Genomic DNA, 56670 nt, shown 5'->3' on the forward strand with positions numbered 1-56670 from the left:
ACCCAACCCCGTGAGTTCCTCACGCAGGTCGAGCGCATCGGGAGCCTCCAGCCCCCGGCGGCTGACCAGCACCACATGCTCCGCACCACGGGCCACCGCCCACCGCGCCACATGCCCACCCAGACCACCCGTCCCACCCGTGATCAACACCGAACCCCGCAACCGAACTTCAGCACCCCCCGCACCGGCCCCGGCCCGGACCAGGCGACGCCCGTACACACCCGACTCCCGCACAGCGACCTGATCCTCACCACCCATCAGCACCCGCACCAACAACCCACCAGTCTGTCCGTCGAACACCGCAGGCAGATCCACCAGCCCACCCCACCGGCCCGGCAGATCCAACGCCGCAGCACGACCAAAACCCCACAACGCCGTCTGCACCGGACTGCCCACCGGATCCGCAGACCCAACCGACACCCCACCCCGCGTCACACACCACACCCGCGCAGCGATCCCCGCATCACCCAACGCCTGGACCAACCCCACCGTCCCGGCCAGACCGACAGGTGTCGCGTCGAACCCCTCACACGCCTCCTCGACCACACCCAGCAACGACACCACCCCAGCAGGCTCAGGCAGATCCGCCAACTGCGCGGCAAGCACGGCACGGTCGACGTCCCCCGCTACCTCCAGCCGCACCACCCCAGCACCCAACGCCCCGATCACAGAAGCAACCCACGCATCCTCACCCCACCCAGCGGGCACCACCACCAGCCAGGTGCCCGGCAGAGCAGCCCCGGACATCCCCGGCAGCAGCTTCCAACTCTCCGCGAACCGCCACCCATCCACTGCGGACCGGGCCCGCCGACGCTCACGCCACGCCGACAACGCCGGCACCACCTCAGCCAAAACCCCCTCGTCGACCCCCAACTCAGCCGACAACACCCCCACATCCGCACCCCGCACCACCGACCACAGCTCGTCCTCCACCCCTGCCACCGCAGACCCGGACACCGACTCCGGCCAGTACCGCTCACGCTGGAAGGCATACGTCGGCAGATCAACCGCCGCGTCCCGGCCCACGATCGCCGGCCAGTCCACCGGAACACCACGGGTATGCAACCGGGCCACAGCAGCCAGGAGTTGTTCAGGTTCGTTCCCGTCCCGGCGCAAGGTCCCGGTCACGACCGCCGCGGGGTGGGACTCGAACAGAGTCTCCTCCAGACTGGGAGTCAGCACCGGATGCGGACTGACCTCCACGAACACCCCATGACTGGCCTCGGCCAGTGCCCGGGTGGTGTCCGCCAGCAGCACTGTCCGCCGCAGGTTGCGGTACCAGTAGCCGGCGTCCAGCTCACGGGTGTCGGTCAGTTCACCGGTCACGGTGGAGTAGAACGCGACCGCACCCTCCACCGGGGTGATCCCGGCCAGGGACGCGACCAACTCCGTCTCGATCTCCTCGACCTGCGAGGAATGCGACGCGTAATCCACCTCGACCCGACGAGCCCGGAAACCCTCCGCCTCCCCCGCCACAACCAGCTCCGCCACCGCTTCCGCATCACCGGACACCACCACCGACGACAGCCCGTTCACCGCCGCAACCGACAACCGCCCCTCCCACCGCGCGACCAACAACTCCACCTCAGCCTGAGGCAACCCCACCGACACCATCCCACCCCGCCCGGACAGTGACCCGGCGATCAGACGGCTGCGCACCGCACTGACCCTGGCGCCGTCGGCCAGCGACAGCCCGCCCGCCACGCACGCCGCCGCGATCTCCCCCTGCGAATGCCCCACCACAGCAGCCGGCGTCACCCCCAGCGAACGCCACACCTCCGCGAGCGACACCATCACCGCCCACAACACCGGCTGCACCACATCGACGCGCTCCAGCGCCGCCTGATCCCCCAATGCCTCCAACAGGTCCCACTCCACGAACGGGGCCAACGCCTCAGCACACTCCCCCATCCGCTCCGCGAACACAGAGGAGGACGCCAGCAACCCCTGCGCCATACCCACCCACTGCGAACCCTGCCCCGGGAACACAAACACCACACCACGCCCACCAGCCACACCCCGGTCAGCCACCCCGGACACCACACCAGCACCCGGCTCCCCGGCCGCCAACCCACCCAGCCCGGCTATCAACTCGTCCCGGCCAGCACCCAGGACAACCGCCCGGTGCACCAGACTCGCCCTGGTCCCCACAAGCGCCGCACCCACACCCACCAGATCCAGCCCCGCACCCGCCTCCACAAACGCCACAAGCCGCCGCGCCTGATCCCGCAACGCCGACTCCGACCTCCCCGACAACACCCACGGCACCACCGACGAAACCACCACCGGAGCAACAACATCCACATCGGACACCGGCACTGCTTCCGGGGCCTGCTCGAGAATCACGTGAGCGTTGGTGCCACTGACTCCGAACGAAGACACCCCCGCACGCCACGGCCGATCGACCACCGGCCACGGTTGCTGCTCGGTCAGCAACTCCACCGCACCCGCCGACCAGTCCACCTCCGTGCTCGGCTCATCCACATGCAGAGTGCGGGGCAACACACCCCGCTGCATCGCCAGCACCATCTTGATCACACCCGCGACACCAGCAGCCGCCAGCGTGTGACCGATGTTGGACTTGACCGATCCGAGCCACAGCGGGCGATCCACCGGCCGATCCTGCCCGTACGTGGCCAACAGCGCCTGGGCCTCGATCGGGTCACCCAGCCGGGTCCCCGTACCGTGCGCCTCCACCACATCCACCTCAGCCGCAGACACACCGGCACTGGCCAAGGCCTGTCGGATCACCCGCTGCTGGGACGGACCGTTCGGCGCGGTCAGCCCGTTCGAAGCACCGTCCTGGTTGATCGCCGAGCCCCGCACCACCGCAAGCACCCGGTGACCGTTGCGCTGAGCGTCCGACAACCGCTCCACCACCAACAGCCCCACACCCTCGGCCCACCCAGTGCCGTCGGCCGCCGAGGAGAACGCCTTGCAACGGCCGTCCCCCGCCAACCCGCCGTACATGGCGAACCCGCCGAAGATGCCCGGTGTGGCCATCACCGCCACACCACCGGCCAGCGCCATCGAGCACTCACCGGACCGCAGTGCCTGAGCCGCGAGATGCAGCGCGACCAACGACGACGAACACGCCGTGTCCACCGTCACCGCGGGCCCTTCGAACCCCAACGTGTAAGCGATCCGGCCCGACAACACGCTGCTCGCGCTACCGGTCAGCAGGTAGCCGTCGGCGTCACCGGAGGCATCCCCCACGGTGTCGTATCCCGAGACTGCCCCGCCCACGAACACCCCGGTCTTGCTGCCCCTCAACAACTCCGGGTCGATGCCCGCCCGTTCCAGCGCCTCCCACGACGTCTCCAGCAACAACCGCTGCTGCGGATCCATCGCCAACGCCTCACGCGGCGAGATTCCGAAAAACTCCGCATCGAACCCCGCCGCGTCGTGAAGGAAACCGCCGTGCCGGGTGTAACCGGTGCCGCGGTGGTCGGGGTCCGGGTCGTTGAGGGTGTCCTGTGGCCAGCCGCGGTCGACGGGAAAATCGGAGATCGCGTCCACCCCGTCGCCGACCAGCCGCCAGAGGTCCTCGGGCGAGGTCACCCCGCCGGGGAAGCGGCACGCCATCCCGACCACCGCGATCGGCTCCAGTGTGGTCAGCTCGGCATTGCGGCGGCGGAGTCGCTCGGTCTCCTTCACCGACTCGCGCAGCGCTTCGATAAGCCTGTCCTGCGAAACCGTCACCTCAGTGCCTTTCATCCAGGACGAAGTCAACAAGTGCTGCCGCGTCCATCTCGTCGAGCTGTGTCTCCGTGTTCGCGGGCGCGTCCTCGCTCGCACCGGCAAGCCGCAGCAGCACGTCCATCAGTCCTGCGTCTCGCAACCGCGTGATCGGGATCGAGGCGAGCGCTTCGCGCAGCCGTGCCTCGGCAGAGTCGGTGTCCGCTGCGGGCGCGAGCCGGGTGTGGAGGTATTCGGCCAGTCGCGACACCGTTGGGTGGTCGAACGCCAGCGTCGCGGGCAGTTGCAGCCCTGTCGCCGTCGCCAGCCGGTTGCGCAACTCCACCGTCGTCAGCGAATCGAAGCCCATGTCCCGCAACGCCTTCTCAGGATCGACGGCCCCCGCCGAGGCGTGTCCCAAAACGGTGGCGACGTGACCACACACCAGATCGAGAAGCAGCCGCTGCTGGTCGGCGGTGGCCAGGGCGGTCAGCCGCCGAGACAGACCGGAACCATCCTGGTCGCCGGTGCGGGCGACCGGCCGAGCCCGCCCGCTGGCCACCAATCCCCGCAACAGCGGCGGCACCGGCCCGGACCCGTTGTGTCGTGGCAGCTCGAGCCGGATCGGGGCCAGATTCGCTTCCGGGCGTCGGCAGGCCAGATCGAACAGCGCCAGCCCCTCCGCAGCTGGCATGGCACGCACCCCGGCCCGGTCCAGCCGGGCGTGGTCGCTTTGGCCCAGGCTCTCGGTCATGCTGCTGCTGTCGGCCCACCAGCCCCAGGCCAGCGATACGGCCGGCAGGCCCTGCGCGTGCCGGTGCAACGCCAACGCGTCCAGGAACGCGTTCGCCGCGGCATAGTTGCCCTGGCCCGCGCTACCGGAAGTGGCCGCGAAACTCGAGAACAGGACGAAGGCGGCCAGGTCCAGCCCGGCGGTCGCTTCGTGCAGGTACCAGGCCGCGTCCGCCTTCGGACGCATCACGGTGTCCACCCGCTCCGGCGTCAACGACGCGATCGTCCCGTCGTCCAGCACACCTGCTGTATGGATCACGGCCGTGAGGGGGTGCTCCCGGGGCACGCCTGCGACCAGTTCGGCTACGGCACCCCGGTCCGCCATGTCGCAGGCCATCACCCGTACCTGGGCGCCCAGTCCGGCCAGCTCCTCGACGAGTTCCCGCGCTCCCGGCGCGGCCGGTCCCCGGCGTGACACCAGCGTCAGGTGCCGTGCTCCGTGCCGGTCGACCAGGTGCCGTGCCAGCAGGCCGCCCAACGTGCCCGTCCCGCCCGTGACCAACACCGTGCCGTCGGGATCCAACGACCGCGGCAGGGCCAGCACTCCGGTGTCCGGACGGACCAGCCGCCGTACCAGTGCCCGGCCACCACGCACCGCGACCTCAGGCTCGTCACCAGCAGCCAGCCCCACTACCACCGGCACATCCGACTCGAACGACTCCACGTCAGCCAGCACCAGCCGGCCCGGATGCTCCGACATCGCCGAACGCACCAGCCCCCACACCGCACCACCGGCCAGATCCGGCACGCCCTCGCCCACCCCGGCCGCCACCGCGCCACGGGTCAGCACCAGCAGCCGGGAAGCGCCCAGCCGCTCTTCCGCCAGCATCTCCCGCACCACACCGAGCACTTGGCCGGTCAGTACCCGTGCATCCGCACCCCGGTCGCCGTCCAACGACCCGGTGCAGGGGACAACCACCACCTCCGGCACAGGCATCCCAGCACTGACCGCGTCCACCAAGTCGCTCAGCCCGGCATAACACGACGCCCCCACCGGCCCCAGCTCCAGCCCACCGGCACCGATCACCACCCACGACCCGACCGGCACTTCCTTCTCCATACCGGACAACACCGTCCAGTCCACGCTGAACAGCGACCGGTGTTCATCCCCGGACAGCTCCGCCCACACCGGCCGCAGCGCCACAGAGTTCACCGACAGCACCGGGGCGCCCGTGTCATCAGCCGCGTCCAGGCAAAGGCTGTTGTCCCCGGTCACGGACAGCCGTACCCGCAACGACCGTGCGCCCGACGCGTGCAACGACACCCCGTTCCACGTGAACGGGAGCCTGCCCTCGCCCCCTGCGGGCAGGAACGCGGCGGCTTGCAGGGCGGCGTCGAACAACGCCGGGTGAATCCCGAACTCGCCCGCCCGCTCGGCCACTTCGTCAGGTAGCCGCACCTCGGCGAAGACCTCCCCACCCCGCCGCCACACCCCCCGCAACCCCTGGAAGACCGGCCCGTACCCGTAACCCGTCTCGGCCAGGTCCTCATAGAACCCGTCCATCTCCACCGGTTCCGCTCCCGCCGGCGGCCACGCCGCTTCCAGCCACACCGGCGCGGGAACCCCTGACGCGGTCAGCGTTCCGCCGGCGTGCCGTGTCCAGCTCGCTTCCCCGGCCGTCTCCTCGGGCCGGGAGTACACGCTCACCACGCGACGGCCCTCCGTCGGCGCCTCGAGCACCACCTGCACCTGCACGGCCCCGCGCCCGGGCAGCACCAACGGCCGCTCCAGCGTCAAATCCTCCAGAACACCACACCCCACCTCATCACCAGCCCGCACCACCATCTCCACGAGCGCGGTGCCCGGTACGACCACCACGTCGTTCACCGTGCAGTCGGCCAGCCAGTCGTGCGAGGTGAGGGACAGGCGACTGGTGAAGACCACGCCCTCACCGCCGGCCCACTCCACCGCCGCCCCCAGCAACGGGTGGCCCAGCGACATCAACCCGGCGCCCCGCACATCCCCCGCCACAGCCCGGGGGCGCGGCCAGTAGCGCTCACGCTGGAACGCATACGTCGGCAGATCGACCACCGAACCCTGGCCCACGATCGTCGGCCAGTCCACCCGGACGCCGCTGGTGTGGAGAGTGGACAGGGCGGTCAGGGCAGTGTGGACCTCGGGGCGGTCCCGGCGCTGGGTGGCGAGGAAGACTCCGTCCACCGCGCCCGATCCCAGACCCGTCAGCACGCCGTCGGGACCGATTTCCACGAAATGTGTCACGCCTTCAGCGCTCAGCCCGGTCAGCATGTCGGCGAAACGGACGGGCTCGCGCACCTGCCGCACCCAGTACTCCGCACTGCACACCTGCTCAGCCGTCAGCGTCATCCCCACCGACGGGGAGCTGAACTCCACCCCGCCCAGTACCTCGGCGAACGAATCGAGCATGGGGTCCATCAAGGGTGAGTGGAACGCATGGCTGACGCGCAGGCGCCGCACCCTCCGGCCCCGGTCACGCCAGAGCTCGCCCATCGCCTCAACCACTGCGGCGTCACCCGAGAGCACCACGGAACGGGCCGCGTTGACCGCCCCGACCGTGGCCCGCTCACCCCAGCCAGCAATCTCGCCCGACACCTCGGCGATCTCGTCCTCGCTCGCCTCCACGGCCAGCATGACCCCCTCAGCGGGCAACGCCTGCATCAGCCCGGCCCGTGCCGCCACCACCCGGCACGCATCCCGCAACGACCACACACCCGCCACATACGCCGCCGACAGCTCACCGATCGAATGCCCCACCACAAAATCCGGAGTGACACCCCACGACGACAACAACCGGAACAGGGCCACCTCGAACGCGAACAACGCCGGCTGCGCCCACCCCGTCCCCGTCAACCGACCCTCATCCCCGCCGAACACAACCTCCCGAAGCGACCCCGGGAGCAGACCCTCAAACCCGGCACACACCTCCCCGAACGCCTCCGCAAACACCGGGAACTCCTCAGCCAGCTCACGCCCCATCCCCAACCGCTGCGCACCCTGACCCGTGAACAAGAACGCCGTCCGACCACTCAGACCAGCAACCCCCGACACCACACCGGTATTCGGCTCCCCAGCCGCCAACCCGCCCAGCCCGGCGATCAGTTCGTCCCGGCCCGTGCCCAGAACCACCGCCCGATGCCCCAGACTCGCCCGCGTGGACACCAGCGCCGAACCCACACTCACCAGATCCAGTCCCGCATCCGCCTCTACGTGTGCCGCGAGACGCCGCGCCTGATCCCGCAACGCCGACTCCGACCTGGCCGACAGCACCCACGGCACCACCGACGGAGCAACAACATCCACGTCGGACACCGGCACTGCGTCAGGGGCCTGTTCGAGGATGAGGTGGGCGTTGGTGCCACTGACTCCGAACGAGGACACCCCAGCACGCCAAGGCCGACCGACCACCGGCCACTGTCGTTGTTCGGTCAGCAACTCCACCGCCCCGGCTGACCAGTCCACCTCAGGCGTCGGCTGATCCACGTGCAAGGTGCGGGGCAGCACGCCCTGCTGCATCGCCAGCACCATCTTGATCACACCGGCGACACCGGCGGCGGCCTGCGTGTGACCGATGTTGGACTTCAGCGACCCCAGCCACAGCGGACGATCCGCCGGACGGTCCTGCCCATAGGTCGCCAACAGCGCCTGAGCCTCGATCGGATCCCCCAGCCGCGTGCCTGTGCCGTGCGCCTCCACGACATCCACCTCAGCCGCAGACACACCGGCACTCGCCAAGGCCTGCCGGATCACCCGCTGCTGCGACGGACCATTCGGCGCGGTCAGCCCGTTCGACGCGCCGTCTTGGTTGATCGCCGAACCCCGCACCACCGCCAGCACCCGGTGACCGTTGCGCCGGGCGTCCGACAACCGCTCCACCACGACCAACCCGACACCCTCGGCCCATCCGGTGCCGTCGGCCGCCGCAGCGAACGCCTTGCAACGGCCGTCCCCTGCCAACCCACCCTGAATCGCGAACTCGGCAAAGGTCCCTGGTGTGGACATCACCGTCACACCACCGGCCAGCGCCAGATCACACTCCCCGGACCTCAATGCCTGGGTAGCCCAATGCAACGCGACCAGCGACGATGAACACGCCGTGTCCACCGTCACCGCAGGCCCTTCCAACCCCAACGTGTAAGCGATCCGCCCCGACAACACACTGCCCGCACCACCGGTGAGCCGGTAGCCGTCCAGTTCGCCCGAGGTCTCCCCCGCAGTGTCGTATCCCGAACCGGCCCCGCCCACGAACACCCCGGTCTTGCTGCCCTTCAGCGCGTCCGGATCGATCCCCGCCCGCTCCAGCGCCTCCCACGATGTCTCCAGCAGCAACCGTTGCTGGGGATCCATCGCCAACGCCTCACGCGGCGAGATCCCGAAGAACCCCGCATCAAACCCCGCCGCGTCGTGAAGGAAACCGCCCACCTGGGCGAAACCATCACCCGTCAGATCCCAGCCGCGTTGGGTCGGGAACTCCGAGATGGCGTCGACACCGCCCGCGAGCAGGGCCCACAACTGCTCAGGGCTCTCCACATCACCCGGGAACCGGCAGCCCATCCCTACGATGGCGATCGGCTCGTCCACCGCCAGCGCGGTCACCGGCGTCACTGACACAGCCTCGACCGCGCCGGTCAGCTGCTGCCGCAGGTAGGTGGCCAGTCGCGAGGCGGTCGGGTGGTCGAAGGCCAGCGTCGCGGGCAGTTGCAGCCCTGTCGCCGTCGCCAGCCGATTGCGCAACTCCACCGTCGTCAGCGAATCGAAGCCCATGTCCCGCAACGCCTTCTCGGGATCGACGGCTTCCACGGAGGTGTGTCCCAGAACAGTGGCGACGTGACCACACACCAGATCGAGAAGCAGCCGCTGCTGGTCGGCGACGGCCAGGGCGGACAGCCGCTGGGCCAGACCGGAACCGTCCTGGTCGCCGGTGCGGGCGACCCGCCGGGCCGGGCCAGCAACCACCAAGCCCCGCAACAACGGCGGCACCTGCCCGGACCCGTTGTGTCGTGACAACTCCAGCCCGACCGGGACCAGATACGCCTCCGGACGCCGGCAGGCCAGATCGAACAACGCCAGCCCCTCCACCGCCGACAACGCACGCACCCCGGCGTAGTCGGCGTGGTCCAGACGGCCGGCCATGCTGCTGTCGGCCCACCAGCCCCAGGCCAGCGACACAGCCGGCAGCCCCTGCGCCCGCCGGTGCAACGCCAGCGCATCCAGGAACGCGTTCGCCGCGGCATAGTTACCCTGACCCGCAGCACCCGAGGTTGCCGAGAAGCTCGAGAACAACACGAACGCGGCCAGGTCCAGACCGACGGTCGCCTCGTGCAGGTACCACGCCGCGTCCGCCTTCGGACGCATCACCGCATCCACCCGCTCCGGCGTCAACGACGCGACCGCCCCGTCGTCCAGCACACCCGCCGCATGAATCACAGCGGTGAGCGGATGTTCCTGCGGCACTCCGGCGACCAGCGCGGCTACGGCATCCCGGTCCGACACATCACACGCCATCACCCGCACCTGGGCGCCCAGTCCGGTCAACTCATCGGCCAGTTCCCGCGCCCCAGGGGCATCCAGCCCCTGCCGGGACACCAGCGTCAGATGCCGTGCTCCGTGCCGGTCGACCAGGTGCCGCGCCAACAGGCCACCCAACGTGCCCGTCCCGCCCGTGACCAACACCGTGCCGTCGGGATCCAACGGCCGCGGCAGGGCCAGCACGCCGGTGTCCGGACGGACCAGCCGCCGTACCAGCACCCGGCCACCACGCACCGCGACCTCAGGCTCATCACCACCCGCCAGCCCCACCACCACCGGCACATCCGACTCGAACGACTCCACATCAGCCAGCACCAGCCGGCCCGGATGCTCCGACATCGCCGACCGCACCAACCCCCACACCGCACCACCAGCCAGATCCAGCACACCCTCACCAACACCGGCCGCCACCGCACCACGCGTGACCAGCAGCAGCCGGGAAGCGCCCAGCCGCTCCTCCGCCAGCATCTCCCGCACCACGCCCAGCACTTGGCCGGTCAGTACCCGCGCATCCGCACCCCGGTCACCGTCCAACACCCCGGCACAGGGGACAACCACCACCTCTGGCACAGGCACACCCGCCCCGACCGCCTCCACCAAGTCGCCCAGCCCGGCATAACACGACACCCCCACCGACCCCAGCTCCAGCCCACCGGAACCGACCACCACCCACGACCCGACCGACGCCTCACTCCCCGAGCCGGGCAGCACCGTCCAGTCCACGCTGAACAGCGACCGGTGCTCATCCCCGGACTCCAGCAGCTCCGCCCACACCGGCCGCAACGTCAACGAACCCACCGACACCACCGGGGCGCCCGTGTCATCAGCCGCGTCCAGGCAGAGCGTTCCCTCCCCGGTCCCCGACAGCCGCACCCGCAACGACCTCGCGCCCGACGCATGCAGCGACACCCCGCCCCAGGCAAACGGGAGCCCACCCTCGCCCTCACCGGAACCAGGCAGGAACGCGGCGGCGTGCAGGGCGGCGTCGAACAACGCCGGATGGATTCCGAACTCGCCCGCGCGCTCGGCCACTTCGTCAGGTAGCCGCACCTCGGCGAAGAGTTCCTCGCCCCGCCGCCACACCCCCCGCAACCCCTGGAAGACCGGCCCGTACCCGTAACCCGTCGCGGCCAGGTCCTCATAGAACCCGTCCACCTCCACCGCGACGGCATCCACCGGCGGCCATACCACTTCCTGCCACACCGGCGCGGAAACCCCTGACGCAGTCAGCGTTCCGCCGGCATGCCGTGTCCAGCCCGCTTCCCCGGCTGCTTCCTCCGACCGGGAGTACACGCTCACCACGCGACGGCCCTCCGTCGGCGCCTCGAGCACCACCTGTACCTGCACGGCCCCGCGCTCGGGCAGCACCAACGGCCGCTCCAGCGTCAAATCCTCCAGAACACCACACCCCACCTCATCACCAGCCCGCACCACCATCTCCACGAACGCAGTGCCCGCCAGCAACACCACACCCCGCGCCGTGTGATCGGCCAGCCAGCCATGCGAGGCCAGAGACAGCCGACTGGTGAACACCGCGCCCTCACCACCGGCCAGTTCCACCGCCGCCCCCAGCAAGGGGTGGCCCAGCGACATCAATCCGGCGCCCCGCACATCCCCCGCCACCGCCCGGGGACGCGGCCAATACCGCTCACGCTGGAACGCATACGTCGGCAGATCCACCACCGAACCCCGGCCCACTATCGCGGACCAGTCCACCGGGACGCCGTGAGTGTGGAGAGTGGACAGGGCAGTCAGGAACTGTTCGGAGTCGTTCCCGTCCCGGCGCAAAGTCCCGGTCACAACCGCTGCGGGGTGGGACTCGAACAGGGTGTCCTCCAGGCTGGGAATCAGCACCGGATGAGGACTGACTTCCAGGAACACCCCGTAGCCGGCTGCCGCCACCACCGGGGTGGTCTCGGCCAGCCGCACCGTCTCCCGCAGATTGCGATACCAGTACTCCGCACCCAGCTCGCGGGTGTCCATCAGCTCACCGGTCACCGTGGAGTAGAACTCGACAGAGCTCTCCACCGGGGTGACACCTGCCATGACCTCGACCATCTCGGCCCTGAGCTGATCCACCTGCACCGAATGCCCCGCACAGTCCGTGTCCATCCGACGGGACCGGAACCCCTCCGCCTCCCCCGCCACGACCAGCTCCGCCACCGCCTCCGCGTCACCAGACACCACCACCGACGACGGCCCGTTCACCGCCGCGAGCGACAACCGCCCCGCCCAGCGAGCGATCAGCGACTCCGCCCCCGCGCGGGACAGCCCGACCGACACCATCCCGCCCCGCCCCGACAGCGACCTCGCGAACAGCCGGCTGCGCACCTCGACGATCCTGGCACCGTCGGCCAACGACAGCCCGCCTGCCACACACGCCGCCGCGATCTCCCCCTGCGAGTGCCCCATCACAGCCGCCGGCACCACCCCCAACGACCGCCACACCTCCGCCAGCGACACCATCACCGCCCACAACACCGGCTGCACCACATCAACCCGCTTCAACCCCTCCTCATCACCCAACGCCCCCACCAGATCCCACTCCACAAACGGCGCCAACGCCTCGGCGCACTCACGCATCCGCTCCGCGAACACCGGCGAGGACGCCAGCAGTTCCTGCGCCATCCCCGCCCACTGCGACCCCTGACCAGGGAACACGAACACCACGCCACGCCCACCGGCCACACCCTGACCCACCAGCCCGGTCACCACACCAGCACCCGGCTCCCCGGCCGCCAACCCACCCAGCCCGGCTATCAACTCGTCCCGGCCAGCGCCCAGGACCACCGCCCGATGCCCCAGACTCGCCCGCGTGGACACCAAAGCCGCACCCACACTCACCAGATCCAGCCCCGCACCCGCCTCCACAAACGCCGCGAGCCGCCGCGCCTGATCCCGCAACGCCGACTCCGACCTCCCCGACAACACCCACGGCACCACCGACGGCGACACCACGGGAGCAACGACATCCACATCGGGCACCGATGCTGATTCCGGGGCCTGTTCGAGGATGAGGTGGGCGTTGGTGCCGCTGATCCCGAAGGAGGACACCCCGGCCCGCCACGGCCGGTCGACCACCGGCCACGACCGCTGCTCCGTCAGCAACTCCACCGCACCCGCCGACCAGTCCACCTCAGGCGTCGGCTCGTCCACATGCAACGTCCGCGGCAACACGCCCTCTTGCATCGCCAGCACCATCTTGATCACACCGGCCACCCCTGCCGCGCCTTGCGTGTGACCGATGTTGGACTTCAACGACCCCAACCACAGCGGACGATCCACCGGCCGACCCTGGCCGTACGTCGCCAGCAGTGCCTGAGCCTCGATCGGGTCACCCAGCCGGGTCCCCGTGCCGTGCGCCTCCACGACGTCCACCTCAGCCGCAGACACACCAGCACTCGCCAGCGCCTGCCGGATCACCCGCTGCTGCGACGGACCATTCGGCGCCGACAACCCGTTCGACGCACCATCCTGATTCACCGCCGAACCCCGCACCACCGCCAACACCCGATGACCGTTACGCCGGGCGTCCGACAACCGCTCCACCGCCACCAACCCGACGCCTTCCGCGAGCCCGGTCCCATCAGCGGTCGCGGAGAACGCCTTGCAGCGGCCATCCCACGCCAACCCGCCCTGAACGGCGAACTCGGCAAAGATCCCCGGTGTGGACATCACCGTCACACCACCGGCCAGCGCCAGATCACATTCCCCGGACCGCAGCGCCTGCGCGGCCAAATGCAGCGCCACCAGCGACGACGAGCACGCCGTGTCCACCGTGATCGCGGGCCCTTCCAACCCCAGCACATACGCGATCCGGCCCGACAACACACTGTCCGCGTTACCGGTGAGGTGGTATCCGTCCAGTTCGTCCGAGGCCGCTCCCACGGTCTCGTACCCAAAACCGGCCCCGCCCACGAACACCCCGGTCTTGCTGCCCTTCAGCACGTCCGGGTCGATGCCGGCTCGTTCCAGCGCCTCCCACGCCGTCTCCAGCAGCAACCGCTGCTGGGGATCCATCGCCAGCGCCTCACGCGGAGAGATCCCGAAGAACCCCGCGTCGAACTCCGCCGCGTCGTGAAGGAAACCGCCCACCTGGGCGTAACTGTCACCGGTCAGATCCCAGCCCCGATCACCAGGGAACTCACCCACCGCATCAGCCGAGGACACCACCGCATCCCACAACTGCTCCGGCGACGACAGCCCACCTGGGAACCGGCAGCCCATCCCTACGATGGCGATCGGCTCGTCCGGCTCGGCCTTCACCACAACCGGAGCCATCGGCACGGCCTCGACCGCGCCGGTCAGCTGCTGCCGGAGGTAGGTGGCCAGCCGCGAGGCGGTCGGGTGGTCGAACGCCAACGTCGTAGGCAGCCGCAGCCCTGTCGCCGTCGCCAGCCGGTTGCGCAGTTCCACCGTCGTCAGCGAATCGAAGCCCATGTCCCGCAACGCCTTCTCAGGATCGACGGCCCCCGCCGAGGCGTGTCCCAAAACGGTGGCGACGTGACCGCGCACCAGATCGAGAAGCAGCCGCTGCTGATCGGCGACGGCCAGGGCGGTCAGCCGCCGGGCCAGACTGGAACCGTCATGGTCGCCGGTGCGGGCGACCGGCCGGGCCGGTCCGCCGGCCACCAATCCCCGCAACAGCGGTGGCACCGGGCCTGATCCGTTGTGTCGTGGCAGCTCCAGCCCGACCGGGACCAGATTCGCCTCGGGGCGTCGGCAGGCCAGATCGAACAGCGCCAGCCCTTCCGCCGCCGGCATGGGACGCACCCCTGCCCGGCCCAGCCGGGCGTGATCGGTGTTGCCCAGGTGCTCGGTCATGCCACTGGCGTCGGCCCACAAACCCCAGGCCAGCGACACAGCAGGCAGTCCCTGCGCCTGCCGGTGCAACGCCAGCGCATCCAGGAACGCGTTCGCCGCGGCATAGTTGCCCTGACCCGCGCTACCGGAAGTGGCCGCGAAGCTTGAGAAGAGGACGAAGGCTGCCAGGTCCAGTCCGGCGGTCGCCTCGTGCAGGTACCAGGCCGCGTCCGCCTTCGGACGCATCACGGTGTCCACCCGCTCCGGCGTCAACGACGCGATCGTCCCGTCGTCCAGCACACCTGCTGTATGGATCACGGCAGTGAGGGGGCGCTCCCGGGGCACTCCGGCGATCAGTTCGGCTACGGCATCCCGATCCGACACGTCGCAGGCCACCACGGTCACACTCGCCCCAGCCGACTCCAGGCCAGCCACCAGCCCAGCCGCGCCCGGGGCATCCAGCCCCTGCCGGGATACCAGCGTCAGATGCCGTGCTCCGTGCCGGTCGACCAGGTGCCGCGCCAGCAGACCACCCAACGTGCCCGTCCCACCCGTCACCAACACCGTGCCGTCGGGATCCAACGACCGCGGCAGGGCCAGCACTCCGGTGTCCGGACGGACCAGCCGCCGTACCAGCACCCGGCCACCACGCACCGCGACCTCAGGCTCGTCACCACCCGCCAGTCCCGCCACCAGCGGCACGTCCGACTCGAACGACTCCACATCAGCCAGCACCAGCCGGCCCGGATGCTCCGACATCGCCGACCGCACCAACCCCCACACCGCACCACCAGCCAGATCCGACACACCCTCGCCCACCCCGGCCGCCACCGCACCACGCGTGACCACCAGCAGCCGGGAACCACCCAACCGCTCCTCCGCCAGCATCTCCCGCACCACACCCAGCACCTGACCGGTCAGCACCCGCGCATCCGCACCCCGGTCACCGTCCAACGACCCGGCGCAGGGGACAACCACCACCTCCGGCACAGGCACACCCGCCCCGACCGCCTCCACCAGGTCACTCACCCCGGCATAACACGACGCCCCCACCGACTCCAGCTCCAGCCCACCGGCACCGACCACCACCCACGACCCGACCGACGCCTCGTTCCCCGAGCCGGGCAGCACCGCCCAGTCCACACCGAACAGCGACCGGTGTTCGTCCCCGGACTCCAGCAGCTCCGCCCACACCGGCCGCAGCGTCAGAGAGTTCACCGACAGCACCGGGGCGCCCGTGTCATCAGCCGCGTCCAGGCAGAGGGTGTCGTCCCCGGTCACCGACAGCCGTACCCGCAACGACCGCGCACCCGACGCGTGCAACGACATCCCGTTCCACGTGAACGGGAGCCCGCCTTCGCCCTCGCCGGGCAGGAACGCGGCGGCATGCAAAGCTGCGTCGAACAACGCCGGGTGGATCCCGAACTCGCCCGCGCGCTCGGCCACTTCGTCAGGTAGCCGCACCTCGACGAAGAGTTCATCGCCCCGCCGCCACACCGCCCGCAGCCCCTGGAACGACGGCCCGTATCCATAGCCTGTCGCGGCCAGGTCCTCGTAGAACCCGTCCACCGGCACCGGTTCCGCTCCCGCCGGCGGCCATACCACTTCCTGCCACACCGGCGCGGGAACCCCTGACACGGTCAGCGTTCCGCCGGCGTGCCGTGTCCAGCCCGCCTCCCCGGCCGTCTCCTCCGGCCGGGAGTACACACTCACCCCACGACGCCCCTCCTCCGCCGGAGCCTCGAGCACCACCTGCACCTGCACAGCCCCACGCGCCGGCAGCACCAACGGCCGCTCCAGCGTCAGATCCTCCAGAACACCACACCCCACCTCATCACCAGCCCGCACCACCATCTCCACCAACGCGGCGCCCGGCACGACCACCACGTCATTCACCGTGCAGTCGGCCAACCAGTCCTGCGAAGTGAGGGACAGGCGGCTGGTGAACACGACACCCTCACCACCAGCCCACTCCACCGCCGCCCCCAGCAACGGGTGACCCACCGAAACCAGCCCCATACCCCGCGCGTCTCCGGCCACGGCCCGGGGACGCGGCCAGTACCGCTCACGCTGGAAGGCGTACGTCGGCAGATCAACCGCCGCGTCCCGGCCCACGATCGCCGGCCAGTCCACCGGAACACCGCGGGTGTGCAACCGGGCCACAGCAGCCAGGAGTTGCTCAGGTTCGTTCCCGTCCCGGCGCAGGGTCCCGGTCACAACCGCCGCAGGGTGGGACTCGAACAGAGTCTCTTCCAGGCTGGGAGTCAGCACCGGATGAGGACTGACCTCCACGAACACCCCGTGGCCAGCCTCGGCCAGTGCCCGGGTGGTGTCCGCCAGCCGTACCGTCTCCCGCAGGTTGCGGTACCAGTAGCCGGCGTCCAGCTCACGGGTGTCGGTCAGTTCACCGGTCACGGTGGAGTAGAACGCGACCGCACCCTCCACCGGGGTGATCCCGGCCAGGGACGCGACCAACTCCGTCTCGATCTCCTCGACCTGCGAGGAATGCGACGCGTAGTCCACCTCGACCCGACGAGCCCGGAAACCCTCCGCCTTCCCCGCCTCGACCAACTCCGCCACCGCCTCCGCATCCCCGGACACCACCACCGACGACGGCCCGTTCACCGCCGCAACCGACAACCGCCCCTCCCACCGCGCAACCAACAACTCCACCTCAGCCTGAGGCAACCCCACCGACACCATCCCACCCCGCCCGGACAGTGACCCGGCGATCAGACGGCTGCGCACCGCACTGACCCTGGCGCCGTCAGCCAGCGACAGTCCGCCCGCCACACACGCCGCCGCAATCTCCCCCTGCGAATGCCCCACCACAGCAGCCGGCACCACCCCCAACGACCGCCACACCTCCGCCAACGACACCATCACCGCCCACAACACCGGCTGCACCACATCAACCCGCTCCAACGCCTCGCGGTCCCCCAGCACCTCCAACAGATCCCACTCCACGAACGGCGCCAGTGCCTCGGCGCACTCCCCCATCCGCTCCGCGAACACCGGCGAAGACACCAGCAACCCCCGCGCCATACCCACCCACTGCGACCCCTGACCAGGGAACACAAACACCACAGCGCTCTGGCCAGCCAGCCCGGTCACCACACCGGCACCCGGCTCCCCCGCCACCAGTCCGCCCAGCCCGGCTATCAACTCGTCCCGGCCAGCGCCCAGGACCACCGCCCGATGCTCAAAACTCGCCCGGGTGGACACCAAGGCCGCACCCACGTCCACCGGGTCCAGCCCCGGGTTCGCCTCTACGTGTGCCGCGAGCCGCCGCGCCTGATCCCGCAATGCCGACTCCGACCTCCCCGACAACACCCACGGCACCACCGACGGAGCAACAACATCCACATCAGAAGCCGGTTCAAGCTCAGGGGCCTGTTCCAGGATGAGGTGGGCGTTAGTGCCACTGATCCCGAACGAGGACACCCCCGCCCGCCACGGCCGATCGACCACCGGCCACGGTTGCTGCTCCGTCAACAACTCCACCGCACCCGCCGACCACTCCACCTCCGGAGACGGCTGGTCCACGTGGAGGGTGCGGGGCAGTTGCCCGTGCCGCATCGCCAGCACCATCTTGATCACACCCGCAACACCAGCAGCCGCCTGCGTATGACCGATGTTGGACTTCAACGACCCCAACCACAGCGGACGATCCACCGGACGATCCTGCCCATAGGTCGCCAACAACGCCTGGGCCTCAATGGGATCCCCCAGCCGAGTCCCCGTGCCGTGCGCCTCCACCACATCCACCTCAGCAGCGGACACACCCGCACTCGCCAAGGCCTGCCGGATCACCCGCTGCTGCGACGGACCATTCGGCGCCGACAACCCATTCGACGCACCATCCTGATTCACCGCCGAACCCCGCACCACCGCCAACACCCGATGACCGTTACGCCGCGCATCCGACAACCGCTCCACCACCACCAACCCGACACCCTCACCCCACCCGGTGCCATCAGCCGCCCCAGCAAAGGACTTGCAACGGCCGTCGCCCGCCAACCCACCCTGCGTGGCAAACTCGGCAAAGATCCCCGGTGTGGACATCACCGCCACACCACCGGCCAGCGCCATCGAGCACTCACCGGCCCGCAACGCCTGGGCCGCGAGATGCAACGCGACCAACGACGACGAACACGCCGTGTCCACCGTGATCGCGGGCCCTTCCAACCCCAGCACATACGCGATGCGGCCCGACATCACACTGTCCGCGCCGCCAGTGAGCCGGTAGCCGTCCAGCTCCTCCGAGGCAGCCCCCAGAGTCTCGTACCCAAAACCGGCCCCGCCCACGAACACCCCGGTCCTGCTGCCCCTCAACAACTCCGGGTCGATGCCCGCCCGTTCCAGCGCCTCCCACGATGTCTCCAGCAGCAACCGCTGCTGCGGATCCATCGCCAACGCCTCACGCGGCGAAATCCCGAAGAACCCCGCATCGAACCCCGCCGCGTCATGAAGGAAACCGCCCACCTGGGCGAAACCATCACCGGCCAGATCCCAGCCACGCTGCGTCGGGAACTCCGAAATGGCGTCAACACCGCCCGCAAGCAAAGTCCACAACTCTTCAGGCGACGACACCCCACCCGGGAACCGGCAACCCATCCCGACAATGGCGATCGGCTCGTCCACTGCCATCGCGGTCACCGGCGTCACCGACACGGCCTCGACCGCACCGGTCAGCTGCTGCCGCAGGTAGGTGGCCAGCCGCGAGGAGGTCGGATGGTCGAACACCAACGTCGTAGGCAGCTGTAGGCCCGCCGCTGCCGCCAGCCGGTTGCGCAGCTCCACCGTCGTCAGCGAATCGAAGCCCATGTCCCGCAACGCCTTCTCGGGATCGACGCCCCCCACGGAGGCGTGTCCCAAAACGGTGGCGACGTGACCACGCACCAGATCGAGAAGCAGCCGCTGCTGATCGGCGACGGCCAGGCCGGACAGCCGCCGGGCCAGACCGGAACCGTCCTGGTCACTCGCGTGGGCGACCCGCCGGGCCAGACCTGAACCGACCAGGCCCCGCAACAGCGGCGGCACCTGCCCGGACCCGCCACGGCGTGACAGTTCCAGCCCGACCGGGACCAGATTCGCCTCCGGACGCCGGCAGGCCAGATCGAACAACGCCAGCCCCTCCGCCGCCTGCAACGCACGCATCCCCGACCGGCCGAACCGGGCGTGGTCGGTGTGGCCCAGGCGCTCGGTCATGCCACTGGTGTCGGCCCACCAGCCCCAGGCCAGCGACACGGCAGGCAGTCCCTGAGCCTGCCGGTGCAACGCCAGCGCGTCCAGGAACGCGTTCGCCGCGGCATAGTTGCCCTGACCCGCAGCGCCCGAGGTGGCCGAGAAGCTCGAGAAGAGGACGAACGCGGCCAGGTCCAGCCCGGCGGTCGCCTCATGCAGATACCACGCCGCGTCCGCCTTCGGACGCATCACGGTGTCCACCCGCTCCGGCGTCAACGACGCGATCGTCCCGTCGTCCAGCACACCTGCTGTGTGGATCACGGCAGTGAGGGGATGCTCCCAGGGCACCCCGGCGACCAGTTCCGCGACGGCTTCCCGGTCCGACACGTCACACGCCACCACCCGCACCCGGGCCCCCAACCCGGCCAACTCCTCGACCAGTTCCCGCGCCCCAGGGGCATCCAGCCCCTGCCGGGACACCAGCGTCAGATGCCGCACCCCGTGCCAGCCGACCAGGTGCCGCGCGAGCAGACCACCCAGCGTGCCCGTCCCACCCGTCACCAACACCGTGCCATCGGGATCCAACGGCCGCGGCAGGGTCAGCACGATCTTGCCGACGTGCTCGCCCTGGCTCATGAACCGGAAGATCTCCGGCGCCTGCCGCAGGTCACGCACCAGCACCGGCAACCGGGCCAGGACCCCCTCGGCCAGCAACCCGACACACTCGGCGAGAATCCGCCCGAGCCGCTCCGGCCCCGCCGCCGGCAGCAGATCGAACGCCGCGTACCCCACACCCGGATGCGCCGCGGCCTCCTCGCCGGCGTCACGGACGTCGGTCTTGCCCAGCTCGACGAACCGGCCGCCGTCCCGCAGCAACCGCAACGACGCGTCCACCAACTCGCCGGCCAGGCTGTTCAGCACGACGTCGACGCCCTCACCACCGGTCGTGGCCAGGAAAAGTTCCCCGAATTCCGTGGTCCGTGACGACGCGATGTGATCCGCAGCTACCCCCATCGCCACCAGCACATCGTGCTTGGCCGGATCAGCTGTCGCGAACACCTCCAGCCCCAGGTACTGAGCGATCCTCACCGCCGCCATCCCCACGCCACCGGCGGCCGAATGAATCAGCACCCGCTCACCCGGCCGTACACCGGCCACATCCACCAGCCCGTACCACGCCGTCGCGAACGCCACCGGCACCGCCGCCGCATCCGCGAACGACCACCCCTCCGGAACCGGAACCAGAACACGGTGATCAGCCACCGCGACCGGCGCGAACGCGTCCGCCAGCACACCCATCACCCGATCACCCGGAACCAGGCCACTCACCCCCGGACCGACCTCCGTCACCACACCCGCGCCCTCGCACCCCACCCCCAAACCGTCGGCAGACACCACGCCCAAAGCCACCAGCACATCCCGGAAGTTCAGCCCCGCCGCCCGGACCTCCACCCGGACCTGACCATCCGCCAGCACCGCAGCCGCCCCCGGACCGGCGACGAACCCCAGGCCCTCTGGTGTCCCCACACTCTCGACGCCCAGCCGCCAGCCCTCGCCCTCGGGCAGGGTCAGTACGCCGGTGTCCGGGCGGGTCAGTCGCCGTACCAGCACCCGGTCACCACGCACCGCGATCTCAGGCTCATCACCAGCAGCCAGGCCCACTACCACCGGCACATCCGACTCGAACGACTCCACATCAGCCAGCGCCAGCCGGCCCGGATGCTCCGTCATCGCCGAACGCACCAGCCCCCACACCGCACCACCAGCCAGATCCGACACACCCTCACCCACCCCGGCCGCCACCGCACCACACGTGACCACCAGCAGCCGGGAACCAGCCAAACGCTCCTCCGCCAGCATCTCCCGCACCACACCCAGCACCTGACCGGTCAGCACCCGCGCATCCGCACCCCGGTCACCCTCCAGCGACCCGGCACAGGGGACAACCACCGTCTCCGGCACAGGCACACCCGCCCCGACCGCCTCCACCAGGTCCCTCAGCCCGGCATAACACGACACCCCCACCGACCCCAGCTCCAGCCCACCAGCGCCGACCACCACCCACGACCCGACCGACGCCTCGCTCGCCATGCCGGGCAGCACCGTCCAGTCCACACCGAACAGCGACCGGTATTCGTCCCCAGACTCCGACAGTTCTGCCCATACCGGTCGCAGCGTCAGAGAGTTCACCGACAGCACCGGGGCGCCCGTGTCATCAGCCGCGTCCAGGCAGAGGGTGTCGTCCCCGGTCACCGACAGCCGTACCCGCAACGACCGTGCGCCCGACGCGTATAGCAACACACAACCCCAGGCGAACGGGAGCCCGCCCTCACCGGAACCGGGCAGGAACGCGGCGGCGTGCAGGGCGGCGTCGAACAACGCCGGATGAATACCGAACTCACCCGCCCGCTCAGCCACCTCCTCGGACAGCCGTACCTCGGCGAAGATTTCATCGCCCCGCCGCCACACCGCCCGCAACCCCTGGAAGACCGGCCCGTATCCGTAACCTGTCGCGGCCAGGTCCTCATAGAACCTGTCCACCGGCACCGCGACGGCATCCACCGGCGGCCACACCGTCAGCTCCACACCCGCCGGCACCACCGCCTCAGAAGTCAGCGTTCCGCCGGCATGCCGTGTCCAGCCCGCCTCCGCTGCTGCCTCGGGCCGGGAGTACACACTCACCCCACGACGACCCTCCTCCACCGGAGCCTCAACCACCACCTGCACCTGCACAGCCCCACGCTCCGGCAGCACCAACGGCCGCTCCAGCGTCAGATCCTCCAGAACGCCACACCCCACCTCGTCACCCGCCCGCACCACCATCTCCACCAACGCGGCGCCCGGCACGACCACCACGCCATTCACCACGCAGTCGGCCAGCCAGTCGTGCGAGGCCAAAGACAGGCGGCTGGTGAAGACCGCGCCCTCACCACCGGCCAGTTCCACCGCCGCCCCCAACAAGGGGTGGCCCAGCGACGTCAACCCGGCGCCCCGCACATCCCCCGCCACCGCCCGGGGACGCGGCCAATACCGCTCACGCTGGAAGGCATACGTCGGCAGATCGACCGTCGAGTGCCGGCCCACCAATGCGGACCAGTCCACCGGAACGCCCTGGGTGTGCAGGCCGGACAGTGCGGTCAGGGCGGTGTGGACCTCGGGGCGGTCGCGGCGCTGGGTGGCGAGGAAGACCCCGTCCACCGCACCCGACCCCAGACCGGTCAGCACGCCGTCGGGACCGACCTCCACGAAATGTGTCACGCCTTCAGCACTCAGTTTGGTCAGCATGTCGGCGAAACGGACCGGCTCGCGCACCTGCCGCACCCAGTACTCCACACTGCACACCTGCTCAGCCGTGACCGTCATCCCCACCGACGGCGCGTTGAACTCCACCCCGCCCAGTACCCCGGCAAACGGCTCCAGCATGGGGTCCATCAGGGGCGAGTGGAACGCATGGCTGACGCGGAGGCGCCGCACCCTCCGGCCCCGGCCACGCCAGAGGTCGCCCATCGCCTCGACCACCGTGGCCTCACCGGAAAGCACCACCGAGCGGGCCGCGTTGACCGCCCCGACCGTGGCCCGCTCACCCCAGCCGTCGACCTCACCCGCCGCCGAGGCGATCTCATCCTCATCCGCCTCCACAGCCAGCATGACCCCCTCAGCCGGCAGGGCCTGCATCAACCCCGCCCGTGCCGCCACCACCCGGCACGCATCCCCCAACGACCAAACCCCCGCCACATACGCCGCCGACAACTCCCCGATCGAATGCCCCACCACGAAGTCCGGCACCACACCCCACGACGACAACAACCGGAACAAAGCGACCTCGAACGCGAACAACGCCGGCTGCGCCCACCCCGTCCCCGTCAACCGACCCTCATCCCCGCCGAACACAACCTCCCGGAGCGACCCCGGCAACAGACCCTCAAACCCCGCACACACCTCCCCGAACGCCTCCGCGAACACCGGGAACTCCCCCGCCAGCTCACGCCCCATCCCCAACCGCTGCGCACCCTGACCCGTGAACAAAAACGCCATCCGACCAACCGAACCAGCCACACCGGACACCACACCGGTATTCGGTTCCCCGGCCGCCAACCCGCCCAGCCCGGTGACCAGTTCCTCCCGGCCCGTGCCCAGGACCACCGCCCGATGCTCGAAACTCGCCCTGGTGGACACCAGCGCCGCACCCACACTCACCAGGCCCAGTCCCGCATCCGCCTCTACACGTGCCGCGAGCCGCCGCGCCTGCTCCCGCAACGCCGACTCCGACCCCGCCGACAACACCCACGGCACCACCGACGGAGCAACAACATCCACATCGGAGGCCGGTTCAAGCTCAGGGGCCTGTTCGAGGATGAGGTGGGCGTTGGTGCCGCTGATCCCGAACGAGGACACACCCGCACGCCACGGCCGATCGACCACCGGCCACGACCGCTGCTCCGTCAGCAACTCCACCGCCCCGGCCGACCAATCCACCTCTGGAGACGGCTCGTCCACATGCAGGGTCCGCGGCAACACACCCTCCTGCATCGCCAGCACCATCTTCATCACACTCGCGACACCGGCAGCCGCCTGCGTGTGACCGATGTTGGACTTCAACGACCCCAGCCACAGCGGGCGATCCACCGGCCGGTCCTGCCCATAGGTGGCCAGTAGAGCCTGGGCCTCGATGGGGTCTCCCAGCCGAGTGCCCGTGCCGTGCGCCTCCACCACATCCACCTCAGCAGCGGACACACCCGCACTCGCCAGCGCCTGCCGAATCACCCGCTGCTGCGACGGACCATTTGGCGCCGACAACCCATTCGACGCACCGTCCTGGTTCACCGCCGAACCCCGCACCACCGCCAACACCCGGTGACCGTTACGCCGGGCATCCGACAACCGCTCCACCACCACCAACCCGACACCCTCACCCCACCCGGTGCCATCAGCCGCCCCAGCGAACGCCTTACAACGGCCGTCCCCCGCCAACCCACCCTGAACCGCGAAGTCGACAAAGATCTCCGGTGTGGACATCACCGTCACACCACCGGCCAGCGCCATCGAGCACTCGCCGGCCCGCAGTGCCTGAGCTGCCATATGCAACGCCACAAGCGACGATGAACACGCCGTGTCCACCGTCACCGCGGGCCCTTCCAACCCCAGCACGTACGCGATCCGGCCCGACAAGACGCTGCCCGCACCACCGGTCAGCCGGTACCCGTCCACTCCGTCCGAAGCATCCCCCGCAGCGTCGTAGCCCGAACCGGCCCCGCCCACGAACACCCCGGTCTTGCTGCCCCTCAGCAACTCCGGGTCGATGCCCGCCCGTTCCAACGCCTCCCACGCCGTCTCCAACAACAACCGCTGCTGCGGATCCATCGCCAACGCCTCACGCGGCGAAATCCCGAAAAACCCCGCGTCGAACTCCGCCACATCCTCGACGAACCCACCCACCTGGGCGAAACCATCACCAGCCAGATCCCAGCCACGCTGCGTCGGGAACGCCGAAATGGCATCAACACCGCCCGCGAGCAAAGCCCACAACTCTTCAGGCGACGACACCCCACCCGGGAACCGGCAGCCCATCCCGACGATGGCGATCGGCTCGTCCGGCTCGGCCCTCACCACAACCGGAGCCACCGACACAGGCTCGACCGCGCCCAGCAGTTCCGAACGCAGGTGCTCGGCCAGTACGGCAGGCGTCGGGTAGTCGAAGACAAGGCTCGCCGGCAGCACAAGACCAGTGGTCAAGGCGAGTTTGTTCCGCAGCTCCACCTCGGTCAGCGAGCTGAAACCGGCATCGCGGAAAGCCCGTTCGGGCGGGAGGGCGTCGGCGTTGTCGAAACCGAGGGTGACAGCCGCTTCCCGCCGGACCAGGTCCAGCAACGTCCGGGCCCGCTCCTTCTCGCCCATGCCGGCCAGCCTGTGCCGCAACGCCGACTCACCGGCAGGCTGCGGCCGGGCCAACACCTTGCGTGCCTCGGGGATGCCCGTGAGGAGAGGACTCGGGCGCTCGACGGTGAAACTGGACGCGAACCGCTCCCAGTCCGTGTCCGTCACCGTCAAAGTCACCGAGCCGTCACCCACCGCCCGCTCCAGAGCAGCCATCGCCAGCTCCGGGGCCATCGGCAGCACACCACGCCGCCGGTACCCCTCAACGAACCCGCCACCAGCGGCCGTGCCCATGCCCGGACCGGCCCACAGACCCCAGGCCACCGATGTCGCGGCAAGCCCCGCACCGTGCCGGTACTGCGCCAGCCCGTCCAGGAAAGCATTCGCCGCCGCATACGCCGCCTGCCCACCGGCACCCCAGCTCGCCGCGCCCGAGGAGAACAGCACAAACGCCGCCAGGTCCAGCCCCGCCGTCAACTCATGCAGATGCCACGCCGACACCGCCTTCGCCCGCAACACCTCATCCAACCGCCCCGGCTCCAACTCACCCACCGGAACACCGCCGTCACCGATCCCGGCCGCATGCACCACCGCCGTCAACGGACAGTCCACCGGCACCCGCGCCAACACCCCCGACAACGCCTCCCGGTCAGCGACGTCACACGCCTCCAACGTCACCCGCGCACCCAACCCCACCAATTCCTCACGCAGGTCGAGCGCACCAGGAGCCTCCAGCCCCCGACGGCTGACCAGCACCACATGCTCGGCACCACGGGCCACCGCCCACCGCGCCACATGCCCACCCAGACCACCCGTCCCACCCGTGACCAGCACCGACCCCCGCAACCGCACCCCAGCACCCACCGCACCGCCACCGCTCCCCGCACCAGCACCAGCACCAGCACCAGCACCAGCCGGGACCAGCCGACGCCCGTACACCCCCGACTCCCGCACAGCGACCTGATCCTCACCACCCATCAGCACCCGCGCCAACAACCCGCCAAGCCGCTCGTCCAACACGACAGGCAGATCCACCAACCCACCCCACCGGCCCGGCACATCCAACGCCGCAGCACGACCAAAACCCCACAACGCCGTCTGCACCGGACTGCCCACCGAATCGGCAGACCCAACCGACACCCCACCCCGCGTCACACACCACACCCGCGCCGTAACACCGGCATCACCCAACGCCTGAACAAGACGCACCGACAGAGCCAGACCGACAGGTGTGGCATCGAACTCCGCAGACGCCTCCTCGACCACACCCAACAGCGACACCACCCCAGCCGGCTCAGGCAGATCCGCCAACTGCGCGGCGAGCACAGCACGGTCGGTATCCCCGGCCACCTCCAGCCGCACCACCCCAGCACCCAACGCCCCGATCACCGAGGCAACCCACGCATCCTCACCCCACCCCGCAGGCACCACCACCAGCCAGCCATCCGGCAGAGCAGCCCCGGACATCCCCGACAGCAGCTTCCAACTCTCCGCGAACCTCCACCCATCCACCAAAGACCCAGCCCGCCGACGCTCACGCCACGCCGACAACGCCGGCACCACCTCAGCCAAAACCCCCTCGCCAACACCCAACTCAGCCGACAACACCCCCACATCCGCACCCCGCACCACCGACCACAACTCATCATCCACACCACCCACCGCAGACCCGGACACCGGCTCCGGCCAGTACCGCTCACGCTGGAACGCATACGTCGGCAGATCCACCACCGAACCCGAACCCCGACCCACCAACGCCCGCCAATCCACCGGCACACCACGGGTATGCAACCGAGCCACAGCGGTCAGCAACTGCTCGGATTCATCCTCACCCCGGCGCAGAGTCCCCGTCACAACCGCCGCCGGATGAGCCTCGAACAGGGTGTCCTCCAGGCTGGGAGTCAGCACCGGATGAGGACTGACCTCCACGAACACCCCATGACCGGCCTCGGCCAGCACCCGGGTGGTGTCCGCCAACCGCACCGTCTCCCGCAGATTGCGATACCAGTAGCCCGCATCCAGCTCACGGGTATCCATCAACTCACCCGTCACGGTGGAGTAGAACGCGACAGCGCCCCGCGTCGGAGCGATCCCCACCAGGGCCTCGACCAACTCCGTCTCGATCTCCTCGACCTGCGGAGAATGCGACGCGTAATCCACCTCGACCCGCCGAGCCCGAAAACCCTCCACCTCCCCCGCCTCGACCAGCTCCGCCACCGCCTGCGCATCCCCGGACACCACCACCGACGACGGCCCATTCACCGCCGCGACCGACAACCGCCCCTCCCACCGGGCAATCAGAGACTCCACCTCAGCCTGAGGCAGGCCCACCGACACCATCCCACCCAGCCCGGACAGCGACCCGGCGATCAGCCGACTGCGCACCGCACTGACCCTGGCGCCATCGGCCAACGACAACCCACCCGCCACACACGCCGCCGCGATCTCCCCCTGCGAATGCCCCACCACAGCCGCCGGCACCACCCCCAACGACCGCCACACCTCCGCCAACGACACCATCACCGCCCACAACACCGGCTGCACCACATCAACCCGCTCCAGCGCCTCCCGATCCCCCAACACCCCCAACAGATCCCACTCCACAAACGGCGCCAGTGCCTCAGCACACTCCCCCATCCGCTCCGCAAACACCGGCGAAGACACCAGCAACCCCCGCGCCATACCCACCCACTGCGACCCCTGACCAGGGAACACAAACACCACAGCACCCTGGCCAGCCACCCCGGTCACCACACCGGCACCCGGCTCCCCGACCGCCAACCCGCCCAGCCTGGAGATCAGCTCGTCCCGGCCGACACCCAGCACCACCGCCCGATGCTCAAAACTCGCCCGCGTGGACACCAAAGCCGCACCCACACCCACCGGATCCAGCCCCGCACCCCCCTCCACAAACGCCACAAGCCGCCGCGCCTGCTCCCGCAACGCCGACTCCGACCTGGCCGACAACACCCACGGCACCACCGGCGAAACCACCACCGGCGACACCACCGGAGCAGACGACGCCACAGACTCCCCGCCCGGTACCCGAACAGGCGCCTCCGCCAATACCAGATGGCAATTCGTCCCGCCCATCCCGAACGCGCTCACCCCGGCCACCAGTCGCCGAGCCTGTTCGGGCCAGTCCGTGAGCTGGGTGTGCACGCGCAGCCGAAGCTCGTCCAGCGGGATGTCCGGATTGGCTTCCACGAAGTTGAGGCTGGGCGGGAGCAGGCGATGCCGGAGGCTCAGCACCACCTTGAGCATGCCCGTGATGCCGGCCGCGCCCTCCAGGTGGCCGACGTTGGTTTTGACGGAACCGACCAGCAGCGGGGAATCGGCCGGACGCCGGGTTCCGAGCGCGGCGCCGAGCGCGGCGGCCTCGATCGGATCGCCGACTTTGGTACCCGTGCCGTGCAGTTCGACGTACTGCACCTCGGCGGGATCCACCGAGGCCCTCAGGTATGCCTCTTGGATGACGTCCGTCTGGGCCGATCGGCTGGGGACCGCCAGGCCGGCGCCCTCGCCGTCGCCGTCGCCCTCGTTGTTGATCGCGCCGCCGGCGATGACGCAGTAGATCTTGTCCCCGTCGGCGAGTGCGTCGGCCAGCTTCTTCAGTACGACCAGCGCGCCGCCCTCACCGCGGGCGTAGCCGTTGGCCCTCGCGTCGAACGTGTGGCAGCGGCCGTCCGGCGACAGGCCCCCGAACTTCCAGGCGCCGACAGTGCTTTCGGCCAGGATGTTGAGGCTCACCCCGCCCGCGATGGCCACGGTGGACTCGCCGCGCCGCAGGCTCTCGCAGGCCATGTGCACGGCGACCAGCGACGAGGACTGCGCGGTGTCCACCGTCAGGCTCGGTCCGCGCAGTCCCAGGAAGCGTGAGACGCGGTTCGCGATGATCGCGCGGCTGGACCCCGTCAGGGTGTGCTGACCGATCGCCTCTTGTCCGAGACGGCCCATCAGAACGGCGTAGTCGTCCCCCATAGCGCCGACGAACACGCCCGTACGGCTGCCGCGCAGGGTGGCCGGGACGATCCGCGCGTCCTCCAGCGCCTGCCAGCTCAGTTCCAGCAGGAGCCGCTGTCGTGGATCCATCGCCACGGCCTCCTTCGGGGAGATCCCGAAGAAGGCCGCGTCGAACTGGTCGATCCGGTCGAGGAACCCGCCGCGGCGGGGGGAGTGCGCGTCGCCGACCCAGCGGTCGTCGGGAGCTTCACCGGTCGCGTCGACGCCCTCGCACAGCAACCGCCAGAACTCGGCCGGGTCGGCCGCTTTCGGCAGGCAGCAGGACAGTCCGACGACGGCGATCTCGCCGGCATCGGCCTTGTCGGCCGTGAGTGCCACGTCAACACCATTCATCGCTGCCCCTTGCCGACAAGACCTGGGTGGATTCGCGTTATCGGGAGTAAACATCTCGGCCGGATCGGCTCCGTAGGTTCGCCAGCCCAAAACAGCGGGCGGTTCCTGCGTTCAAGAGCCGAGCAGGCGCTGGACCATTGCCGTTCGTCGGGACGGAGTCGCACCGCCGCCGGTGAGCTCTGGCGTCACCTCACCCGCGCGGGCACAGCCCAGCGCCGTCGCGTCTCGCGGCGCGCCGGATCCCGCACATGCGGCCCGGCACGACCGGCGGCTCGGGGTCAGCGTGCTTCGAGGTGCCGCCAGCGCAGCAGGCAGTGTCCGGTCGACATGCCCCCGCCGAACGAGGTCAGCACGACGAGGTCGCCGTCGTTCAGCGCGCCCTCGCGGTGCGCGGCGTCCAGGGTGACCGGCACGCAGGCGCTGCCGACGTTGCCGTAGCGCTCCACGGTGCGGTGCAGGCGGGCGTTGGGGAATCCGGACCGTTTGTCCAGCTCGTCGAGGAGTGCGCCGTTGGGCTGGTGCGGGACGATGTGGCCGATCTCCGTCGGCGCGACTCCCGCCTCCTTCACCATGTGGGCGAGCGCCGGCGGGACCTGTTCGAGTACGAAGTCCCGTACGAGCCGGCCCTCCATGCGGAAGAAGTGCCCGCCGTCGGCCAGCGTCTCGGGCGAGACCGGCCGCCGGGTTCCGCCGGCCTCGACGCGGATCAGCCGCTGTAGGTCGCCGCGTGCGCCCAGGTCGATGCGCTGGATGCCGTAGCCCTCGCCCACTTCCCCCACGACCGCCGCGCCGGCGCCGTCGCCGAGCAGTGTGGCGGTGCGGCGGTCGCCGAAGTCCAGTGACCGGGAGTACAGGTCGGCGGCGACGACGAGCACGCGGCGGCCGGGGTGCACGGCGATCAGGCCCTGGGCGAGCGCCAGTGCGTAGACGAAGCCGCTGCACACGACGTTCACGTCGAAGGCGGCGGCTCGCCGGGCGCCCAGCAGGTGCTGGACGAGGTATGCCGTCGGCGGTTGCGGCGAGTCGGGTGTGGACGTCGACACGACGATCATGTCGATGTCGTCGGGGGTCAGTCCGGCCGAGGCCAGCGCGGCGTGGCCGGCCTTGGCCGCAAGGTCGGAGGTCGCCTCGTCGTCGGCCGCGAACCGCCGTGCCTCGATCTTCGTCTTGTGGAGGATCCACTCCTCGGTGACGGCGACGCGCTCCGCGATGTCCGCGTTGGAGACCTCGTTCTCCGGCAGGTACGAACCAATTCCCAGGATGCCGACCGGCATGCCAATCTCCTTGTGAACAGTCGGGGCTCGCGCGGACGGTCAGGGCCCGGGAGCGGTCATACCGGGTAGGTGTGGAAGCCCGTCCCGGTCTTCTTGCCGAGCAGCCCGGCCTCGACCATGCGCGACAGCAGCGGGGGCGGGGCGTGGAGCGGTTCCTTGTACTCGGCGTACAGGCTGCTCGCGACCTCGGCGATGACGTCGAGGCCGATGAGGTCCATCAGCGCCAGCGGTCCCATCGGGTGTCCGCAGCCGCCCATCATGGCGCGGTCGATGTCGGCGGCCGTGGCGGTGCCCGCCTCGACCATGCGGACGGCGGACAGCAGGTAGGGGATCAGCAGGGTGTTCACCAGGAAGCCCGCTCGGTCCGGCGCGTGGATCACTTGTTTGCCGAGCACGTCGCCGAGGAACTCCTCTGCCCGCCGTATCGTTTCGTCGTCGGTCAGGAGGGTGGGGATCAGTTCGGCCAGCGGCATGGTCGGCGCCGGGTTGAACAGGTGGGTGCCGATGACCTTGGCGGGCCGTGCGGTCGCCCGTGCCAGGCGGGTGATGGGGATCGACGAGGTGACCGAGGCCAGGACGGCGTCGTCGTCGGTGACGATCCGGTCCAGCGCGGTGAAGATCTCCCGCTTGAGGGGTTCCTGTTCCGGTGTGCACTCGACGACGATCCGGCAGTCGTGGAGCGTGCCGAGGTCCGTGGTGTAGGAGGTGCGCGACAGCGCTTCCTTGCGGTCCGCCTCGGTCATCCGGCCTTTGTGCACACGGCGGTCCAGCGATCCGGCCAGGCGCTCGCGCGCGCCGTCGGTCGAGGTCTCCCGGCGGCCGAAGACCAGGACGTCGAGGCCCCGGACCGCGCAGAGTTCGGCGACGCCGGTGCCCATCACTCCGCAGCCCACCACTCCGACGCGGCCCAGCCACTGCGGCGCGTTCATCGCGCACCGGCCGTGGCGGCCCGCTGGAACAGGGTGATGCGGTCCTCTCCGATGGCGGCGCGCCGCCCCGGGTCGGTGACGCCTGTTCCGGGCTCGGGCGCGAGGCAGAGCACGCCGACCTTCCCGGCGTGCAGGTTGGTCTGCACCAGGCGGGTGGCTTCGCCGACCGCCTCCAGCGGGTGGACCTCGCTCAGCGCCGGCTGGATCCTGCCGAGCGACAGGAGCCGGTTGCACTCGGCGTGTTCCTGGAGGTTGGACGAGTGGCTGCCGACGATCCGCTTCAGCCGCATCCACAGGTAGCGGTTGTCGAAGGAGTGGTCGTAGCCGCTGCTCGATCCGCAGGTGACGACCGTGCCGCCGCGGCGGACCACGAAGACGGAGATCCCGAACGTCGCGCGCCCCACGTGGTCGAAGGCGATGTGCGGGTCCTCGCCGACCTCCCGCCGGATGATCGACCCCAGCCGCTTGCCGACCTCGATGGTCTGCTCGGGGGTGGGCCGGCCGTCCGCCGGCATGCCCAGCTCGTTGCGGTCGATGACCACGTCGCAGCCCAGCTCGCGGACCAGGGCGGCCTTCTCCGGCGAACCGACCACGCCGACGGCGATGCCGCCGCCGTTGCGCACGAGCTGCACCGCGTACGCGCCAAGCCCGCCGCCGGCGCCCCAGATCAGCACCACGTCGCCCTGCTTCATGCGCGCGCCGCGGTCGCCGACCAGCATCCGGTACGCGGTGCCCGCGCACAGCGGGTTGCTGGCCGCCTCCTCCCAGGTCAGGTGGGCCGGCTTGGGCGCCAGCTGGGTCGCGCGCACCACCGTGTAGTGCGCGAGCCCGCCGAAGTTGGTCTCGAAGCCCCACGCCCGCTGTTCCTCGCCGAGGATCCCGTCGGCGTGCGCGATCGGCTCCTCGCCGTCCACGTGCATCGGGCTGGCCACCACGTGGTCGCCGATCTTCCAGCGGCGGACGCCGGACCCGGTCCTGACCACCACGCCCGCCGCGTCCGATCCGATCACGTGGTACGGCTGGTCGTGCCGGGCCTCCCAGCCGCCCCGGCGGGCGAGCTGGCGCAGGAACCTGAACGTCGGGATCGGCTCGAACATCGCCGACCAGACCGTGTTGTAGTTGATCGAGCTGGCCATCACCGCGACGAGCACCTCGTCCGGCGCCAGCTCGGGCATCGGCACCCGGCCGACCCGCAGCGACTTGCGTACGTCCTTGTCGGCGACGCCGTGGAACATGTCCACGTCCTCGGCGCGCAGATGCGCGGCGAGGTAGTCGGGCGGTGGCGCGATACGTTCCAGCTCCTGCGGCGCGGCGCCGGCCAGCACGGCCTCGGATAGTGCGTCCATAGCGTCCTTCTCTCGAACTCTGAACCGGCCGGGGGGTGTTGCGGGGATCAGCCGCGCGGGCGTCGCCGCGCTAGATGAGAATGAGCGAGGGCCGTTTGCCCCAGAGCGCGAGGCCGTAGTCCTCCAGCAGGGTCGGTGCGTGGAAGGAGGCGTGGCGGCTGCCGACGGCGAGGTCGCGCCAGTAGCGCTGGAGCGGGTTCGTCAGGGCGAAGCCGCGCGCGCCGCTGATGTCGAGCAGCTTCTCCATGCCCTCGCGGGCGAGTTTGACCGACGTGGAGGCGTGCATCCTGATCTCGGCACGTTCCAGCCAGGGGACGGGTTCCTCGTAGGCGACGTCGTCGAGCCGGCCCGCGGCGTGCATCAGGTGCAGCGTGCTGCTCTCGATCAGATGGGCCGCCTCGGCGAACCACAGGCGGATGCCCGGTGATTCGATGGCGGCGTTGACCCGGTAGTCGGCCTGTGCGTCCTTCGGGACCGAGTCCTTCGTGAGCGTCTCCCGGACGACGTCGAGCGCGCCCTGGGCGGCGCCGACCAGCGCCGCGAGTGTCGTCAGGCTGGCCTGGATGAAGTACGACGGCCGGTCGTCCTCGTCGAGGGCGAGTACTTCGGAGACGCGGAACCGCCGGGTCCGGTGTTCCGGCACGAACACGTTGTCGAGGACGAGCGCGTGCGTTCCGGTGCCGCCCATGCCGGTCACGTTCCAGGTCCGTTCGACCGTCACGTCGGTCATCGGCATCAGACAGCTGAACACGTGGTCCTCGTCGTCGATCTTGACGGGTATCGCGCTCACGAGCGCCCAGTCGGAGATCTCGGCTCCGGTCGCGTAGCGGCAGTACCCCGAGAGCAGGAAGCCGCCTTCTGTCGGTGTCGCCACGGATTTGGTCTGGTCCACGGCGGTGGACAGCATCAGCGCGTCCGGCCGGCCGTCGAACGCCTCCGCCATCGCCGCCTCCGAGACCACGTTGGCGAGCATCGTCGAGGCGGCCTCGGCCGCGACGACCCATCCCGCCGACGCGCATCCTCGGGCCACCGCCGTGATGGCTTTCGCCTCGGCGGACAGACAGAGGTCGTGGCCGCCGAACTTCGCCGGGGTGGTCAGCCGGAAGAAGCCCGCGTCGCGCAGGGTCGTCACGACCTCGGGCGCGAGGGTGGACTCGCGTTCCGAGCGTTCGGAGTGGGAGCGCAGGAACGGGATCAGTTCGTGGGCCCTCGCGACCAGATCGTCTGGGGCGGCCGGCCCCGCGGCGCCGGAGTCTGCGGTCATGGTGTCTTCTCCTCGGAGGTGTCGGAGGGAGATGTCGAAGGGAGATGTCGGAGGGAGGTGTCGGGGGCCGGCGGCTCAGGACGTGATCGGCGTGAACCCGTGCCGGCGGGCCAGCGCGAGGATGTCGCGCGCACGGGAGCGTGTGACCTGGCCGCCGAACGGTTCGGGACCGGCGTCGGCCAGCCCCCGCACGACCGCCTCGGCCATCCCCGCGAACAGTTCTCCGTCGCCGAGGCCGCCGCGTACGCCGGCGGGCAGGCTGGCCCCGCCGGGTGCCGCCAGGATTCCGCCGCGGACGTAGTGGATGCCCTCGCGGAGCAGTGCGGCGCCGTCCACCGTGCTCGCCGGGACGGCCACGTCGCACACGACCGCGCCTTCGCGGAGGTGCTCGCCGGTCAGCGCGGGGGTCGGGCTCGTCACCGCCGACAGCACCAGGTGGCCTTCCGCGAGCGCGGAGAGGTCGTCGGTGACCGCGACGAACGGATCGGTTCCGTACCGGTCCTGGACGTACCGGGCGATGAGTTCACCGCTGGGTTCGTCGCCGGGGCGCTGTTCCTGCAACCAGCTCTCGATCAGTGACTCTTTCCGCAGCAGCGCTGGAATGCCGGAGAGTTCCCCGCCCTCGGCGACGCGTGACCAGGCTTCCTGGTAGACCCGGTGGGCGGCGGCGCGCAGCCGAGGTTCACTGCCGTCGCGGCCGCTGCCCACGAGGACGATCTTCGACACGTGCTCCGCCGCCAGTGCCGCGCAGGCCGAGCCGACGCGCCCTGCCCCGCCGAGCACCGCGAGGGTGAGCCCGTCGAGTCCGCCGTGGTGTTCCTCGGCCGCGGCCGTCAGGTCCCGCACCGCGGTCGCGGCGGTGAGCGCCAGGCCGGAGCCGGGGGTGATCCCGGGGACGCGGACGGCGCTGCGGTCGGTGGCCGTCCCGGCGTGGAAGCCGATGCCGGCGATCTCGCAGCCGCTGTCCCTGATGATGCGCAGGTATGCCTCGATGTCCAGCCGGATCTCCTCGTGCTGTCCGAGCCGGATGCGCTCGGCGAGCCGTTGTGACGTGATGGCCAGCGGGAACACGGTGAGTTCGACCGATGTGCCGAGCGGGGAGTCGATCCGGGTCGGTGTCAGGGGTGCAATCGCCTTGAGCGGTTCCAGGCTGCGGCCGTAGGTCTCCAGTTGGTGGTCGTCCAGCTCGCCGAGTGAGGGGTCGAGTTCACGCAGGGTGCCGGGGGTCAGCAGGTAGCTGATGACGGCGACCTTGCGCGCCGGGCGCCCGTCGTCGGGCCGGCCGGTCTGGTCGCCGGGGGGCGCCGAGAAGTCCCTGACCGCGACGGGCGGCCTCGGCTGCGGTGAGATCAGCGGTTGGACGAGGTGCAGCGCGTCCTGGTTGCGCAGGAGTGCGCAGAGTTCGGTGAGTGCTTTCTCCAGGTGTGCGATCTCGGCGTCGCCGAGGTAGATCGAGGGTTCGATGCGGAGCACGTTCGGTGCGCTGCCGGTGGGCAGCATGCGGATTCCGTGCACCCGGAGCAGGTAGCCCGCGATGGCCTGGCCGAAGGTGCCGCTCAGCGCGTGCCGCCTGATGACGGCCGAGGTCGCGGTGTACTGCCCGGTGAACTCGAGTCCGATCAGCAGTCCGCGACCGCGGACGTCGGCGATGACGTCCGGGTGTGCGCGGGCGAGGCCACGCAGCATCCGCGTCAGGCGTTCTCCCCGTTCGGCGGCGCGCTCGTAGGCTTTTCCGCCGTCCGCTTCGAGGAGTCGCAGTGTCTTGAGGGCGATGGCGGTGGAGAAGCCGTCCCGGCCGAACGTCGAGCTGTGGATGAATTCGAATTCCTTGCGGTACAGCGACTCGCGGATCAGGGTCGCCGACACTTTCGCGAGTCCTCCGCCCAGTGATTTGGACAGGGTGAAGTAGTCGCCGCGGAAGCCGTTGAGGGAGCCGGCGAAGAAGGCTCCGCAGCGGCCCATTCCGCTCTGGATCTCGTCGACGACGATCGGGCAGCCGATGTCGTCGCAGATCGCCCGTACGGCGGCGGCGAACTCCTCGGTGAGGACGTGGATGCCGCCCTCGCTCTGGACGGGTTCCACAAGCAGTGCGGCGAAGACCGGGAAGTCCCGCTCGACGATGTCGATCCGGCCGTCGCCGAGCACGACGTCGAACACCGTGACCCGCTCCTCGTCGGCGATCGCGCGGAGTACGTCCGGCTGGTCGGGCGGTATGAACCGGGTGGCGAGGCCGAGTGTCGCGAACGGCGCGCGGTAGGAGGGGCCGTGTGTCAGCTGGACGCTGCCGACGAGCTTGCCGTGGAAGCTGCGTTCCAGGGCGAAGAAGACCGGGGGCCTGCCGAGCTTCTCCCGGTTGTCCGCGAGGAGTCCGGCGAGCACGCCTTCGAGTTCCTCGACGGTGGTGGGCACCGGGTGGCCTGCGGGAAGCGACGGTATTCCGTCCGGCAGCCGGACCGATCCGCCGCGGACCGCGGCGATCGCGTTGCCGGCGTTCCACTCGATCTCCTCGAGCAGCCGTGTCGCTTTGTGGAGCCGGTCGAACTCCGCGTGTTTGACGGCTCCTTCGATCGCCTCCGCGCCGGTGTTGGCGAGGATCGTCAGGTAGTCCTCCGTGCCGGGGAACTCACGGTGGATGATCTCGTTGAGCAGGCGCCCGACCTCGTCGGCGCCTCCGTGTACGGACACCTGGGTGTGGACGGGGGAATCGGCGTCCAGGAATCTCTTCGCCTCGTCCACGAGGTCGGGGTGGTTGTGTCCGAGGATGAGCGATCCGACTCCGCTCAGGAGGTCCAGTACAGGGACCTCTGTTCCGTCGCCCGCCCGATAGAACAGTGTGTCGCCTTTCGCCCGGACGTACTCGACGTCGGTCCCGAAGGCGCCGAGCAGTTCGGTCAGGCACGAGTCGGTGAAACGGGTCGGACCTGCCACGGTGGCTCCTCGCGTGCATCAGGTGGTGGCTGCCTGTTCAGCGTCCGTGGCCTCGTGACGCGCCCGCAATAGAGGGTTCGGGAAGCGCGACCTGTAACGCGCGCCCGTGTTACAGGTCGGGTTTCCCAAAGTCCCGATTGCCCGGGAGCCGGGGCAGCTCCCACGATCCCCATGGGTCAGTCTCGCCGGGACACGGGAAAAGGATCGGCCACCGATGGACAAACGCGAAAAGCTCCTCGACTACCTCAAGTGGGTCACCGCCGACCTGCACCGGGCCGAAGCGCGGATAGCGGAGCTGGAGGCGCTCCCCCGTGAGCCGATCGCGATCATCGGGATGAGCTGCCGGTTCCCTGGCGGCGTGGCGTCGCCCGAAGAGCTGTGGCATCTCGTCTCGGACGGCGTCGACGCCATCGGTGAGATGCCGGCGGACCGGGACTGGGACGTCCAGGGCGGCTACGACCCCGACCCCGACGCGTCGGGCACGTTCTACAACCGGGGTGGTGGCTTCCTCTCCGACGTCAAGGGGTTCGACGCCGCGTTCTTCGGGACGTCCCCCCGTGAGGCGCTGGCGATGGATCCCCAGCAACGGCTGCTGCTGGAGACCAGCTGGGAGGCGATCGAGCGCGCCGGAATCGATCCCCGCTCGCTGCGCGGCAGCGACACCGGCGTGTTCGGGGGCGTGCTCTACAACGGCTACGGACTCGGCGACGATCCCGTACCGGGCACCGAGGGCTATCTCATGACCGGTACGGCGTCCAGCGTGGCGTGCGGCCGGATCTCCTACACGCTCGGGCTGCAAGGGCCCACGATCACGCTGGACACCGCGTGTTCGTCGTCGGCGGTCGCGCTGCATCTGGCCGCCCAGTCGCTGCTGCGCGACGAGTCCTCCCTGGCCCTGGCCGGCGGTGCGACGGTGATGGCCAACCCGTCGTTCTTCGTCGAGTTCAGCCGGCAGCGCGGCCTGTCGCCGGACGGGCGGTGCAAGGCGTTCTCCAGCGCGGCCGACGGCATGGGCTTCGCCGAGGGGGTGGGGATGGTGCTGCTGGAGCGGCTGTCGAACGCCCGGCGCCACGGGCATCCGGTGCTCGCGGTGATCCGCGGTTCGGCCATGAACCATGACGGCGCGTCCAACGGGCTGACCGCGCCGAACGGCATGGCGCAGCAGCAGGTGATCCGCAAGGCGCTGGCGAACGCCCGTCTGGCGGCCTCGGACATCGATCTGATCGAGGCGCACGGCACCGGAACCCAGCTGGGCGATCCGATCGAGGCGCAGGCGCTGCTCGCGACCTACGGCCGGGCGCACACCCCGGAGCGGCCCGTCCGGCTGGGGACCCTGAAGTCGAACATCGGTCACGCCCAGACGGCGGCCGGTGTGGGCGGTGTGATCAAGACGGTCATGGCGCTGCGGCACGGGGTCATGCCGCGCACCCTGCACGCCGATGAACGCACCCCCGAGGTCGACTGGTCGGCGGGCGCGATCGAGCTGCTGACCGAGGCGCTGCCCTGGCCGGACGACGGCCGGCCCCGCCGCGCCGCCGTGTCGGCCTTCGGTGTGAGCGGCACCAACGCGCACCTCGTCCTGGAGCAGGCGCCCGAGGCGGAAGCGGCCACCGCCGACGCCGGCCGCGCCCTGCCGGTCGTTCCGTGGCTGCTGTCCGCGAGGACGCCCGAGGCACTGCGCGCGCAGGCCGCCCAGCTGGTGTCCCGCGTGGAGTGCGCGGGCGATGTCCCGGCTCGTGACGTCGCGTACTCGCTGGCGACGGGCCGCACCGCCTTCCCGTACCGGGCTGCGGTGCTCGGCAAGGACGTCGGTGAACTCGTCGCGGGCGTACGGGCCGTCGCCGACGGCGCTCCCGGCGCCACGACCTTGCGCGGAACGGCGAGTGACGGCCGGACGGCGTTCCTGTTCACCGGGCAGGGGGCGCAGCGGGCCGGGATGGGCCGTGAGCTCGCCGAGACCTTCCCGGTGTTCGCCGGCGCCTTCGAGGAGGTGTGCGACGGCTTCGCCGGACTGCTGCCGGGGTCGTTGAAAGACGTGGTGTTCGGGGGCGCGGACCTGGAGCGCACCGAGTGGACGCAGCCGGCGTTGTTCGCGGTCGAGGTGGCGCTGTTCCGGCTGCTCGGATCCTGGGGTGTCACACCGGACTACGTGACCGGCCACTCGATCGGTGAGATCGCCGCGGCGCACGTCGCGGGGGTGCTCGCGCTGCCGGACGCGTGCCGTCTGGTCGCGGCGCGGGCGCGGCTGATGCAGGCGCTTCCCGCAGGCGGCGCGATGCTCGCCGTTCAGGCCGCCGAGGACGAGGTGCTGCCGCTGCTGGCCGGGCGTGAGCGGGACGTGGCCGTCGCGGCGGTGAACGGCCCCCGGTCCGTCGTGCTCTCCGGCAGCGGGGACGCCGTGTCCGCGCTGGAGCGCACGCTGTCCGGGCGCGGCCACAAGGTCAGCCGGCTGAAGGTGAGTCATGCCTTCCACTCGCCGCTGATGGAACCGGTGCTGGGCGAGTTCGCGGACGTCGTGGACAGGCTCGCGTTCGCGGCACCGGCCGTCCGCATGGCCGCGCCGACGGGTGAGGTGTCCACACCGGGCTACTGGGTCGAACACGTACGGCGGCCGGTCAGGTTCGCCGATCAGGTCCGCCGGCTGCACGAGCAGGGCGTCACCCGGTTCATCGAGGTCGGTCCCGACGGTGTGCTGACCGCGATGGGCCGGGAGTGCGTCGACGCGGGATTCGTCGCGCTGCAACGGCGTGGCCGGCCGGAGGTGCGGACGATGCTCGCCGGTCTCGCCCAGGCGCACGTGCTGGGCACCGGGATCGACTGGCGGGCGGTGTTCGCCGGTACCGGCGCGCGCTGGACGGACCTGCCGACGTACCCCTTCGAGCGCAGGCCGTACTGGCTCGCCCCGCCCTCGGCGGCGCCGGCGCGGGCCGGCGGCGGTTGCGGAACGTCGGCCACGGAGGCGTGGGGGTACGAGGACCGGTGGCGCCCCTGGGAGGTGCCCGTCGGCGCGGCGCAGGACGGGACTTTGCTGGTGGTCGTCCCCACGGGGGTGCCCGCGCGGTGGACGGAGGTGCTGGCGTCGGGTCTGGGGGCGACGGCGCTGGTCGAGGTGGACCTGGCCGGTGGTGAACGGGCGGTCGTGGACGCGGTGGCCGGTGCGGGGGCCCGCGAGGTGGCCGGGGTCGTTTCGCTGCTGGGGCTCGCGGACGGTGTCGCCGGGGCCGTGCCGGTGGGTCTGGCGGGCACGGTGTGGCTGGTGCGGGCCCTCGCCGGGGCGGGGGTGACGGCGCCCTTGTGGTGTCTGACCTGGGGCGCGGTCGCGGTCGGGCCGCAGGACGAGGTGCGCTCGCCGGAGCAGACCGCGCTGTGGGGGCTGGGGCGGGCCACGGCGCTGGAGCTGCCGCACCGGTGGGGCGGGCTGGTCGACCTGCCCGAGCGGGTCGACCAGGAGGTCGCCGGGCTGCTGCGCTCGGTGGTGTCCGGCGGGCCGGGCGCCGAGGACCAGGTCGCGATACGTCCGGCCGGAGTGTTCGCGCGGCGGCTCGTCCGTTCGGCTCCGGGCGCCGGGCACGGCGAACGTGCGTGGGCGATGCGCGGGACGGTGCTGATCACCGGCGGCACGGGAGCGCTGGGGGCGCATCTGGCGCGGTGGGCGGTGGCGCGGGGCGCCGAGCATGTCGTGCTGGTGTCACGGCGCGGCATGGCCGCCGCCGGTGCGGCCGGTCTGCGGGCCGGGCTGGAGGAGGCGGGGGCGCGGGTGACGGTGGCCGCGTGCGACGCGGCGGACCGGGCGGGGCTGACGGCCGTGCTCGGCGCGATCCCAGGCGAGTACCCGCTGACGGCGGTGGTGCACGCGGCGGGGGTGGGCGACGGGGACGCCCCGGTGGGGGAGATCACCGCCGGCGGGCTGGAGGGGCTGTGGCGGGCCAAGGCCGGCTCCGCGTGGCTCCTGCACGAACTGACCGGAGAACTGGGCCTGGACCTGGACGCGTTCGTGCTGTTCTCGTCCGGCGCGGCCAGCTGGGGCAGCGCGGGCTCCCCCGGATACGCCGCCGCGAACGCGTTCCTGGACGGGCTCGCGGGCTACCGCCGCGGTCTGGGCCTGGCCGCCACCTCGATCGCCTGGGGCACCTGGAACAGCGACGGCCTGGCCGACGAGGCGCTGCTGGAACACCTCGGCCGTATCGGGCTGCGGCCGATGGAACCCGAGCCCGCGCTCGGCGCGCTCGAGCGGGCGCTGCTCGACGATCACACGCTGCTGACGGTCACCGACACCGACTGGCGGCGGTTCGTCCCGGCCTTCACCACACAACGCCCCAGCCCCCTGCTCGCCGGCCTGTCGGAGGCCCGGCGCAGCGCGGACACCGCGACCCCGCCCCTGGTCGAGCAACTGGCCGGCCTGTCCCACGGCGAACAGCACCGGCGTCTCCTGCACCACACCCACGTCGAACTCGCCGCGACCCTCGGCCACGACGACCTCACCGGCATCGACCCCGGCCATCCGTTCAAAGAACTCGGCCTCGACTCCCTCACCGCCGTCGAACTCGGCAACCGGCTGAGCACGGCGACCGGTGTGCGGCTGTCGCCGGGCGCGCTGTTCGACCACGAGAACCTCACGAAACTGGTCGAGCACCTGCACGCCGAGCTGGTGGGCGGCTCGCTCGCGCTCTCGGGCCCGGCGCCGGCCGCGGTGGACTTCGACGCGGAGATCCGGCTCGCCGCCGACGTGGTCGCCCCCACCGGGGCGGCCCCGGTTCCCGTGGAAGCCGGTCACGTGTTCCTGACCGGCGCGACCGGGTTCGTCGGAGCGTTCCTGCTCAGGGAGCTCATGCGAGTCACCGGGGCGAAGGTCCACTGCCTCGTCCGCGCCGAGGACGAGGCGGCCGCGCTGGAGCGCCTGCGCGCCGCCCTGACGGGGTACCGGATCTGGGACGAGATCGACGCGGACCGGCTCGCTATCGTCGTCGGCGACCTCGCCCGGCCCGGCCTCGGCCTGACCCCGGAGACGTCCGACGCGCTCGCCCGCACGGTCGACGTGATCTATCACGTCGGCGCCGACGTCAACTGGCTGCACTCGTACGCGGCGTTGAAGGCGGTCAACGTCACCGGCACCGAGGAGGTGCTGAGGCTGGCCACCCGGTATCGCGCGGTGCCGGTGCACTACCTCTCGTCGACCGGTGTCTTCGCGCGCCGCGCGCCGCACGGTGGCGCGCTGGCGCCGAACGACCCCGCGGGCCCGGGTGCGGAGCTTCCGACCGGATACACCCAGAGCAAGTACGTGGCGGAGCGGATGATCGACATCGCCAGGAGCCGGGGCGTGCCGGTGACGGTCTACCGGTCCGATGTCGTGTGCGGTGACCAGCGCGACGGGGCGTGCCAGACACGCGACTTCATCTGGCTGAGTCTCAAAGGCGCCCTTCAGGCGAAGGCGCTGCCGTCCGACGCCGACGCGCTGGTCGGCATGATCCCGGTGGACTACGTCGCCGCGGCGATGGTGAGGCTCTCCCGGACCCGGTCGGCGGCCGGCCGGACGTTCCACCTCCAGAACCGGAAGCCGGTCAGTTTCCGGGAGATCGCGAACCGGCTGCGCGCGTCCGGCCACCGGCTCGACGACGTGCCCTGGGCCGACTTCGTGACGACCGTACGGGCCGATCGCGACAACGCGCTGTTCCCGGTCGTCGACATCTTCAGCGTGTTCATGAAGCTGAGCGAGGCGAGTCATGTCCCCGTCGACGTCGACGGGACCGAACGGGCCCTCGCCGGATCCGGCATCACCTGCCCCGAGATCGACCCCGGGCTGCTCGACCTGTACGCGCGCTTCTTCACCGAATCGGGTTACTTTCCCGCCACGACGGAAGGAACTGCCGGATGACTGAGCGGAACGACGACGACGGCCGGTGGATCCGCCGGTACGCCGCCGCGGAGGACGCCCCGTACCGGGTCGTGTGCTTCCCGCACGCCGGCGGTGCGGCCAGCTACTTCATACCGGTCGCCCGAGCGCTGGCCCCGGGGGCCGAGGTGCTGGCGATCCAGTACCCCGGCCGGCAGGACCGGCGGCACGAGGCCGGCGTCAGGTCCCTCGTGGACCTCGCCGAGACGGTCGCCTCGCTCCTGCCGCCGTGGCTGGACCGGCCCACCGTCCTGTTCGGGCACAGCATGGGCGCCACCGTCGCCTTCGAGGTGGCCAGGCGCCTGGAGCGGGCCGGCACGGCGGCCCTCGCCCTGTTCGTCTCCGGCCGGGTCGCGCCCACCCGCATCCGTCAGGAAAGCGTGCACCTGCGCGACGACGCCGGGCTCCTCGCCGAGGTCAAGAGGCTCAGCGGCACCGATGAACGGGTCTTCGGCGACGACGAGCTGGTGCGGCTGATCCTGCCGACGCTGCGGTCGGACTACACCGCCGTCGAGACCTACCGCTTCGCACCCGGTCCACGGCTCGACACCCCGATCCACGCCCACATCGGCGACGCCGACCCCCGGGTGACCCGCGACGAGGCCGACGACTGGCGCGAGCAGACGAACGGGCGGTTCACCCTGCGGACCTACGCCGGTGGTCACTTCTACCTCAACGACCATGGCGCGCAGGTCACCCAGGCGATCGCCGAGGTCCTCGTCCCCGCCTGAGCACAGGGGGGACCGGCGCTGTCAGCGCGCGTTGCGGCCCGCCCATACGGCGAGATCGGTGCGCGAGCGCAGTCCGAGCTTGCGGCGTACACCGGTCAGCCGGTAGGCGACCGCGCGCGGTGAGATCCGCAGCCGGCGCGCGATCTGCACGTTGGTCAGCCCGCGCCCGACCAGCGTGAGCATGTCGTGTTCCCATTCGGCGAGGAGCGGAAGCGCCGTCGGGTCGTCGTCGGACGACTCGCGCGGCCGTACATAGGCGACCACGTCCTGGACCGTCGCCCGTGCGGCCGCCGCGCCGATCCGCTGGATCTCCCGTACGTCGACATCACCGCGAGCACTCTCCAGAGCCGTCCTCACCAGCCGGTCCCAGCCCTGCCCGGGGCGGGGGACAGCAGCGCGGAGACGCAGCGCCGCGCCGCCGATGTAGAGACCCGGCGCCGCATCCCCGTCCCGTACGGATCCGACGGCCAGGCCTTCCAGCATGAGACCGGCGGCCCAGGGGTGTGCCGCGGCCGCGTCGAGGCCCTCGGTGAACCGTGCGCGGGCGTGTTCGACGTCGCCTCGGACGAGGGCCGCGTGACCGGCCAGGTGCAGGCAGCGCAGCAGCAGCGGGCGGGGGCCCGACACCTGGAGCGACTCGACGGCCTTCGCGGCCAGGGCGCCGCAGCGGTGGGCGTCCGCGCGGGACAGGGCGTTGGCCGCCAGCCAGTACAGGCACGCGCCGGCCTGCCCTGCCCGGCCGGCCGCGTGGTGCATGGCGAGACTTTCCCGGAGGCAGTGGCTCGCGCGGGTGAGTTCACCCGCCAGGCAGTACGCGGCGCCGAGTTCGAGCAGCGCCCGCGCCAGCAGCGCCGACCGGCCCGGTGCACGCGCGGCGTCGACGCCCTCCAGCGCGAACGCCAGGGCGCCGGCGTGGTCGCCGACCCAGTTGGCGAGCGCGGCGCACTCCACCAGCAGGGGTCCCGACCACGGGGAGGTGCGCGGGACGGAGGTGCGCGCGGAGCGCACGAGGTCGTAGTCGCCCTGCCGGACGTGGCCGTGCCGGAGCAGGCAGCGGCCGAGCGCGACGGCGAGCGGCCCCCTCCACTCAGGACGGCGCTCACTCCCCCAGGCACAGGCCGCCCGCAGGGTCTCGGGCTCCGCCGCGACGTGCGGTTTCGTGCCGCCGTCCCGCTGCATGTCACGGACGAGCGCGGCGGCCCACCGGTCCCGCGCGTCGGCGTCCTCGCCCTCGGTGGCGAGGACTTCACGGCCGAACCCGCGCACCATGTTCAGCTGGCGGTACCGCTCACCGGCGACGAGAACGAGTGATCTCGCCGCGAGGTGGGAGAGCAGTGCGCCGACCGCGCCGGCGGGAACGTCCTCGCCCGCGCAGACCGACACCGCGTCGGCCAGGTCGAACTCGGTGCCCAGCACGGACAGCCGCCGCAGCACCGCCTGTTCGCCACGGCCGAGCAGGCGGTAGCTCCGCTGGAGGGCCTCACGCGGGCCCTGGTACCGTCCGTGCGCGCTCAGCAGGCCGATCCCGTCGCCGAGCCGTTCGAGAAGCTCTCCCGGCGTGAAGAACCCGATTCTCCGCGCGGCGCACTCGATGGCCAGCGGCAGCCCGTCGAGGTGCGCGCACAGGCGCACCACGTCACCCTCGTTGCTCCAGTCCAGGACGAAGGAGGGATCGGCGGCGCGGGCCCGCTCGACGAACAGCTGGACGGCGGCGCCGACGGGCGCGTCCCGGTCGCCCCGGCCGGCGGCCGGCAGCGGGCTCACCGCCACCGGCGTCTCGTCGGCGAGCCGTACCGGTTCCCGGCTGGTGAGCAGGGTCGTCACGTGGCGCCACCGGCAGGACACGTACGCGACCAGTTCGGCGACCGCGTCGAGGGCCTCGTCGCAGCCGTCCAGCAGCAGCAGCACGGGAAGCCGCACGGGGCGCAGCACTCCGGCGAGGCCGGCGCGGATCTCGTCCGGCTTCGGGGCGCGGCCCATGTCCAGGTGCCACACCCCGCCCGGATAGGACTGCCTGGTCCGGTGGGCGAGTTCGCGGGCCAGCCGGGACTTCCCCACGCCCGGCGCTCCGACGAGCGTGACGTGCCGATGGCGCGGGAGCAGCTGTGCCACGTGCGCGAGGTCGGCCTCGCGGCCGACGAAGCTGTCGGCCGCCGGCTGGAGGGCCCGGACGCCGCCGCCGGCGCGGGACGTGCCGCGCGCGGACTCCTGGGCGCGTGCCGTCCGGTCGTGCTGGCGCCGGCGGTGGGCGCGTTGGCGGCACGCGTTGGAGCAGTACTTCGCGGCCGGCCCCGGCCGCCCGGTGGGGAGCGGGCCCGCGCAGCACGAGCAGCGCGACCACGTCGTCTCCATCGCGCTCCCGCCCTCACTCACCGCAGGCCCTGGCCTCGAGCCAGGTCGCCAGCTCGCAGCGGGAACTCAGGTCCAGCTTGGAGTAGATGCTGGTGATGTGGGAGCCGACGGTCTGCTCGGAGATCTGGAGCCGCGCCGCGACCACGCGGTTGGTCAGCCCGGCCGCGACGAACTCGGCGACCTGGTTCTCCCGCCGGCTCAGCGGCGGCTCGGCGGTGGCGGGACGTGCGGTGCCGTTGTGCACGTAGTCGAGAAGCTGCTGACGGGTCAGCGTCCGTGACGACCGCTCGGCGGCCCGGTACGCGCCCGCTTCGAGCAGGGCTGCGGCTCCGGCGATGAGCGGCCGGCCGGCGAACACGCTGTGCCACGGCGAGGTGGACGGCGGGCACGCGAGCCGTTGCGCCGCCGCCCTGAGGATGACCGCCCGCCGGTGCCGGCCCGTGCGCGCGGCCACTGCCGCCAGTCCGTCCAGCGCGGGCGACAGCTCCTCGCCGTCGGCGCACTCGAGGGCTTGCGAGAACATCGACTCCGCGGTCGCGAGATCGCCCCGGACCAGCGCCGCGGTGCCGTCGGTGCACCACCCGAACGACACCAGCCGCGATTCGCCGTACAGGCGCAGCACCGGCAGGGTCCGCTCGGTGCTCCGCTCCGCGCGATCGGCGTCCCCGCAGCGCGCCGCGAGCCAGGCGAGGTACTGCCGGCAGGCGGCGACACCGGCGTGCTCACCGCGCTCGGCCAGCAGCTTCGACGCGTCCTCGTAGTGCCGCGTCGCCGACGCCGCCTCGCCTTCGCGGGCGCGGGCGGCGCCGAGGGCCAGCAGCGCCGCGGCGAGGCCGGCGTCGTTCCCGGCCGCTTCGAACGCCGAGACCGCCTGTCGCAGGCCCCGGATCCCGGCCGCCCGCGCGCCCGAGGAGAACCGCACCCCGGCGAGGTGCGTCAGGAGCACGTCGCGGTGCGGCGCGGACGGTGACCGCAGCAGCGCCTGTTGCAGAACGCGCTCGGCGGCCCGGAGGTCACCGGCCCGCGCCAGGTGCCAGCCGAACATCGTGGCCAGGGGGAGGTGGCGGTCCCGGTCTCCGTCGGCGCTCCAACGGACCGCCAGGGCCAGGTACTCGCTCCGCGCGGCGATCCAGCGTGCGGTCTTCTCCGGCACGTACCCGGTCTCGACGAACTCCGTCGCGCGGTCGCCCAGCCAGGTGATCAGGCCCTGCCGGGCGGCGGCCCGCTCGCCGGCCTCGACGAGACGGCCGGCGGCGTACCGCCGGACTGTCCCGAGCTGCCGGATTCCGCCTCCGGCGGCCGGCGGGCATCGGGTGAGCAGTGATTTCGCCGCGAGATCGGCCAGCAGGCCGGGCAGTTCGGCCGCCGATACGTCACCGATGGCGCACACCGCCTCCGCGGCGTCGAAGGCGGCGTCCCTCGGCAGTGCCGACAGCCTGCGCAGCACGGCCCGGTGGCGCGCGCCAAGCAGCTGGTAGCTCCAGTCGGCGACGGTGCGCAGGCTCGCCTGCCGGCCGGAGCCGTCCGCCGCGGTCGCCGAGCCGTCGCCGCGGTACAGCGTGGGCAGGATCTCCTCCACCGGCTGGCGCGCCACCCGGCGCGCGGCGAACTCGACGGCGAGCGGAAGACCGTCGAGGTGGGCGCACAGCGTGCCGACGGCGGCGGCGTTGGCCTCGGTCAGCTCGAAATCGGGGGCGACGGCACGGGCCCGGTCGACGAACAGCCGGACGGCTTCGAACCGCCGCAGTTCCCAAGGGCTCAGGCGTTGTCGCAGTGGGGGGACGGAGAGGGGCGGCACCGGGACGACCGCTTCACCGGGCAGGGCCAGCGCCTCCCGGCTGGTGGCCAGGACCTGTAGTCCCGGGCAGCAGCCGGTCAGCTCGGCGACGAGCCGGGCGCACGGTTCGAGGGCACGCTCGCAGGTGTTCAGGGCGAGGACGGCGTGCTGGTCGCCGATGGCGGAGACCAGCCCGTCGATCGACAGGTCGCCGGCCGGCGCCGAGGCGATCGCCGCGGCGACCAGTTCGGTGACGGCCGGGCCGTCGGTCGCCGACGCGAGGTCCGCCCACCACACGTGCCGGCCGGTGCGCGCGGGTGAGCCGCGCAGGGTCTCCGCCAGCAGCCGGGTCTTGCCGCAGCCGCCCGGGCCGGTCAGGGTGACGAGCCGGTGTCTCCTGGCCGCCTGCCGGACCGTGCGCAGCTCGCTTCGGCGGCCGACGAACGAACCCGGTCCCACCGGCGGATCGCCGTCCAGGGCCCCTTCGGTCAGCCGTACCGCTGGTTGGGCGAGTCGCGAGCGCAGCATGCGGTGAGTAGACAATCCACGCGAGTCCGGGTTCTCGCTTCGCGGTCCCAACATCGCGCCCGAACCTGGTAACGCGAACCAAGGAACCGACCGTGCGCACGAGCGGTTCGAGGTCCACGGCGGGAAACAGATCCGGCGTCAGCCGTCGCGGAGGAGTCGCAGGACGACGCTGTTGTCCAGGTCGCCGAGACCTTGGGCGTCGATCTCCGCGTACAGCCGCGCGACGACGTCGGACAGCGGCAGCGTGGCCCCCGTGTCGGCGGCGCTTTGCAGGACGAAGCCGAGGTCCTTGTGGAGGTAGCGCGCGGGCCCGGACGGGGTGAAGTCGCTGTCGGCGAGGTGGTGCCGTTTCTGGGTCAGCACCTCGGAGGAGGCGAGCCCGCCGGCCAGGACCTCCAGCAGGTCCGCCGGGCTCAGTCCACCGCGCTCGCCGAGCACGACGGCTTCGGCGAGGGCCACGAGGGTTCCGGCGACGACGAGTTGGTTGCACGCCTTGGCCAGCGATCCGGCTCCGGTGTCTCCCATGCGGCGCACGGTCGATCCCATCGCGGCGAGATAGGGGCGGACGTGTTCGACGGCGTCCTGCGCGCCGCCCGCCATGATGGACAGGGAGGCCGCGCGGGCGCCGGCCACCCCGCCGCTGACCGGGGCGTCGACGACCGTGAGGCCGCGCGGTCGCAGTTCGCCGGCCAGGGCGCGGACCCCGACGGGGGAGACCGTGCCCATCACCACGAGGGTGTGCGCGGCCGGGGCCTGACCCGCCATCAGTCCGTGCGGCCCGTCGAGGACTTCCCGCAGCTGCGGCAGGTCGGGAAGCATGCTGAGGACGACGGGTGCCTCGGCCGCCACCTGCCGGGGGCGCTCCGCCGCACGGCAGCCGGCCGCGACGGCCGAGTCGAGCGCGGGACGGCCGCGGTTCCAGGCCAGGACGTCGAAGCCGGCCCCGGCGAGGTTGGCGGCCATCGGCAGGCCCATCGCGCCGAGCCCGACGAAGCCGACCGTCGCGGACGGTGTGTGCGGGGCGCTCATGCCGGGGCCTGCGCAGGTGCGAACCGCCCACCGCGAGCGGCCAGTTCGGCCAGGCGTGCGGACAGGCCCGGGTGTCCGATCACGTCGCGGTTGACGACGAAGCGGGGCAGTCTGCCGGCCGCGACGTCGAGCACGGCCCGGACGGCGCTGCCGCCGTTGCCGGCGGACATCTCGTCCGTCCACGCGAGGCTGTGCGGGCTGAGGACCACGTTGTCCATGCGCAGCAGCGGGTTGCCGGGGTCGGGCGGCTCGGACTCGAAGACGTCGAGGCCCGCGCCTCGGATGCGCCCGTCGCGCAGGGCCTCGGTCAGCGCCGTCTCGTCGACGATCGGGCCGCGGGCGATGTTGAGCAGGACCGCCGAGGGCTTCATGAGGGACAGTCTCCGCGCGTCCACGAGATGGAAGGTCTCCTCGTTGAGCACACACATCACGATCACGGCGTCCGACTCGGCCATCACGGTGTCCGCGTCGGTGAGGCGTACGCCGAGTTCCGCTGCCGTCCGCGGCGGGCAGTGCGGGTCGCAGGCGACGATCTCCACGTCGAAGGGGCGCAGCAGCCCGACCAGATCGCGGGCGGTGTTGCCGAGCCCGAGCAGTCCGACGCGGCGGCCGGTGAGCCCGTACCCCATCCACCGCGTCCGCTCGGCCCAGCGGCCCTCCCGTACCAGCCGGTCCTTGGCGGTGACGTTGTGCAGGACGGCCAGCAGCAGGGTGAGCGCGGCGGTGGCGACGGGGCGCCGGGCGCCGTCCGGGGTGATGGTCACCAGGACGCCGTGCCGGGTGCAGGCGTCGAGGTCGACGGTGTCGTAGCCGACTCCGAAGCGGGCGAGGAGCAGCGGGGGGCGGGTGGCGCCGGCGAAGGTGCGGGGGGTGATCGCGGGCGCCGCGAACAGGACGGCGTCGAGGCCGTCGATGTCCGCCGCGAGGAGTTCGTCGGTGGCGCGGGGCAGGTAGTGCCAGTCGATTCCCGCGGCGTCCAGCTCGCCGAGCCGGATGTCCCCCCACAGGTTGCGGCCGTCGCCGTCCAGGAAGTCGTGGCTCACGCCGACGGACAACCGGCCCCCGGCCGGCTGGGGATGTGTCATCACAGCACCGCCACCGGGTTGACGGGTGAGCCCGTGCCGCGGGGGATGTTCAGCGGTGCCACGACGAGCAGGAACTCGTAGCGGCCTTCCGCCGCGCAGGCGGTGGACAGCGCCTCCAGATCGAGGTTGTCCAGCAGCGGTACTCCCATGGCGGTGATGGCGAGGGCGTGTACGGGAGAGTGCAGCCCCTCGACCGGGGACGGCCGCACATCGCTGTCGCCGTCGCCGCCGAGCAGGGAGATCCCGAGTTCGGCCAGCAGCGGTACGGCGTCGACGTGGAGGCCGGCGCTCGCGGTGTCGGGGTTCCACGCCCCCCGTTCGGCGCGGCGCCGGAAGTGACCTGAGCGCAGCAGCACCGCGTCTCCTTCGCCGATGGTCACGCCGAGCGACTTCTCGGCGGCGAGCAGGTCGGCGGCGTGCACGGCGGTTCCGGGTTCCAGCCAGTCGACGCCGAGGACGGCGGGCAGGTCGATGAGGACGCCCCTGGTGACCAGGGGGCCGAGGGCCGAGACGGCGCCGAAGTGGGCGCCCGCCGCGTCGACGACCTCGCGGGCGGTGCGGCCGTCGTAGAGCTGGCCGCGGTAGGCGATGTGGGAGAGGGCGTCGAGGTGGCTCACGCCCTTGCCGTGGTAGTCGACGGCGATGAAGTCCTTGTGGCAGGACGGCTCGGGGCGCTCCACGTCGCCGAGGTCGGACATGTAGTGCAGGGCGGGCTTGCCGTTGTCGGGGCCCGGCCGCGTGTTCCAGGGCAGGGCCATCGGGACGGTGGTGCCGCTGCGGACGAGGGCGGTGGCACGTCGGACGTGCGCGGGGGTGACCCGGTTCCAGGCGCCGCGGTCGGCGGGGGTCCAGTGGCCCCAGGTGCGCACCATGTCGAAGAGGGCGTCGAACTCCTCGCGCGAGAGGTGCGGTCCGTTGTCGGGCGGGACGGGAGGGGTGAGGGGAGGCGGGGAGAAGGAGTCGGGCGGGCTGCTGGTCATCGCTGCTCAGCGCTCCAAGGCTCGGAGGATTTCGACGGCCGTCCCGGGCGGCGCGCTACCGCTACGGTGGGGGACTTCGGCGAGTTCACCGTCAAAGCGGGCGCCAACGGCATTGTCGTTCGGTGAGATACGAGAGACAATTACAACATGCTGTACCGAGAACAGAATGATGGATGGAGTTGACGGTGAACGCAAGCGACCCGGGCAGCCTTGTCCCGGCGGTGACGCGGGCCGTGGCGATCCTGGACACGCTCGGCGAGGCAGAGGGCCGCCGCCTGACGGTCAGTGAGATCGCGCGCGTCCTGGGGCTGCCGAAGTCCTCGACGGGCAACCTCTGCAACTCCCTCGAGGCCGCGGGCATGATCACGCGGCACGGGGCGGGCTTCACCCTGGGACGCAAGCTGGTCGAGCTCGGCGGCCGCTACCTGGCCGCGGTGGACCAGGTGCGCGACTTCTACGAACTGTGCCGGCGCACCGCGCACATCTCCCGGGAGACGGCCCGGGTCGCCGTCCTCGACGGCCTGGACGTGCTCTATCTGGCCCGGTACGACGGGACCCAGCCGCTGCGGCTCACCGCCAACATCGGCGACCGCTTCCCGGCCAACTGCACGGCCACCGGGAAGGCCATCCTGTCGACCCTGGCCCCCGCGGTGGCCGAGGACCGGCTGCGCGGCCGCGTCCTGCCCGCGCTCAGCGAGCGGTCCCTCACCTCCGTGCCCGCGCTGCTGGAGGACCTGGCGAGATCCCGGGAGCGGGGCTACGCGATCGACGACGAGGAGGCCACGGCGGGCGTCGTCTGCCTGGCCGTCGCGGTGGCCGGCTCCCGTACCGACTCGGCCCCCTTCGCCATCAGCGTCACCGTCCTGAAGGCCCGGCTCGACGACGGACTGCGCCAGGCGCTGCTGGAGGACCTCCGGGAGATCGCGACGGGGCTTGAGAACCCCATGCTGCCGACGGCAACCCGGGTTCAATAAAAGCCAGCACAAGCATTGACCAGAATGTTGGGCCGAGTTCAGGATGTTGGTCGAGCCGCTGGATCGGTCCTCGGCCTGCACATTCCGGAGAAGTCTGTGAACGACGCTCCCGACGGCACAGCTCCCAGCCCCCCTGCTCCCCACCCCCTGGCGACGATCCGCGGACTGCGCAAGCGGTTCGGCGCCACCCTGGCCCTCGCCGACGTCGGCCTCGACATCCACGCGGGCAGCGTCCTCGCCCTCCTGGGCCACAACGGCGCCGGAAAATCCACCCTCATCAAGATCCTCGCCGGTGTCCACCGCGCCGACGAGGGCCGGATCACCGTGGCCGGCCACCCCCTCGGCACCGACGCGGCCCGCGCCGAGATGTCCTTCATCCACCAGGACCTCGGCCTGGTGGAGTGGATGACGGTGGCGGAGAACGTCGCCCTGGGCACCGGCTACCCCCGCCGCGCCGGCCTGGTCTCCTGGCGGCGGGTCCGGCGGCTCTGCGCCGAGGCCCTGGACATCGTGGCCGGCCACCTCGACCCCGACGCGGCCGTCGCCGACCTCACCCGCGCCGAACGCTCCCTCGTCGCCATCGCCCGCGCGCTGTCCACCCGCGCCCGCCTCATCGTCCTCGACGAACCGACCGCGAGCCTGCCCGCCGCGGACTGCGTCCGGCTCTTCGACGTCCTGCACACCCTGCGCGACCGCGGCCACGCCATCATCTACGTCAGTCACCGCCTCGACGAGGTCTACCAGGTCGCCGACCGCTTCGCGGTCCTGCGCGACGGCCGCCTCATCAGCCAGGGCCGCCTCGCCGGGCACGCCCCGGACCGGCTCGTGCGCGACATCGTCGGCCACGAGCCGGAAAGTCACGGACCGTCCACCGCCCGCGCCGCGCCGGCCGACGCCCCCACCGTGCTGCGCCTCACCGGCGTCAGCACCGGCGGCACCGGACCCGTCGACCTGGAACTGCGGGCCGGGGAAGTGCTCGGCATGGTCGGCCTCACCGGAGCGGGCCACATGGACCTCGGCCGCGCCCTCGCCGGCACCCGGCCCCTGACCGGCGGCCGGGCGCTGCTCGACGGCCGGCCCTACCGCCCCGGATCGGTCGCCGCGGCCGTGGACGCGGGAATCGGCTTCGTCACCAGCAACCGGCAGGAGGAGGGCTGCGCCCTCGAACTGACGGTGCGGGAGAACTTCCTGGCCAACCCGCGCGCCGACGCCCGCTCCCCCTGGCACTGGACGAGCCCGCGGCGCGAGCGCGCCGAGGCCGCCGCGCTCGTCGAGCGGTTCGGCGTCCTGCCCGCCGCCCCGGAGGCACCCATCGCCACGCTGTCCGGCGGCAACCAGCAGAAGATCATGATCGGCCGCTGGCTGCGCCTGAGCCGCCGCGTGGTGATCCTCGAAGAGCCGACCGCGGGCGTCGACGTCGGCGCCAAGGCCGAGATCTACCGGCTCCTCGACGACGCCCTCGCCCAGGGACTCGCGGTCCTGCTGATCTCGACCGACTTCGAGGAGGTGGCCGACGTCTGCCACCGCGCCCTGGTCTTCGTCCGGGGCGGCGCGACGGCGGAACTGTCCGGCGACACCCTCACCGTCACCGAACTCACCCAGGCCGCGTCGGCCATGCCGGCGCCGGCCGGAACAGGCAACGACTGATGGCCACCGAGACCGGACCCTCCCGCAGCCCGCAGCAGCCCACCGACGACGCCGGCCAGGGCACGAAGACCCGCCCCCGCAGCCCCGCCACCGCCACGGCAGCCGCCCCCGCAGGCCGTTCACGCGGCCAGCTGATCGGCACCTACGGGCTGCTCGCCCTCACCGTCCTGCTGTTCCTGCTGTTCTCCCTCGCCCTGCCGGACACGTTCCCGACCCTGGACAACATCTCCTCGATCCTGTCCAACCAGTCGATCCCCGCCATGCTCGCGCTCGGCGCGATGATCCCCATCGTCACCGGCAAGTTCGACCTGTCCGTCGGCTACGGCCTCGGTCTGGCCCATGTGCTGACGATGCAGCTCATCGTCAGCAACGGCTGGCCCTGGCCGCTGGCCTGCCTGACCGTCGTCATCGGCGGCGGCGTCATCGGCGTGTTCAACGGCCTGCTGGTCGAGTTCGCCAGGATCGACTCGTTCATCGCCACCCTCGGCACCGGCAGCGTGCTCTACGCCTGCACCGGCTGGATCACCGACGGCGCCCGCATCGTCCCCGGCCCCCAGGGACTGCCCGCCGCCTTCACCGACCTGTACGACTCCAAGTTCCTCGGCCTGCCGGTGCCCGCCTTCTACGTCCTCGGCCTCGCCGTCGTCCTGTGGCTGCTGCTGGAGCGGCTGCCGCTGGGCCGCTACCTCTACGTCATCGGCTCGAACGTCCGGGCCGCCGACCTGGTCGGCATCCCCACCCGCCGCTACGGCGTCTACGCCTTCGCCGGCTCCGGGCTCGTGGTCGGCTGCGCCGGAGTCCTGCTCGCCTCCCAGCAGCAGATCGGCAACCCCAGCGTGGGCATGGACTATCTGCTGCCCGCCTTCGTCGGCGCGCTGCTGGGCTCCACCGCCATCAAACCCGGCCGCGCCAACGCCGCCGGCACCGTGGTCGCCGTCTCCGTCCTCGCCATCGGTCTCGCCGGCATCCAGCAGCTGGGGGCCGAGTTCTGGGCCACGTCCCTGTTCAACGGCGGGACCCTCCTCCTCGCGGTCGGCCTGGCCGGCTACTCGGCCCGCCGCAGGCTGCGCGCCGGGGCGAGTGCCACCCGCAGGTCCACCGCCGCGGACTAGAGACCGGGCCCCGGCAGGTACGCCAGCCCCTCCCCCCTTCCCCTTCCGTATGTCAGCAAGGAGCCCCGCCGTGTCCCACCAGGCCGCCCGCACGGTGCCGTTGAGGACCGTTGCCGCCTTCGCCGTGCTCACCGCCTTCGCCGTAGGCTGCTCCCGCGGCTCGCAGACCTCCGACACCAGCACCGCAGTCTCCTCGAAGGCAGGCTGCCCGGCCGTGCTCGCCGCCGCCAGGACGGCCGTCAAGGCGGCCGAAGACGTCAGCGCCCCTTGGCGCGGCCCGGCCACCGGCCCGAAGGCGGTCCCCGGCAAGACCCTCGTCTACGTGGCGCAGAGCATGACCAACCCCGGTGTCTCGGGCGCCGCCGAGGGGGTGAAGGAAGCCGCCGGGGCCATCGGCTGGAAGGTGCGCGTCATCGACGGCCAGGGCACCCCGGCCGGTATCCAGGCGGCCCTGAGCCAGGCGGTCGCCGTCCGACCCGACGGCATCGTGCTGTCGGGCTTCGACCCCAAGTCGACCGCGCAGCAGACCGCCCAGGCCGACGCCGCCGGAATCCCGCTCATCGGCTGGCACGCCGTGGACGCACCGGGCCCCAGCACCAGCCCCAAGCTCTTCAGCAACATCACCACC

General features: G+C 71.3%; 17 protein-coding genes and 1 pseudogene. 6 read left to right on the forward strand and 12 right to left on the reverse strand.

Going from position 1 to position 56670, the window contains the following annotated elements:
- From ACYUD3_RS37470 to ACYUD3_RS37500, 7 genes are all read right to left on the reverse strand, one after another.
- A partial coding sequence (locus ACYUD3_RS37470) for a type I polyketide synthase (protein WP_470980647.1) occupies positions 1 to 3702 on the reverse strand: 3702 nt, incomplete at its 3' end.
- Between the two features lies 1 nt (position 3703).
- Positions 3704 to 30181, reverse strand: coding sequence for a type I polyketide synthase (locus ACYUD3_RS37475; protein WP_470980650.1), 26478 nt, complete (start codon positions 30179 to 30181; stop codon positions 3704 to 3706).
- 293 nt (positions 30182 to 30474) lie between these two features.
- On the reverse strand, positions 30475 to 31470 hold the full coding sequence (locus ACYUD3_RS37480; protein WP_470980653.1) for a 3-oxoacyl-ACP synthase III family protein: 996 nt from the start codon (positions 31468 to 31470) through the stop codon (positions 30475 to 30477).
- A gap of 56 nt (positions 31471 to 31526) precedes the next feature.
- Positions 31527 to 32399, reverse strand: coding sequence for a 3-hydroxybutyryl-CoA dehydrogenase (locus ACYUD3_RS37485; protein ID WP_470980656.1), 873 nt, complete (start codon positions 32397 to 32399; stop codon positions 31527 to 31529).
- On the reverse strand, positions 32396 to 33745 hold the full coding sequence (gene ccrA / locus ACYUD3_RS37490) for a crotonyl-CoA carboxylase/reductase (RefSeq protein WP_470980659.1): 1350 nt from the start codon (positions 33743 to 33745) through the stop codon (positions 32396 to 32398). The genes ACYUD3_RS37485 and ccrA overlap by 4 nt, the downstream gene beginning before the upstream one ends.
- A gap of 70 nt (positions 33746 to 33815) precedes the next feature.
- Positions 33816 to 35009 carry an acyl-CoA dehydrogenase family protein gene (locus tag ACYUD3_RS37495; protein WP_470980662.1) on the reverse strand — a complete coding sequence of 398 codons (1194 nt, stop codon included), beginning with the start codon at positions 35007 to 35009 and terminating at the stop codon, positions 33816 to 33818.
- Positions 35010 to 35084: 75 nt separating this feature from the next.
- Positions 35085 to 37937 carry an aminotransferase class III-fold pyridoxal phosphate-dependent enzyme gene (locus ACYUD3_RS37500; RefSeq protein WP_470980664.1) on the reverse strand — a complete coding sequence of 951 codons (2853 nt, stop codon included), beginning with the start codon at positions 37935 to 37937 and terminating at the stop codon, positions 35085 to 35087.
- Positions 37938 to 38196: 259 nt separating this feature from the next.
- Here ACYUD3_RS37500 and ACYUD3_RS37505 point away from each other — a divergent pair.
- Together ACYUD3_RS37505 and ACYUD3_RS37510 are read left to right on the forward strand one after the other, a co-directional pair.
- A pseudogene (locus ACYUD3_RS37505) lies at positions 38197 to 43809 on the forward strand (thioester reductase domain-containing protein); the annotation flags it as partial.
- Positions 43806 to 44558, forward strand: coding sequence for a thioesterase II family protein (locus ACYUD3_RS37510; RefSeq protein ID WP_470980667.1), 753 nt, complete (start codon positions 43806 to 43808; stop codon positions 44556 to 44558). The pseudogene ACYUD3_RS37505 and the gene ACYUD3_RS37510, both read left to right, overlap by 4 nt.
- Positions 44559 to 44579: 21 nt before the next feature.
- Here the strand turns inward: ACYUD3_RS37510 and ACYUD3_RS37515 are convergent, their stop codons facing one another.
- The 5 genes from ACYUD3_RS37515 to ACYUD3_RS37535 form a co-directional block, all read right to left on the reverse strand.
- Positions 44580 to 46910 carry an ATP-binding protein gene (locus ACYUD3_RS37515; protein WP_470980670.1) on the reverse strand — a complete coding sequence of 777 codons (2331 nt, stop codon included), beginning with the start codon at positions 46908 to 46910 and terminating at the stop codon, positions 44580 to 44582.
- A 13-nt stretch (positions 46911 to 46923) separates the two neighbouring features.
- The gene (locus ACYUD3_RS37520; protein WP_470980673.1) at positions 46924 to 49215 is read right to left on the reverse strand and encodes a helix-turn-helix transcriptional regulator; all 2292 of its coding nucleotides are present in this window, start codon (positions 49213 to 49215) and stop codon (positions 46924 to 46926) included.
- 138 nt (positions 49216 to 49353) lie between these two features.
- The gene (locus ACYUD3_RS37525) at positions 49354 to 50244 is read right to left on the reverse strand and encodes an NAD(P)-dependent oxidoreductase (protein WP_470980676.1); all 891 of its coding nucleotides are present in this window, start codon (positions 50242 to 50244) and stop codon (positions 49354 to 49356) included.
- Positions 50241 to 51329 (reverse strand): NAD(P)-dependent oxidoreductase, encoded by a 1089-nt coding sequence (locus tag ACYUD3_RS37530; RefSeq protein WP_470980679.1) that lies wholly within the window; start codon positions 51327 to 51329, stop codon positions 50241 to 50243. The genes ACYUD3_RS37525 and ACYUD3_RS37530 overlap by 4 nt, the downstream gene beginning before the upstream one ends.
- Positions 51329 to 52309, reverse strand: a complete 981-nt coding sequence (locus ACYUD3_RS37535) for a cyclase family protein (protein ID WP_470980682.1) — start codon at positions 52307 to 52309, stop codon at positions 51329 to 51331. Before ACYUD3_RS37535 ends, ACYUD3_RS37530 begins: the two co-directional genes overlap by 1 nt.
- A gap of 185 nt (positions 52310 to 52494) precedes the next feature.
- On the opposite strand from ACYUD3_RS37535, the gene ACYUD3_RS37540 reads away from it, so the two are divergent.
- From ACYUD3_RS37540 to ACYUD3_RS37555, 4 genes are all read left to right on the forward strand, one after another.
- Positions 52495 to 53283 carry an IclR family transcriptional regulator gene (locus ACYUD3_RS37540; protein WP_470980685.1) on the forward strand — a complete coding sequence of 263 codons (789 nt, stop codon included), beginning with the start codon at positions 52495 to 52497 and terminating at the stop codon, positions 53281 to 53283.
- A 96-nt stretch (positions 53284 to 53379) separates the two neighbouring features.
- A complete protein-coding gene (locus ACYUD3_RS37545; RefSeq protein ID WP_470980688.1) occupies positions 53380 to 54930 on the forward strand; it encodes a sugar ABC transporter ATP-binding protein in 1551 nt (516 codons plus the stop codon).
- Complete coding sequence (locus tag ACYUD3_RS37550; RefSeq protein WP_470980691.1) at positions 54930 to 56042, forward strand: ABC transporter permease; 1113 nt, start codon at positions 54930 to 54932, stop codon at positions 56040 to 56042. The genes ACYUD3_RS37545 and ACYUD3_RS37550 overlap by 1 nt, the downstream gene beginning before the upstream one ends.
- A gap of 70 nt (positions 56043 to 56112) precedes the next feature.
- On the forward strand, positions 56113 to 56670 hold a 558-nt coding region (locus tag ACYUD3_RS37555), incomplete at its 3' end, for a substrate-binding domain-containing protein (protein ID WP_470980694.1).

The sequence above is a fragment of the Streptomyces sp. AMJ-169 genome (genome assembly GCF_055597585.1).

Bases quoted from the DNA above. Each gene is read 5' to 3' on its own strand.
- ACYUD3_RS37515 (WP_470980670.1), bottom strand. From the start codon at position 46,910: ATGGAGACGACGTGGTCGCGCTGCTCGTGCTGCGCGGGCCCGCTCCCC.
- ccrA (WP_470980659.1), bottom strand. From the start codon at position 33,745: ATGGACGCACTATCCGAGGCCGTGCTGGCCGGCGCCGCGCCGCAGGAG.
- ACYUD3_RS37495 (WP_470980662.1), bottom strand. From the start codon at position 35,009: ATGACCGCAGACTCCGGCGCCGCGGGGCCGGCCGCCCCAGACGATCTG.
- ACYUD3_RS37550 (WP_470980691.1), top strand. From the start codon at position 54,930: ATGGCCACCGAGACCGGACCCTCCCGCAGCCCGCAGCAGCCCACCGAC.
- ACYUD3_RS37485 (WP_470980656.1), bottom strand. From the start codon at position 32,399: ATGAACGCGCCGCAGTGGCTGGGCCGCGTCGGAGTGGTGGGCTGCGGA.
- ACYUD3_RS37520 (WP_470980673.1), bottom strand. From the start codon at position 49,215: ATGCTGCGCTCGCGACTCGCCCAACCAGCGGTACGGCTGACCGAAGGG.
- ACYUD3_RS37530 (WP_470980679.1), bottom strand. From the start codon at position 51,329: ATGACACATCCCCAGCCGGCCGGGGGCCGGTTGTCCGTCGGCGTGAGC.
- ACYUD3_RS37510 (WP_470980667.1), top strand. From the start codon at position 43,806: ATGACTGAGCGGAACGACGACGACGGCCGGTGGATCCGCCGGTACGCC.
- ACYUD3_RS37480 (WP_470980653.1), bottom strand. From the start codon at position 31,470: ATGCCGGTCGGCATCCTGGGAATTGGTTCGTACCTGCCGGAGAACGAG.
- ACYUD3_RS37535 (WP_470980682.1), bottom strand. From the start codon at position 52,309: ATGACCAGCAGCCCGCCCGACTCCTTCTCCCCGCCTCCCCTCACCCCT.
- ACYUD3_RS37525 (WP_470980676.1), bottom strand. From the start codon at position 50,244: ATGAGCGCCCCGCACACACCGTCCGCGACGGTCGGCTTCGTCGGGCTC.